The following is a 56,764-nucleotide window of genomic DNA, read 5'->3' on the forward strand; positions in this document are numbered from 1 at the left end:
CAGGTCCAGATCGACCCCGCGCAGAACCTGCACTTCACCCGGCGTACCTGGCAGGTAGGTTTTGGTCAGACCGCTCAGGCGCAGTGTCACATCACTCATAGCGCAATGCCTCAACCGGATTTAGCCGCGCCGCACGACGCGCTGGGAAATAGGTGACGAGGAAGGACAAGCCCAAAGACAATCCAATCGCTTTGAGCACATCTGACAGATGCAACTCGGCCGGAAGCGCATAGATGCCGCGAATGGACGGGTCCCAAACACCGCCGCCCATCACATAATTCACGAATGAGAAGATCGGGTCGATATAGAGTGCAAAGAGGCAGCCCAGGATGACACCCATCGTCGTCCCGATGATCCCCGTGAACGCGCCGCAGATGAAAAAAACCCGCAAAATCGAGCCCTCGCTCAGGCCGATTGTTCGCAGAATGCCAATATCGCGCCCTTTGTTTTTGACCAGCATGATCAACCCCGACACGATATTCATCGCCGCGATCAGGACAAGGATCGACAGGATGATGAACATCACGTTGTCCTCGACCTCCAACGCGCGCAGGAACCCACCCGAAGCGTCCTGCCATGTCCAGACCTGACTGCGTTCACCCGCCGCTTCGATGATAGGGATCAGCATCGGGCCAATCTCCTCGGGGCGGTCGACCATCACCTCGATCTCATCGGCCACGCCTTCGCGGTTGAAAAAGCTCTGCGCCTCGTCAAACGGCATGTAGACCCGAGTGCGGTCAATATCATAGCGGCCTGCCGAGAACACATAGACCACGTCATAGGCGTTCACGCGTGGCGAGGTTCCAAAGGCAGTCTTGACCCCATTGGGCGATGTCATCTTGACCCGATCGCCCACGGTTGCGCCAATCGTACGCGCCACGCCCGACCCGATGGCAATCCCGTTGGCAAATTGCGACAAATCTCCTGCTGATTGTTCAGCCTCGGCAATGCCCGGCAGGCTTTGCAGGTCATCTGGCCGAATGCCAAATACCTGAACGCCCGAGCTGCGATCCGCATTGGTGATCAGCACCTGCCCTTTGACCAAGGGCGCGGTTCTCTCCACCCCTGGCACCTGCGCGATGCGTTCGGCCATGGTGTCAAAATCAGCGATTGTCCGGTCCACGCGGCCGCGATCATCTATCTCGCCCGCCGAATAGACGGTGACATGCGCGTTGGCCCCCAGAATGGTGCCCACAAACTCGGACCGGAAACCGGACCGGACCGAGAGCGTCGCGATTAGGGCAAAGACGGCCAAGGTGATCCCGATCAGAGAAATCCAGGTCATGACGCTGACACCACCTTCGGCCCGGCGGGCCCTCAGGTAGCGCCAGGCAATTTTCCATTCGAACGGAGCAAAGGGCGGGGGGGATTTGGCCATTCCTGCCTCGGTTATCGGTTTTGCGCGACCCTTTCGGCATTTCGCGCGGGGGTCAAGCAGGTTGTGGCGGTATGCGCCTCAGTCGACATGCCTTAGGCGGGCGAATTTAGCTTGAATCGAATCACACGCGAAGGGCACTCAATAAATAAGCGATCACGCGCCCAATCGGTTACACCAATGGTTGTGACGCCGTTCACAGACAAGGGCTAATTGTTTCAGTTATGAAGTTAATGAGGGCATGGAGACATAAACTGAATTCCAAATGCAACAAAACCAGAGCAATTTTATTTCGTGTTTTGCTTATTTTCCGGAATTTTGTCACTCTATTCTTGGGGGAACGTATTTAGTAAGAGCGGGGGTCGCTCATGGGTATTGAAGGAAACATTGAAACCCCGGGTCCGATTTTGACCCGGAACGCAACATCAGACCTGGATTGCGAAACGGCGGCATTGCTACGGGCCGCGATTAGGCCTCTATTCGCCGGCGCTGCAAGTTGGGCCAGCTTGGCGGATATTCTCAGGGACAAAGGCTATCGTCTGGAATTTCGAAGCGGGCGTCTATGTGTGACGGATCGCATGACCGGAGAGCAGGTCTGTGGCCTACGATTCCTCGGTTTTGAATTGGTCGACCTTGTACGCAGAATGGGACGCCCCATCGTTGTCGCACGCGGCTGCGACGCGGACGGGGACGTGCTGCGGGCACGCCCGACATCGGGTGCAATCTAAAGCCAACCTGTTTCAGGCGACGCCGTCGTAGATTTCCGCGATTTTGGTCACTGCCGCCTCGGGGCTGAGTTCTTCGCTTTCACCCGTCTTCCGGCTTGTCAGTTCAACAACACCATTCTTCAGACCACGCGGACCGACGGTAATTCGCCAGGGCAGACCGATCAGGTCCATAGTCGCAAACTTGCCCCCTGCCCGTTCGTTACGATCATCATAAAGCGGCTCAAGACCCAGCGCGGTCAGCGCTTTGTAGATTTTTTCACAGGCCGCATCCGCCTCATCATCACCCTGTTTCAGATTAACGATCCCGCAATGGAATGGTGTGACGCCTTCGGGCCAGATAATACCCTTGTCGTCATGGCTGGCCTCGATGATCGCACCCAGCAGGCGGCTGACACCGATACCATGGCTGCCCATGTGAACCGGAACCGGCTTGCCATCAGGGCCTTGCACCGTCGCGCCCAGCGGTTCGGAGTACTGAGTACCGAAATAGAAGATTTGCCCAACTTCGATTCCACGCGCCACGCGACGGCGGTCTTCTGGAACCTCATTAAAGAGCGCCTCATCATGGGTTTCGTCCGTGCGGGCGTATTTTGAGGTAAACTCTTCCAAAATGGCCTGACATTGTTCGCGGCTGTCATAATCGATCTCGCGATCCCCAAATGTCAGATCGGTCACGGCGCTGTCATAGAAGACCTCGGACTCGCCAGTGTCTGCCAGAACAAGAAACTCATGCGTGTAGTCGCCGCCGATGGGGCCGGAGTCGGCACGCATCGGGATGGCTTGCAGGCCCATCCGTTCATAGGTGCGCAGATAGCTGACCAGATGGCGGTTATAGGCGTGCAGCGCGTCCTCTTTGGTCAGGTCGAAATTGTAGCCGTCCTTCATGTAGAACTCGCGTCCGCGCATGACGCCGAAACGCGGGCGGATTTCATCGCGGAACTTCCACTGAATTTGGTAGAGCGTTAGCGGCAGGTCTTTGTAGCTGTTGACGTGACCCCGGAAGATATCCGTTACCAACTCCTCGGCCGTGGGCGTAAAAAGTATATCCCGGTCATGCCGGTCCTTCATCCGAAGCATTTCCTGACCGTAATCGTCATACCGTCCGGATTCGCGCCATAGATCGGCCGATTGCAGGATCGGCATCTGGATTGCAATATGCCCAGCGCGCGCCTGTTCCTCGTGCACGATATTTTCCAGCTTGCGCAGGACTTTGAACCCCATTGGCAACCAGGAATAAATCCCGGCGGCAGCCTGTTTGATCATCCCTGCGCGCAGCATCAGCCGGTGGCTGACAATCTGAGCCTCGGATGGGTTTTCCTTGAGAACGGGCAGAAAGTAACGGCTCAGGCGCATTTCGTAACCTTTTAGGTGATACTTCAACAATTGGGTGATTATGCCAAAGGCTTGCCGGGGGCAATCGTGCATTGGCAGTTTTGCGACCTTGCAACCGTCGGATTCATAATTGACCCACCAGTCAGGAAACTCAAAGGTGATACGAAAGAAACAAAGCGAGACTGCCATGCAGACCATCACCGAACCCGCCCGCGAAATTCCCGTCGTGCATCAGACCGATGTTCTGGTGGTGGGTTCAGGTCCCGCGGGGCTGTCAGCGGCGCTGGCTGCGGCGCGCGCCGGGGCCGAGGTCACCTTGATGGATCGGTTCGGTTGCATGGGCGGCAATATCACTGCCGTCGGTGTCGAAGGATTCGCATGGTATCGGCACGAACAAACGGTTGAGGCAGGTGGCATCGGCATGGAGTTTGAAACCCGCGCCAAGGAAATGGGCGCGGCTGTGCCCGAAAGCCAATCCCTCAGCTATGAGTTGGACAGCGAGGGGTTCAAGCTGGTAGCGGACAAACTGGTCGAAGAGGCTGGTGTTCATCCCATGTTGCACCGTCAATTCGTCGCTCCGATCATGGAGGGCGACCGGATCACCGGCGTCATCACCGAATCCAAGGCCGGGCGCGAGGCGATTCTGGCCCGCATCGTGATCGACGCCACGGGGGACGCAGACGTCGCCCACCGCGCGGGCGCGCCAACGCACAAAACCGCACGCGAGGACATGATGGCGGCATCGGTGATGTTCCATCTTGCCGGTGTGGACAAACGCGCCTTTATGGAAGGCATCAAGGCTGACCCGCAGACCTATAAGGACTGGGGCGGCGGCGGTGAATGGAACATCGAGACAAGCGGGAAAGAGGACGACATGTTCTCGCCCTTCGTCAAGAAACCTTTCCAGCAGGCGATCGAACAGGGGTTGATCCCGGCACATCTGAACACGATCGCGGGCACATGGGGCGCGATGCACGACACGGGTGAGTTGACCTATATGAACCTGATCCACATGGACGGCATCGACGGCACCGATCCTGACAGCCTGACGCGGGGTGAAATCGAAGGGCGCCGCCAATCCATGCTGGCCATCGAAGCGCTGCGTCGGTTCATGCCCGGCTGCGAAAACGCCCGGTTACGCAACTTTGGTATGACCATCGGCATTCGGGACACACGCAAGATCGACGCGGTCTACAATATGACCGAAAACGACGCGCGAAATCAGGGACGGTTCGAGGACTCCATCGGCATTTATCCCGAATTTATTGATGGCTACGGCATCCTGATCCTACCGACGACTGGTCGCTATATGCAGATCCCCTATCGGTCGATGCTGCCCAAAGGGGTCAAAGGCCTGCTGGTCGCTGGCCGATCACATGGGGCGGACCGGGTAGCGCACGCCGCAACGCGCAACATGTCCTGCTGTGCTGTCATGGGTCAGGGCGCCGGTATTGCTGCCGCATTGGCGTTAAAAAGCAATCAGGAACTTCACAACATGGACCTGACACTGGTCCATGCGGAACTGGATCGTCAGGGCGTTCGGGTGCACTGATGGATTGCATCCCGACAATCGACATCTCGCCGCTTCGGGAACGCCCGGACGATGGCGCGACAGTGCAGAATATCCTTGAGGCTTGCACCGGGATTGGTTTCCTCTCCATTACCGGAACGGGTGTGCCTCCATCCATGGTGGATCAGGTTCGGACCGTGGTGCGCGCGATCTTCGACATTCCAGAGCAGCGCAAATGGGATCAGGCGATCACCCGCGAGGCCTATCGCGGCTATATCTCCATGGGTTTCTTTTCGCCCAATGATGGCTCGGGTCAGGCGGACAAGTACGAGGGGTATAAGCTGCACTATGAAGTCCTCGAAAACGCACCGATCCGTGAAGAATGCGCGCTGTATGGCCCAAACATCTGGCCACAAGAAGTTCCCGAAGCGCGGGATATCATTTTGAACTATTGGGCCTGCCTGGACGAGGTCACGGACCTGTTGCTGGGCGCGCTTGAGGCTGGACTTGAGGTCAAACCCGGTCAGTTGCGGGATGCGTTCCGCGATCCGATGACCAACATGACGCTGCTTCATTACCCGCCGCAAGCTCCGGAAGAGAGCGGGTACGGCATCCATCCGCACAAGGACACGGACGCGCTGACCATAATTGCTCCCGACCCGGTTGGCGGGCTTGAGGTCCAGACCCGGGACGGAGGATGGATCACACCGGACTGTCCACCGGGTGGATTCGTGGTCAATATCGGCGACATGCTGGAACTTTGGTCGGGTGGCCGTTTGAAGTCGACGCCGCACCGGGTCGTCAACAAGTCCGGAAAGGAACGATATTCCTTCCCGTATTTTGCCGTGCCAAGACATGATGTCGTGGTCGCGCCGCTGCTGCCTCCGGTTGCTGGTTTCGACCGGCCTGCGGTGCATTGTGGGCACTGGTCGGCTGAAATCTGGCGCACCAACTGGCCTGATGAAACAGCGGCACATGACACGCCCGAGTTGGGAACGTTGCGCGATTAGCACCCGGAAAACCTCTGGGTGATGAACCGCTTGCATCGCAGGCGTCGATAAGCGAAGAACACCTGCAAAGGCCGCAACAAGGGGATCACCATGGCTCTGCCGGTTAAGGATCAGCTTCGGTACTGGGGTATTGTGGCTGCACTCTTTGTTCTGGTGTTTTGGTTCCTGGGTGATGTGCTGCTGCCATTTGTCATCGGCGGCGCTATTGCGTATTTTCTGGACCCTGTCGCGGATCGGCTTGAAAGGCTGGGTTTGTCCCGGATGGCCGCGACCGGGATCATCACCGTCGTCGCGGTTCTTGGATTTGTTCTGCTCATCGTGATGGTGGTGCCTGCGCTGATCACGCAGCTTCTGGACCTTGTCGACACTCTTCCCAACCTGTTCCGTCAATTACGCGGCTTCATCGAAAGCCGGTTCCCGTCCCTGTTGGACCAACAATCTAATACGCACCAAATGTTAGTGTCCTTCGGCGAAACGCTCAAATCCAAAACCGGCGATGTCCTGCAGACGTTGCTGGCTTCGGTTGGTTCGGCAATCAATGTCGTTGTGCTGATCGTGATCGTACCCGTCGTCGCGGTGTACCTGCTGATGGACTGGGACCGGATGATCAAGCGGATCGGAGAGCTGCTGCCGCGTGACCACGCCCCGACCATCATTCGACTGGCTGGCGAGATTGATGCCGTACTGGCCTCATTCGTGCGCGGCATGGGGACGGTCTGTCTGATTCTGGGAACGTATTACGCCGTCGCGCTGATGTTGGTTGGTCTGCAATTCGGACTGATTGTTGGGTTCATCGCGGGGCTTGTCACGTTCATCCCTTATCTGGGCGCGCTGATCGGCGGGTCTTTGGCAATCGGCCTCGCCCTGTTCCAGTTCTGGGGCGACTGGGCCCATATCGGGCTGGTCGCCGGAATCTTTGCGCTGGGTCAGGTGACCGAGGGTAATTTCCTGACCCCCAAGCTGGTTGGCAGTTCCGTCGGCCTGCACCCGGTTTGGCTGCTGCTGGCGCTGTCGGTATTCGGCGCGCTCTTTGGATTTGTTGGCATGTTGATCGCTGTTCCGGTGGCCGCAGCGCTTGGCGTACTTGCACGGTTTGGGACCGAGCAATACTTGGGCAGCCGTCTTTACACCGGTTTGGAAGGACAGCAGCAGGACGGCGAATAAATGGCTACTCAGCTCAGCTTTGACCTGCCCTCGAAAACTGCACTGGGGCGAGAGGATTTCTTCGTTTCTCCAGCCAATGCGTTGGCTGTCGCGATGATGTCGGCCACGTCGTGGCCCGGAAACAAGCTGGTGCTGACCGGACCGGCCGGTGCGGGAAAAACCCACTTGGCCCATGTCTGGGCGGCCGAAACCGGCGGGCGTATCGTGCAAGCTGCGGCGTTGCGACATGAAGACGTCCCTGAACTGGCGCGATCGCCTGTCGCGGTCGAGGATGTTCCAACGATCGCTACGGACTTGGACCAGCAGAAGACTTTGTTTCATCTGCACAATCTGACACTCGCTGAAGGCCACGCCTTGCTCATGACTGGTCGCACTGCCCCCAAGCTGTGGAAACTGCCTTTGGCTGATCTGCAAAGCCGGGTCGAAGGGGCGCATCATGTGGCTTTGGACGGTCCGGACGATGCATTGCTGGGCGCTGTACTGGCCAAGCTGTTTCTGGACCGGCAGCTCAACCCAGGGCCGGAAGTGATCGCGTATCTCGTCAAACACATGGATCGCAGCTTTGAAACTGCCGCCGACGTTGTGGATCAGTTGGATGCATTGGCGCTTAGTGAGAAACGAGACATCACACGCGCGCTGGCTGTTCGCGTTCTGAATACATCATACCCGATACCCGGTCCCGGTGATTGACCGGGAACCCCTGATTTCGCATCCTGTGCCACAAACAACTGGAAGCCACATGGAACAGACCATCGAAACGGAACCCCAGGACTACGGGCCTTTCGGAAAACCGCTGGTCGATGATCCCGGCGCGCGGGCGCTGTCGCGGGTGGGCGTGGTGGATATCGGTTCAAACTCGGTCCGGATGGTGATCTTTGACGGGGCCGCGCGGTCTCCGGCGTATTTCTACAATGAAAAAGTCATGTGCGAATTGGGTGCCGGGCTGTCTGAGACAGGCCGCCTGAACCCCCGTGGACGTGAGCGCGCCTTGTCCGCGATCCAACGCTTCCAGTTCCTAGCCAAAGATATCGGCCTACCTGCCCTGCACGCCGTTGCCACAGCTGCTGTTCGTGAGGCGGCGGACGGGCCTGAATTCTGCGCGCAGGTCGAGGCAGAGACCGGCCTGATGATAAATGTTGTAGACGGAGAGGAGGAAGCACGCCTGTCCGCGCAAGGCGTACTGTTGGGCTGGCCTGGTGCCTATGGTCTGATCTGCGACATTGGCGGATCTTCGGTGGAATTGGCCGAGATCGGCGATGGCGACGTTGGTCGCCGAATGACTTCACCGCTTGGTCCTCTCAAGCTGCGCGACATCAAGGGCGGCCGGCGGGCGCGCAAAGCGCACATCAAAAAGACTCTGGAAGACATGAAGGACCGGATGGGCCCTCAGCGCGACCGGCTGTTTCTGGTGGGCGGAAGTTGGCGCGCTTTTGCGCGGATCGATATGCTACGGCGTGGCTATCCGTTGAACGTGCTGCACGAATACCGGATGACCCACCGACAGGTGCGGGAAACCATAAAATTCATCGAAAAGAGCGACCCCGACAAATTGCGCAGTCAGGCCGCGGTCTCGGGCTCTCGTATGGCGTTGATCCCTTACGCGATGGACGTTTTGTCCCGTCTGATCCGCACCTTCAAGCCCAAGGATATCGCGATTTCCAGCTATGGTATCCGCGAAGGATTGCTGTACCAGCAGATGCCGCAACATCTGCGCGACCGCGATCCCCTGATCGAGGCCAGTCGCTTTGCCGAGGCCAAGGACGCCCGACTGCCCGGTTTCGGCAAACACCTGTTTGACTTCGTGATGCCCTTGTTTAAGTCAGCGCCGCCGCAAAAGGTCAGGCTGATCAAGGCCGCCTGCCTGCTTCATGACGTCAGCTGGCGCGCGCATCCCGACTATCGCGCCGAAGTATGTTTTGAGAACGTAACTCGTGCCAACATGAGCGGCCTTAAGCATTCGGAACGTGTGTTCATCGGCCTCGCCCTGCAACATCGCTACCGAAACAAGCGCGAGGGTACGCGGTTTGCCGGTCTTTACGAGCTGCTGGACGAGCGTGACCAGAAACAAGCTGAGATTCTGGGTAAAGCCATGAGGTTCGGGGCAATGCTGTGGATGCAAAGCGACGCGCCCATGGGAACCCTACGGTTCTATCCCAAGAAGCATGAGCTTGAACTGCGACTGCCCAAGTCGGCCAAACCCCTGTTCAACGAAGTGGCCGAGGCGCGACTGAACTCCCTTGCCAGCGCCCTGAAATCCGAAACGCGAGTGATTATCCGAGGCTGATCAGAGATCCGTATACCCATCCGATGGCGTATCTTCAGGCTCGGGCTTGTCCTGCAGCGGTTTCTTTCGGATGATGATATCGCCGTTGGGCAACATCTCAGGCGCTTCGTAGCGGCTCCAATCCTGCACCTGATTGGCCAATTCCGCCAGCGCCGGCCCCATTTCCTGCATGAACGACTGAAGCGCCGGGCCGAACTGATCGGCCAGTGTCCTTAGATCATCCAGCGTCGGCTCCATCTCTTGCCTAAAGCCCTCCAGGAACAATTCGGCCCCTCTCTCCATCAGAGATTTACCCGAGTCCTCCTGCGCGTTGGCAGGGGCTGCAATCGCGACGCAGGCCGCGCAAATTATCAGGATGTGTCGCATGTTTCGAATATAAGACGCGCAAACGTTGGTTGAAAGATCACAGCTCGATATCCAGCGTCACCGGGAAATGATCCGAGGCGGTCAACAACGCGTCACGCAACTCGGGATTGCCCCAGCAAGCCGAGTCGCGAAACGGGTGCCATATGCGCCAGTTGGGCCGTCGATCACGCAGATCCTCGGTGATCATGACGTAATCCAGAAGCGCCTCAAGATAGCGGCCCTCCTTGGGCCTCGCAAATCGAGCCGTCGCAGGCACCGACGAAGGGCGAGGCCCAAGCGCCCGAGCCGCATGGGGATCGTAAAGCCCGGCCTGCAAGAGAATTTCAACCGATGACCGCCCGAACAAATGTTCAAATTCATCCAGTCCCGGACCATCATTCAGATCGCCCAGCAGAATGACAGGTTCTTGCGCGGCGACATGCGCCTCGACCCGTCTGGCCAGCCAAATCGCCTGGGCCAGTTGTTTACGTCGGTTCGCGATCGAAATTCGAACAGCCTCATCCCGTGTTTCGGCCCCATGTGGCGCCTTGGATTTCAGATGCGCGCCGATCAGGCGAAAAGCCGAGCCGGACGCGGTCTCAACAGCCAGCTCCATCGGCGGTTTGGAAAATCGAACACGGTCTTGCGTCGCATCCACGTCCAGATCAATCCGGAACTCCGCATCAAAACGCGGTGCGCGACTGTTGCCATCAGCCTCACCTACAGGGTCGTGACGCGCTTTCAATTGGTCAGGGTCGAAAAGCAGCGCCAGCTCCTGATGCGTGTCATTGGCAAATCCCATCACGGCATGAGATGTCCTGAGCTCAAATGCCTCAGCAAACGACTGCAAGGCCCGGACCGTGTTCTGGGTTTTGCCCGAGTTTGGTGCCTCGACGATCAACACCGCGTCTGCATCCATGGCGGTCAGGACCTTGGCAATCGCCTCAAGCTGTTGAATCTTGGTGACATCGTGCCGACCCGACCAACTGTCATCGGCGATCAAATTGTCCTGACGATCAAACAGGTTGGCGAACCATTCTACGTTATACGTCGCCAACCGCATCGGTCTTACGCCCGCGCGCCCTTGATTTCATCCCAGGCGCGATTGATGTCGATCATTTTCTTTTCAGCCAGGCGGATCGCCTCTTCCGGGACTCCACGCGCCATCATCGCATCGGGGTGTGTATCACGAACCAATTGTCGCCAGACCTTTCGAATGTCCGGCATCGGCATATCGCGGGGCACGCCGAGCACGGTATAAGGGTCCTTCGGCGCGTCGGGAACAAATCGCGCGCGCAAGGCCAGAAACTGCGCATCGGTCTGGCCGAATATTCGGCTGACATCTTCCAGAAACTGGTTTTCATTCGGGTGGTAAAACCCGTCGGCCATCGCGATATGAAACAAGCCTTCCATCAGATCGCAGAGCGTCGTGCTGTCGTCGGCAAACATATGCGCGATCTTACGGGCATAGTCCTGATACCCAGCCACGTCCGTGCGCGCCATGTCAAAGACGCGCGCCGCGCCAGCCTCGTCTTCGCGCGCTATTTGGAACACGTCGCGGAATGCGGTCACTTCGTCCCGGGTCACCTGGCCGTCAGCCTTGGCCATCTTGGCGCCCAAGGCAATAACGGCGATCGCAAACGCGACCGAGCGTTCCGGCGGCGAGCGCAATTTCTCAAAGACAGCCGCCAGGCTTTCGCCTTGGGCCAGCGCGCTCAGCGCATCAGAGATACGGGTCCAGATCGACATGTGCGCACCCTAACGCCCTAAATTGCGCCTGTCAGGTGCAACCGGTTGGTCGGCGGCAAGAATTTTCTGCATCAGCACAAGATCCAGCCATTTGCCCCATTTGCGGCCAACCTGGGGCATCCGACCGACCTGAGTAAAGCCAAGAGCCTTGTGAAAGGCGATTGCCCCTGGGTTGGCGGATGAAATCCCCGCCACAAGAACATGCACCCCATCCCGCCGCGCCGCTTTTTCCAACTCCGTCATCAATGCCCTGCCAGCACCCTGCCCGCGCGCGTCTGGCGTAAGGTTGATCGAGTGTTCTCGGGTCTGCGCATAGCCCGGTCCGGCGCGAAACGCTGTATAGGTGGCAAATCCAACAACACGCCCCGAACTCTCGGCCACCAGAAACCGGGGACCGCGCGCGTCGATATCCGCTGCAATTGCGGCCAGCGCGCGTTCCTCTGTGGTGAATGTCACCAGACTTTCCCGAATTATCGCGTTGACTATGTCCGCAACGAACACCGCATCGTCGGCCCGGGCCTGCCGGATGATCATTCCAACACACGTGGTCCATGGGGCGTTTCAAACTCAGCCCTCAAAGCCACAGGGCCGGTGTCGAATACCACATGCTCCAACGCACCCAACAAGGTGGCCAACTCTACGGCATCGGGGTGATACACAACCAAACGGCTCAGACGAAATCCGCTGTCCTGCAACATCTGCGCCGGGTGCAAATCACCCTGCCACTCAATCAACGCCGGGAACAGATTGTCGAAAGGCAAACGCCCATTTGGCGGCACCGCCATCCGCCAACGCAACGCGCCTCGGGTCAGATCTATGGGATGGCCGACACCATCTGGAAATACCGACAGCGACGCTTCGATATCCGGGACCCGGCAGATCCAGTTCGTCAGGCGCGGCGTCCCCTCGAAGCGATCCAGATCGAACCACCGCGTCCGCTCCGGGTTCGGCGCACCGGGATCAATTGCAATCGCTTCCAAATACAAGCCATCCCTCAGACCCAGCAACCGGTTGTGCGTACCAAACTTTTCGTGTTTGCCGCCGTTCTGAAGGCTAACACCTAGCGCCTCTTCCACATGCGCCGCCGCCTCTTCCAGAGTCGCCCCTGCCACCGCAATATGATCCAGTTCCATCGCGTCCTCCCTCCATCCCGCGCCAGCCTACATTCAACGCAGAAGGGCGCAAGCCAAAGCCGCGCCCCACTCTTCACCTGGCCCAAAATATCCTCGGGGGTGAATTTGCCGACGGCAAAGAGGGGGCAGACGGCCCCCTGCCCAGCTTTACGCCCGCGCTTCGCCGATCAGACCCAGAATATCTTGTGCCGCCTCGGGAATATTCGTTCCGGGCCCAAAGATCGCCTTCACCCCATGATCGTAAAGGAATTGATAATCCTGTTGCGGAATTACGCCGCCGCAGATGACGATGATGTCTTCTGCCCCGGCCTTCTTCAGTTCTTCAACCAACTGCGGGGCCAACGTCTTGTGTCCGGCCGCTTGCGAAGAAATCCCGACCACATGCACGTCATTATCCACCGCATCCTGAGCTGCCTCAGCAGGTGTCTGGAACAGCGGACCCACATCCACATCAAACCCGATATCGGCAAAGGCCGTCGCGATCACCTTGGCCCCCCGGTCATGCCCGTCCTGCCCCATCTTGACGACCAGCAAACGCGGACGGCGGCCTTCAGTTTCGGCGAAATCCTCGATGGATTTCTGGATCGCGGCAAAGCCTTCGTCCCCTTCGTAGGCCGCGCCATAGACACCAGCCAATGTCTTCACCTCGGCGCGGTGACGACCGAATTCTTTTTCCATTGCCATGCTGATCTCTCCTACGGATGCACGAGCGCGGGCGGCCTCGACGGCGGCGGCCAGCAGGTTTCCTCCCTCACGGGCTGTATTTGTCAGATTGTCCAAAGCCTGCTGGCAGGCGTCGTCGTTGCGGGTTGCGCGGATACGTTCCAGCCGCGCAACTTGCGCCTCGCGCACAGCCACGTTGTCGACGTCCAGAATATCGATCGGATCTTCCTGTTCCTTGCGGTACTTGTTGACGCCGACGATCACCTCATCGCCCTTGTCGATCATCGCCTGACGACGCGCGGCGCTTTCCTCGATCCGCAGCTTGGGCATCCCCGAGGCGACGGCCTTTGTCATACCACCCATGTCCTCGACCTCTTCCATCAGGGCCCAGGCTTTTTCGACCAGTTCATTGGTCAGGCTTTCGACATAGTAGGACCCCGCCAATGGATCGACCACATCGGTCACGCCGGTCTCTTCCTGCAGCACCAACTGCGTGTTGCGGGCTATGCGGGCAGAGAAATCGGTCGGCAGGGCAATCGCCTCATCCAAAGCGTTGGTGTGCAGCGACTGCGTGCCGCCCAGAACCGCGCTCATCGCCTCATAGGCGGTGCGGATGACGTTGTTATAGGGGTCCTGTTCCTGCAGTGACACGCCGGACGTCTGACAATGGGTGCGCAGCATTTTCGACCGCTCGGATTTCGCGCCGAAGTCCGTCATCACGCGGTGCCACAGGGTGCGGGCTGCGCGCAGTTTGGCGATCTCCATGAAGAAGTTCATGCCAATCGCAAAGAAGAAAGACAAACGCCCCGCAAATTTGTCCACGTCCATCCCGGCCTGTGTCGCAGCGCGCACGTATTCGCGACCGTCCGCCAGTGTATAGGCCAGCTCCTGCACCAGGTTCGCGCCAGCCTCTTGCATGTGATAGCCCGAGATCGAGATCGAGTTGAATTTGGGCATCTCGTTCGACGTATAGTCGATGATGTCCGAGATGATCTTCATCGACGGTTCAGGCGGATAGATATAGGTGTTGCGCACCATGAATTCTTTCAGAATGTCGTTCTGAATGGTGCCGGACAGGACCGATTTGTCGTGCCCCTGCTCTTCCCCTGCCACGATGAAACTCGCCAGAATCGGGATCACCGCGCCGTTCATCGTCATCGAGACCGAGACCTTGTCCAGCGGGATCCCGTCGAACAGGATCTTCATGTCCTCGACCGAGTCGATGGCCACACCGGCCTTACCAACATCACCCACGACGCGCGGATGGTCACTGTCATAGCCCCGGTGCGTGGCCAGATCGAAGGCCACAGAGACACCCTGCTGACCCGCAGCCAGATTGCGGCGGTAGAAAGCGTTGGATTCCTCAGCCGTCGAAAACCCTGCATATTGACGGATCGTCCACGGACGCCCCGCATACATCGTCGCCTTGACCCCGCGCGTAAACGGCCCGAAGCCGGGCAGAGAGCCCATATGCGGCAACTCAGCGGTGTCTTCTTGTGTATACAGCGGTTTGACGTCGATGCCTTCCAGCGTTTCCTTGGTCAGATCGTCCAACGGGCGTCCGCGCAGCTCTTTCTCGGCCAGCGCGCGCCAATCCTTTGTGTCGGTCATATCGGTTTCCTTTGTTCCATTCGCAGTTCGGCGGGTGCGAACCCGCGATCATCAGTATTCGGGTTGCAAATCAGTTGCGCCAAACCATCGGCCCCGGCAGCTAGCCAGGCCAGATCGTCGGCATAATCGCCCCAAAGCTTCATCGCCTGTGAGGCGTTCAGCCCGTGGGGCGCTGGGTCCGGCGCGCCGTTCATCGCTGTGCCATCCTTGTGTTCTGGCGCATGGCACCCGGTCAGCGCCTCCAGCTGCGCGCGCTGGTGTCCGGCAAATTCTTCAAACGGCAGGACGAGAAAGGGAACATCCGGAAAGGCGCCGCCCAGTTCGGTGATGACATCGCGCCAACTGCGGTTGCTGTTCGCGATACGAGCCAAACGCGCGGTCTGAACCGGATCGCTGCCCTTCCGGAACAGATAGGCCGCCACAGAGGTCCAGTAGGCGTCCTGCGCCCGGATGTTGAGCGCAAGTCTGGTGACCCTGCCACCGAACGCGCGCGCCAGAATGCCACCGCGTTCTGCGACACCGGGATAAAGGGTCGCGAAGGCCAGGTTACGCTGCATAGAGCCCACAAAATTCTCTTGGCTGATCACGAGGTGTCGCGCGCCGGTTCGTGCGCAATTATCCAATTCCCGCTGCAAAGCGGACTGCACCTGCGGCGTCATCTTGTCGAGACTGTTCAGCCTGAGTGTACGTGTCCTCTCGGGGCTCCAGTACACCATCCCCAGCTGTTCCAGTGCGTCCGCATTTGCGCCCAGGTAGGTCTGAAAACTGGTGGTCGCGCAGCGATGCGCGCCGCAATGCAAGATCACCTCCATGCGCACACCTCGCCGGCTTGGATTCCGCGTCGTTGAGACCGCCGCAAAGCGCATTCCCGACCTGCGCGCGACCCTGTGGCTCGGCAAACGCGCATAATTTTGATGCCAGCCTGCGATTCGCAGGTCGCATTCGCCGAGACAGGGGCTATATTCAACGGGACAGGAGACCCCATGACACGCTTAATTGGCCTTGTTTTCTCTGCACTTATGCCCATAGCCGCAATGGCCGCCGATGGTGCGGCTCCGGCGGAGGATGCGTTTGTCCGCCCGGCAGGTGACAGCGATCTGAGCGAGTTTCTCTGGGTCAGCCGCCCCATTGTGGTGTTTGCAGACACGCCCGCCGACCCGCGTTTCCAGCAGCAGATCGATATGCTGCTGGAGGGCGAAGATGCGATGCGGGACCGGGATGTGGTCGTGTTGACCGACACGGACCCGGCAGCACGATCCCCGATCCGGTCGCAATTACGCCCGCGCGGGTTCCAGATGGTGTTCGTCGATAAGGACGGTGTCGTGAAGCTGCGCAAACCCAGCCCGTGGAGCGTGCGCGAGATTGGCCGATCCATTGACAAAACCCCCCTGCGCGAACGTGAAATTCGCGAGCGGCGCGGCGGCGGCTGAGGCACAGACCTCTTGTGAAATGCTGTGCATTCACCTATATTTAAGGCAGACAAGGCATATGGCCTTGTAAGCAACCAAGGAAAGGAAAACCGAATGGAAAAAGATCCTAACATTCCGTTTACTCCGATCCCTGTGACAGGTCGGACCGGGCCGCGGCCTGGCTATTGATCCGCTCAGCCAGCGCCTGAGCGGCAGTTGGGCCGCTTTCCGCATATTCCTTAATTAATCCCAACGCGTGTTGCCCCATGGCAAACGCGTTTTTTCGCATCTCGAAATAGTCCTGATACATCAGAATTCGACGATCCTGTTTCATATCAGGGCTGCGAAAGGCCTCTCCGCGCATGTCTTCGGCCAATGCCGTCATCGATTTGATCTGGCTATAATAGGCAACGATCGCATCAATGGTAACGCGGGGCAGAACCTCGATCTCTCCGACCATGGAATCGTATAGAAAATCGTGATGCTCACGCGGGATAAAGGGAATGAACTTCCTGCTGGCCTGCATTTGGTCTACGATGCGCGCGGCCTCGGCTTCGGCTTCGCCGTCATCCCAAAGGGTCTGCAGCGTGTACCCGATTTCAGCGTAAAGCGCCTTGTGGTAGTCCCGCAGTTTCTCGGCTTTGGCCCGCTTGCGCTCCAGTTCAGCAAAAACCGCAGTGGTCAACCAACCGGTTGCGATCACCAGCCCGGCAATTATCGCCTGCCACAGCCTGATTTCGATGTCGTAGAACTGCGACAACACCAGAAGCGGCGCGCCAAGAACCACGAGAACCGGCAGCGCAATGGAAAAAAGAAACTTGAAGATGACCGTGTGCGTAACCTGCGTATCATCTCCGGCGTGATGCAAATAAAGCCATCCCCCGGCGCAGAGTACAACGATCAGCAATGCAACGGATGGCCCCTGGTCCATGGGCATGCCAAGCGCAAGAACGGACAGCGCTAAAAACGCTGCCGCCGCTCCGCCCACCCAGGCCAACAAAACCGCCACCCGTTGCTGCATGGGCTATTCAAACTCCATGATCACGTCATCGACGGCCAAGCTGTCACCGGGACCGGCGTTGATCTTGGACACAATGCCCTTTTTCTCAGCGCGCAAGATGTTCTCCATCTTCATCGCCTCGACAGTGCACAGCGCCTGACCTTCCTGTACCTCCTGCCCTACTTCGACATCGACCTTCACGATCAGGCCCGGCATGGGGCAGAGCAGCATTTTCGACGTATCGGGCGGCAGTTTTTCAGGCATCAGGCGCGCCAGTTCCGCCTGACGCGGGCGGCGCACATGCACCTTCATATCCGCGCCACGATTGCGAATGCGGAACCCGCCCGAGATTTTGTCGACCTTCAGAACCAGCGGGCCACCGTCAACGTCCAGAACCGCCAGTTGGTCGCCAGGGGTCCAGTCCGAGGCCACACGCACGGTTTCACCATCCTCGAACCTAACCGTCGCACCTTCTTTGTCGGCTTCAATCTTGACGTCGAACTCGTGGCCTTGCAGGGCGACATTCCAGTGCGCCCCAACCTTCCGTTCGTGGTTGTCCATGCGGCCCGACACGCGGGTCCGGCGGATTTCGGCAACCCGGTACATGGCAGCACATGAGGCCGCAATGCGACGCAGATCGGTTTCAGGCAGTTCCACGCCGTCGAACCCGTCCGGATATTCCTCGGCGATAAAGGCCGTGGTCATGTCACCGCTGACGAATTTCGGATGGTCCATCACCGCCGACAAGAACGGCAAGTTGTGGCCAATCCCCTCAACCTCGAAACTGTCCAGCGCCACGCGCATCGCCTCAATCGCGGCTTCGCGGGTCGGAGCCCACGTACACAGCTTGGCGATCATCGGGTCGTAATACATGCTGATCTCGCCGCCCTCATAGACGCCGGTGTCGTTGCGCACCGCGGCCTCGCCTTCGGGCGCATCACCCTGCCATTTGCCATTGACCAGCATCGGACCAGCCGCCGTTTCCATCGGAGGGCGATAACGGGTCAGACGACCAATCGAAGGCAGGAAGTTGCGATAAGGGTCCTCGGCATACAGACGGTTTTCGATCGCCCAGCCGGTCAGGGTCACATCGTCCTGCGTAATGGACAACTTCTCGCCTGCCGCCACGCGGATCATCTGTTCGACCAGATCGACACCGGTGATCAACTCAGTCACAGGATGTTCCACCTGCAGGCGGGTGTTCATTTCAAGGAAGTAGAAGTTCTTTTCCCCATCCACGATGAACTCGACGGTCCCGGCACTGGCATAATTCACGGCCTTCGCCAGCGCGACCGCCTGTTCACCCATGGCTTTGCGGGTCTCGGGGTCCAGGAACGGCGACGGTGCTTCTTCCACCACCTTCTGGTTCCGACGCTGGATCGAGCATTCGCGTTCGCCCAGATAGATGCCATTGCCGTGGCTGTCACACAGAACCTGAATTTCGATATGGCGCGGCTGGGTCACGAATTTCTCGATAAAAATCCGGTCATCCCCAAAGGAATTAGCGGCCTCATTCTTGGACGACTGAAAGCCCTCGCGCGCCTCGTCGTCGTTCCATGCGATCCGCATGCCCTTACCGCCACCCCCGGCGCTGGCCTTAATCATGACCGGGTAACCGATCTCGTTCGAGATCTTCACAGCCTCATCAGCGTCTTCGATCAGACCCATGTAGCCGGGCACGGTCGATACGCCCGCTTCCTGCGCGATTTTCTTCGAAGTGATCTTGTCGCCCATGCTTTCGATCGCACCGACAGGGGGTCCGACAAAGGCCACGCCTTCGGCCTCAAGCGCCTCGGCGAATTTGGCGTTTTCCGACAGGAACCCATATCCGGGATGCACCGCCTGCGCGCCACTTTGACGGATCGCGTCCATGACCTTGTCGATCACGATGTAAGACTGGTTCGCGGGTGGTGGGCCGATATGAACCGCCTCATCCGCCATCGATACATGCAGAGCGTTGCGGTCCGCGTCCGAATAAATGGCCACCGTGCCGATGCCCATCTTTCGAGCAGTTTTGATGACCCGGCAGGCGATCTCACCCCGGTTGGCAATCAGGATCTTATTGAACATGGGACGTCCTTTGTCTTGGTGTTCGGAAAACGCAAAACGCCGCCGCGGGGAAATGACCCCACGACGGCGTTGTACGCGATGACGATCGGGGCAGAGTTTGCCCCGGTTATTTCTGCGTTAGTTACAGTTGTTCTGTGTCTTGCAATACAGCACGTTGCCTGCCGCGCCGACAGCTGCACCGAACAGCGGGTCCGCGCTGAGGACTGCCGCCCCGATCGCACCTGCACCGCCGCCCAGAACCGCCTGTTCACCGGTCGAGTTGCCGCAGGCCGACAGGCCCGCGCAGGCGGCAATAACAAGGAATAGTCGTTGAATCTGCATGTCTTCTGCCCCTTCAGGTTTTTTGACGTCTTTGGGGCGAATTGCCGAGAATACGCGCTGTTATGCAATAACAACCGCGCCGCTTCGGCGTTTTGCGCAGGTTCTTGCCGCTTTTTGGTGACACTTGCGGAACAGAAAAACGCGGACAGGACTTTGTGGGGAACACAAGCCTGCCCGCGCAAGGAAGGGGTACGGAATAGTAGGTGCATGTGCGACGCAGGCAAAGTAGAGCCGCACGGCCCAATCAGTCTGACCCGCACAATCCCAGCGGCCAACTCTGCATTGTTTCCAATTACATTTCCGGCTGATTCCCGCTCATCCACAGAATTCGGGCGCAGATTTGCGCCTATGGGCTTGGCAGCGAAATCGGTAACGAAATCCGGTCGGGGCGTCACACTGCTGTTACATTTCGGTCTGGCCGCACGACCTTCGCGCACCGCAGCATCACGGCATGCCGCAACTGCGAAGGCCGAAATTTCACTCTGCGGCAGGGTGTTGGTACCTGATGTCAGCAAGCTGTGAACGCGCCGTGAAACTCCGGAACAATTCCTTGAGAAATTCGCATCTTTTTCTCCGGATTTAGTGATTTCCGTCGCACCTGTGGGCGTGGAACGGTGAATGCGCACACTCGCACACAAGGAAGCATCCATATGAAATTCAGTAGAAAAAACGCCGGTCTGCTGGCCGCCGGCGCCCTTTGTGGGTTGGGCGTCCCAGCCCAGGCGCAAGATGCCCAAACCCAATCCGGACTTGATGCCCTGCGCGCCCGCGTTGAAGCGCTGGAGGCTGCCACCCCCGGCTCTGGAACCGGTGATCTGAAAATCGGAAACACCACGCTGGATGTTTACGGCTACGTCAAAGCCGATTTCTTTTACGACTTCGATTTCGATCAAGGCGACACCGCCTTCGTCAACGTTGTCGGCGAACCGTCCGAGGCGACCTCGGGAACATTTGGCGCGACGGTCCGGCAATCCCGGCTGGGACTGAACACAACCACGCCCAGCGGAATCGGCGATATCCGTGGGCAGTTGGAAGTTGATTTGTTCGCCTCGGACGGAAATGCCGAGTTTCGTCTGCGCCACGCCAACATCCGGATTGGTGAACAATGGCTGATCGGTCAGTTCTGGACCAACTTCCAGCCTCTGGATACCTACCCGACCTCGGTGGAATTCAACGGCCCGGTCGGTGTCGCCTTTGCCCGTGTGCCACAAGTCCGGTACACGAACGCTTTCTCCAGCAATGCCGAGTTTGCGTTGTCGATCGAAGAAAATGTCAGCGGCTCCAACTCGGAAGACCCGGTCTTGACCGCATCGGCTGAATACAACGACGGAAAGTACATCGCCCGAGGTGCCCTGCTTTATGGCAAAGCCGAGGGTGGCGGTGACGAGGTTGACCAAACCGGTCTGACCCTGTCTGCCGGCGCGCGCCTGTGGGAGGGCGGCCTGTTTCAGGTCAACTACGTAACCGGTGAAGCGCTTGGCCCCTGGCTGATTGGTCTGGGCGATGCCGTTGTGAACGGCGAAGCCAACGACGTTGACGGATTCACTGTCGAACTCCGCCAGCAACTGAACCCCAAATGGAACGTGGGTATCGCTTATGGCTACGAAGACTATGACCTGCCGACCAACAGCTTTAGCGACGGAAGCGGCGCGCTGAATTTTACGGAACTGGAGACCATCCATGTCAACGCGTTCTATCAGGCGACAGACAGTCTGACGCTGAGCGCCGAGTACATCTATGGCGAGCGGAACGACGCGGGCACCGGTGACAGGTTTGACGCCAGCCGGGTTCAATTGGCCGCGCAGTTGAATTTCTGACGCACCACCCACACCCTGCCCGAGATCGGGCGGGGTTGCCCGATCAACGGCAACAAGTAGCGGATATGCGGCCGCCCATGCCACGGTCAGCGCACGCCGTCAAATAAGTCCGGGAAGGACAAACGCGCCGTATCAACGTCGATCACAAGCAGCGCGTCATAGCTGGCCGGATCAAATGGATCTTCGGCAGGGATGACCTCGCGCTCGAACAGCCAACTCAGACGACCAGCGTCCAGGTTGCCCCGCTCAAACGGCTGATCCGCAAAATGCTGCCACAGCGCCTCCATAAAGGCTGCATCGGCGCGACGGTCGGCGGGTTTGCGATCCCGAAACCGCTCGCGCCGCGTCAAAGGCGTAATTCCCTTGGGATTGGCCCGGCGGATCGTGAACTGAAAATCCGTACCCGGCAGACGTCCGGGAAAGCCGCGATGTTTCAACATGGCAAAACCTCGTCTACTGAGCAGAAACTGCGCAATCCCGCTGACGGTCTCGCGACGGATGTATCGAGCGCCACGATCAAAGACCCTCCCAGATGCAGCGGGACTGATCCAACCGATACGCCTCAAAAAACTGCGTCGCATCGGGCGAAGAATGCCCGAATTCGGTTGGTCGATCCGAAAATGAAATGACGACCCGCGCCGGGTCGAGTTCGTATTTCGCCACATAAGCCAGAGCAAGCGTCTGACATAGGTGCTCCATGTCAGCAGCGGCGATATCGTATGTTATACGCCCCAATGTTGATCCGATCCTTGGCGCGATGAACCGAAAGCGCAGCCATAATTCGCCAGGGTTGTTGTCCAGTAGAACGTCGCTCAGGTGAACCGGCTGGCCGGACGGGACCGGCAGCAGGGTTTCGGTTTCGGCCAAAGCGGGAACGGACCATCCGATCAGAACAAAGGCGCGACCCCAGACCCGCCAGAAGCAGGCTCCTCTCTCCGGGGTCGCGCGCGCATGGCTTTTGGCCCGCGCTATACTATGTCTGATGGGAAAAACCATCTATCAGTTCTGGCCTCAAAGTCAAACTTGCCCCTAGGTAAACTTGTGCCGCCCGACCGGCTTGTTTCTTACTGGAAATGTCAGGTCTTGCAGCCTACCCGGAGCGTGGTGTCTAGAGTGGAATATTGTCGTGCTTTTTCCACGGGTTCTTCAGTTTCTTGTTGCGCAGGCTTGCAAAGGCCCGCGACACCCGGCGGCGCGTCGACTGCGGCATGATTACCTCATCGATAAAGCCACGCTCGGCGGCGACGAAGGGGTTGGCAAACCGATCCTCATAATCCTGCGCATGCTGGGCGATTTTTTCAGAATCACCCAGATCGGCGCGGTGAATGATTTCGGTTGCACCCTTGGCCCCCATCACTGCAATTTCGGCCGTCGGCCAAGCATAATTGAAGTCACCGCGTAGATGTTTCGAGGCCATAACGTCATAGGCCCCGCCATAGGCCTTGCGGGTGATCACAGTGACCTTCGGAACGGTCGCTTCACCATAGGCAAACAGCAACTTGGCCCCATGCTTGATCACACCGCCATATTCCTGGCTGGTTCCTGGCAAAAAGCCGGGCACATCGACCAGAGTCAGGATCGGAATTTCGAAACAATCACAAAACCGCACGAACCGCGCCGCCTTGCGGCTGCTGTCAATGTCGAGGCATCCAGCCAGAACCATCGGTTGATTGGCAACAACACCAACCGTCTGCCCTTCAAGCCGGATAAATCCGGTGATGATGTTTTTGGCATAGTCTTCCTGGATCTCGTAGAAATCGCCCTCATCTGCAACTTTTGTAATGAGTTCCTTCATATCGTAGGGCGTGTTCGGATTGTCGGGGATCAACGTATCCAGCGATGCCTCAACCCGGTGCGGGTCGTCAAAGAACGGACGGACGGGCGGCTTTTCCCGGTTGTTGAGCGGCAGGAAGTCGACCAGGCGGCGTACTTCGGCCAATGCGTCCACGTCGTTTTCAAAAGCGCCATCTGCCACCGAGGATTTCTTGGTATGCGTCGATGCCCCGCCCAGTTCCTCGGCGGTCACGACCTCGTTGGTGACCGTCTTGACCACGTCGGGGCCGGTCACGAACATGTATGAGGTGTCTTTGACCATGAAGATAAAGTCCGTCATCGCTGGGCTGTAAACCGCGCCACCCGCACACGGCCCCATGATGACACTGATCTGTGGCACTACGCCCGAGGCCATGACATTGCGCTGAAACACTTCGGCATATCCAGCCAGTGAGGCAACGCCTTCCTGGATTCGCGCCCCACCCGAGTCGTTGATGCCAATCACTGGCGCGCCATTCTGGATCGCCATATCCATGATCTTGCAAATCTTCTGGGCATGGGTTTCCGACAATGATCCGCCAAATACCGTAAAGTCCTGGCTGAACACATAGACCATGCGACCGTTGACTGTTCCCCAGCCGGTGACGACACCGTCACCCGCAGGCTTTTGATTTTCCATTCCGAAATCTGTGCAGCGGTGGCTGACGAACATGTCGAACTCTTCAAAGCTGCCTTCATCCAGCAGCAGGTCAATACGTTCGCGCGCCGTCAGCTTGCCCCGCGCGTGCTGCGCGTCGATGCGTTTTTGGCCTCCACCCAGACGCGCTTCGGTGCGACGGGATTCAAGTTCGGAAAGGATGTCTTTCATGACGGTATTCCCCTATGAAATTTTGCGGACCATATCGCCAGCGCGAAAGGAGCCAAAGCACAAATCAGCAAATTTGCAAAGGATGGAAAATCTTGACCCCACAAATTGCAAACTTGCTAATTAACACATCAATTCAATTCAACCGTTGGCATTTCCCATTTGCAGGCACTAAGAGTGAACCATGCAGTTCAGATCGCGCTCAACACCTCGAACACCGCCGACCCTGACAACGCTCGTTTTGTTGTCTGGGCTTTCGGCGCTGAGCATGAATCTGTACCTGCCCAGCTTACCCTTTATGGCGACGTATTTCGAGACTGACTACAAGATCATGCAGCTTTCGATTGCGCTCTACCTGCTGGTGAATGCGGTCCTGCAAATCCTGATCGGGCCTTTGGCGGACAAAGCTGGGCGCAGACCTGTGCTGCTGTGGGGGCTGGTGCTGTTCCTGCTGGCCACGCTGGGATGCATCTACGCGCCCAATGTCGAGGTCTTTCTGGCCTTCAGAATGTTTCAAGCGGTCATTGTTGTTGGCATTGTTCTCAGCCGCGCTGCAGTTCGTGACTTATTCGAACAGGATCAGGCGGCCTCGATGATCGGATATGTGACCATGGGCATGGCGGTTGTTCCGATGATCGGCCCCGCCATTGGCGGTCTGCTGCAAGAGGGGTTTGGATGGAAAGCCAATTTCTGGCTGCCCTTCGCGCTTGCTGCCTTGGCACTTTTCCTGACCTACAAGGATTTTGGCGAAACCGCAGCGGCCAGCGGCAAAACCTTATTGCAGCAGTTCCGCGAATACCCAGAGCTTTTGGCATCGCCCCGCTTTTGGGGGTACTCGCTGTCCTCGGGCTTGTCTTCCGGCGCCTTTTTCGCCTATCTCGGCGGCGCGCCTTTTATTGGAACCGAAGTTTTCGGGATGAGCGCATCCGAGGTCGGAATGTATTTCGGAGCACCAGCAATCGGCTATTTCTTTGGCAACTTCATAAGCGGGCGCTTTTCCGTTCGCTTCGGCGTCAACAGGATGGTGCTGTGGGGGTGCTGGCTGAACGCAATCGGCGTTGCCTTGTCCGCAGTTCTGTTTTTGGCTGGCTTCGGCTCGGCACTCAGCTTCTTCGGCTTTATGACATTTGTTGGTCTTGGCAACGGCATGTCCATCCCCAACGCAACCGCGGGATCCCTGTCGGTTCGCCCGCACCTTGCAGCCACGGCTTCGGGGTTGAGCGGGGCGATCATGCTGGGTGGCGGCGCAGCACTAAGCGCCTGGGCTGGCGCGCTTTTGACACACGAAACCGGGGCAATGCCGTTGCTTTGGCTCATGCTTGCGACATCGGTTTTGGCCATCGTCGCAATCACCAGCGTAATCCGGCGGGAACGGCACCTGGGACTTTAGGCAACTTGCACTCTCGGCTTTGCAAAGTTATTCCATCATTATTGAAAATCTGCAAAGAACGCCAATGGCCACTCAAAAAATCTATGCAGGCGCAAAACTCCGCGAAATGCGCACGCGCCTGACCCTGACCCAAAAGGACTTCGCGTCTAAGCTGGGCGTGTCCCTTCCTTACCTTAATCAAATGGAGAATAATAACCGTCCGATCTCGACGACAGTTGTTCTGGCATTGGCACAGGAATTCGGCATGGACGTGACCGAGCTCAGCACCGGCGACAGCGAGCGGTTGGTCTCGGACATGCGCGAAGCACTGGCAGACCCGGTATTTGTCGACACCATGCCGCCGCTGGCAGATTTGCGGCTGACGGCCTCCAACGCGCCTGCCCTTGCGCGCGCCTTTATTGAACTGCACCGGGCCTATCGACAAACCCACGAAAGGCTCGCCTCCTTGGACGAGGCCCTTGGACGCGAAGACGCCCGAATTCAGGCCAGCCCCTGGGAGGAAGTCCGCGACTTCTTCCACTACTGCGACAACTACATTGACGCAGTTGACCGGGCAGCCGAGCGGTTCGCATCAAATGCCCAGGATGCGGGCGGCATCAGGCAAGCCGCATTGAACAGCTTGTCCGAGCGGGGAATTCGCGTCGCCTTCGCAGATACAGAAACCGTTCGCCAATACGACGCAGAAGGCAAAAACCTGCGATTGTCATCGCGAACAACGCCGCAAACTCAGGTATTCCAATTGTTGCTGCAGGTCGCGCTGATCGGACAGGACAAACTGCTTGAAGCAACGCTGGACTTCGCCAGATTCCAAAGTGACGAAGCCCGCGCCATCGCAAAGATCGGCCTCGCCAATTACTTCGCCGGCGCGTCGCTGATGCCCTATGCGGCATTTCTGGCGGCTGCAAAGGAATATCGGCACGACCTGGAGTTGCTCAGCAATCGGTTCGGCGCGTCCATCGAGCAGGTCGCACACCGTTTGTCGACGTTGCAACGACCCGGCGCCAAAGGTGTTCCGTTCTTCTTCGTCCGCGTGGATCAAGCGGGCACAATTACGAAACGCCACTCGGCCACGCGCCTGCAATTCGCAAGGTTTGGCGGTGCCTGCCCTTTGTGGAACGTCCACCGCGCCTTTGAAACACCCGGGCATTTCCTGCAACAGCTTGCCGAAACGCCTGACGGGGTGCGCTACATTTCACTGGCCCGCGATGTTTCAAAATCAGGTGGGTCGTTTGGCGCGCCAACCCGCAGATATGCCATTGCGCTGGGATGCGAAGTCCGCCACGCCGAGGCGCTTGTTTATGCCGACAACCTGGACATCTCAAACGCCGGCGCTTTTGAACCGATTGGCATCTCTTGTCGCATCTGCGAAAGACAGACCTGCCACCAACGCTCGGTTCCGCCCCTTGAACGACGCCTAAAAGTCGATGCCCATAACCGCGGCACCCTTCCGTACGAAGTCACCTGAATTCACCTGGCTTAAAATATCCCGGGGGAGGCGCGGCACGCCGCGACGGGGGCAGAGCCCCCGCACCAGCCTTACGCCTTGGAAAGGATCGCCCAGATTTCGTCCTTTAGTACCGCACGCTTTTTGCGCAGTTCAACTTCGGCCAATTCTTCCATCGGCGCGACATTGGTTTCGGCCCGGTGAACGGTTCGATTGACCTCATGATATTCATCTGCCAACCGCAAAAAATGGGCGTCACTTTGCTTGAGCTGGCTCATCAATTCGACCTTGTCTGGAAACTCTTCGGCCAGTTCATGCGGGGTATTTGACATCCGGTTAACTCCTAGATTTTACGTTGCAAACCAGAATTAGGACCGCGCCAATATTTCCGCATTGACGCGGATCAAATTTCGCACTGAATTCGCTGTTTTCGGTTAAATTTCCAGGCGCGCTGTTACCGCTGCTCTGTTGCCCAAGCCGGATGTACCCATGGCCTGTCATTGGCCTTGGGTAAAGCGTCCTTGCCCAACAGATGATCCGAGATTTTCTCGCCCACCATGATCGATGGAGCATTCAGATTTCCATTGGTAATCTGCGGAAAGATCGAACTGTCCGCCACGCGCAAGCCATCCACTCCGATCACGCGCCCCTGAGGATCAACCACGGCATTCTTGTCGTCCGGCCGACCCATCCGACACGTCCCGCATGGGTGATAAGCGCTTTCGGCATGCTCGGCGATGAAACCATTCAGTTCCTCATCAGTTTGCACCGCAGCTCCAGGCTGGATTTCCTTCCCGGCATAGGGTTTGAACGCGGCTTGACCGAAAATCTCTCGGGTCAACCGGATGCAAGTGCGGAAATCTTCCCAATCCTGTTCGTGGCTCATGTAGTTGAATCGGATCACCGGTGCGTCCTCGGCGCGGCCGGATCGCAACGTCACAGCTCCGCGCGAGGGCGAACGCATCGGACCAACATGTGCCTGAAACCCATGCCCCTCGGCAGCCGCTTGCCCATCATAGCGCACAGCCATCGGCAAGAAGTGGTACTGAATATCGGGGTATTCCACACCAGGCTTCGAGCGAATGAAAGCCGCGCTTTCGAACTGGTTGGAGGCCCCGAGGCCGGTCTTTGTAAATAGCCACTGCGCCCCGATTAGCCCCTTGCTGAACAGGTTCCAATGCTTATAGAGCGTGATTGGCTGCAGCGACGCCTGTTGGATGTAGAGTTCCAGATGATCTTGCAGGTTTGCGCCCACACCTGGACGGTCCGCGACGACGCCAATCCCATGCTCCGCCAGATGCGACGCTGGGCCAATGCCCGACAGCATCAACAGCTTAGGCGAATTGATGGACGAGGCCGCCAGAACAACGTCACGCCGGGCACGGATGGTTTCGGTCTTGCCACCGCGGATCAGTTCAACGCCGGTCGCTCGCCCGTCTTCGATCACGACCCGGGACGCCAGGCCGCGCACAATATCGCAGTTTTCGCGCTTAAGCGCGGGCTTCAGGTAGGCATTGGCCGCAGACCAGCGTCGCCCTTTCCAGACGGTCTGCTCCATCGGGCCAAAGCCTTCCTGCTTTTCACCATTGTAGTCGCCGGTGACCTCGTACCCGGCCTGCTTGCCCGCATCGACAAAGGCTTGAAACAACGGATTCAGGCGCGGTCCGCGCGACACGTGCAGTGGCCCATCAGTGCCGCGCCACGTCGGATCGCCGCCGTGACCACCGTCGTGCCAGTTCTCCATGCGTTTGAAATAGGGCAGAACGTCCGAATAGGACCACCCATCGGCCCCCATCTCGGACCAGGTGTCAAAGTCACGCGCGTGGCCGCGCACGTAGACCATTCCGTTGATCGAGGATGACCCTCCGATCACTTTGCCGCGCGGGCATGCCAGACGCCGGTTGTTGAGATATGGTTCCGGCTCGGACTGATAACCCCAGTCATAGCGCGACATGTTCATCGGATAGCTGAGCGCTGCTGGCATCTGGATGAACGGCCCGGCATCCGTGCCGCCATGCTCGATCACCAGAACCGAGGCTCCGGACTCGCTGAGACGATAAGCCATCGCGCAGCCTGCGGATCCTGCACCGACGATGACGAAATCTGCTTCCATATTTGGTCTCCGTTCCCCACCGGGCCAAGATTTTTCGTCGAAAAATCTCTACGCCTCCGGCGGGAGTATTTTCAATAAGATGAAGAGGTTATTCTCCGCGTGGGAAACGCTGGCTTTCCTCGACGATGTTCAGGTCCATGTGGTTGCGCATGTAGCGTTCGGACGCTTTTTGCAGCGGCTGATAGTCCCAGGGGTAGTAGCCGCCCTGTCGCAATGCATCATACACGACCCAACGCCGTGCTTGACTGGCGCGGACATCCGCATCGAACTGGTCCAGATTCCATCGCGCCTGGGATTTGGCGCGTAGAGATTGCAAGGTGCCCACGTGCTCTGGAGCGTCGGCGAGGTTGTTCAACTCATGGGGATCGGCGTCCAGATCAAACAACTGGTCTGGGTCCAGCGCGCAACGGTTGTATTTCCATTTGCCATAGCGCAGCGAAACCAGCGGCGCATAAGACGCCTCTGCGGCGTATTCAATCGCAACCGGAGCGGTACGCTCGACACCTTGTGCGAGAGGGACAAGGTCTTGTCCATCGGTCCACGGCGCAATTTCGGCCATATCGACACCTGCCAACGCTCCCAACGTGGGCGTCACATCGATTGTTGAGACGGGTGTTTCAATACACCCGATCGGCAGGTCAGGGGCCGAAATCATTAGAGGCACGCGGGATGAACCTTCAAAGAAGGTCATTTTGAACCACAGCCCCCGCTCACCCAGCATGTCGCCATGGTCAGAGACAAAGAAGATTATGGCCTCTTGTCGGGTGTCTTCCAGTACGCCAAGGATTTCACCAATCTTGTCATCCAGATACGAGATGTTGGCAAAATACGCGCGCCGCGACTTGCGGATGTCATCCTCAGAAATGTCAAAACTGCGCCAATCATTGGCGTCGAAAATCCGTTTTGAATGCGGGTCTTGATTGTCATAACCCAGATCCGCGACCTCGGGCATCAGGTGCTCGCAATCCTCGTAGAGGTCCCAGTATTTCCGCCGCGCCACATAGGGATCGTGCGGATGGGTGAAGCTGACAGTCATGCTCCACGGGCGGTCATCCTTGCCGCGCGCCAGATCATAAAGCTTGGCCTGGGCGTGATAGGCTACCTCGTCATCATATTCCATCTGGTTGGAGATTTCAGCCACGCCCGCGCCAGTAACCGAGCCCATGTTGTGATACCACCAGTCGATCCGTTCTCCCGGTTTGCGATAGTCGGGCGTCCAGCCAAAATCTGCTGGATAGATGTCAGTGGTCAGGCGGTCTTCGAACCCGTGCAACTGGTCAGGACCGACAAAGTGCATCTTGCCGGACAGGCAGGTGTAGTACCCCGCGCGACGCAGATGATGCGCGTAGGTGGGAATGTCGCTGCGGAACTCAGCGGCGTTATCATAGACCCCCGTTCGCGAGGGCAATTGACCGGACATGAAGCTTGCCCGCCCCGGAGCGCACAGCGGCGAGGCAGTATAGGCATTGGCAAACCGCGTCGAACGCGCCGCAAGCTTTTTCAGGTTCGGCGCATGCAGCCAGTCTGCGGGACCATCGGGAAAGAGGGTTCCGTTCAGCTGATCCACCATCAGGATCAGAATGTTCGGTTTTGTCATTTTTTGGCCTCAAGGAAGGTATCGAGCACACGCATGGCGTGATTGACGGCAAGTTGCGGTTCTTCCGGCGCGCTGAGCGCCGCGCGGATATAAAGACCGTCGATCAGGGCGGTCATATCCGCGGCTGCCTCGTCCGGATCGCTGATCAAGGGGCGCAGTGCGTCAACCAGATTTGACCTGATCCGCGCCTGATAGATTTGCCACAGACGCAGCGCGTCGTCATTTGTCTGGGCCAGCACATAAAAGGTCATCCAGGCGGCAATCACGTCCGGCGTGAAACAGGACGGTGCAAAACAGGCGCGAATAATTGCCTGGGCGCGCTCATTGGGTGGTGCCGAGCGGAGCTGCGCGCGCGCCTCGGCACCGAAATCCGACAGGATTTGGCGCATCGCCGCCAGAAAAATCTGATCCTTGCCGCCAAAGTAGTGATGCGCCAACGCGCTGGACATGCCTGCGCGTTTGGCAATCTGGCTGACTGTGACATCAAGGGACTTTTTCACGCCTAACTCGGCAATTGTCGCTTTGACAATCGCATCCCGTCGGATCGGTTCCATTCCGAGTTTCGGCATACCTGCCCCTTCGCAACGCTGTGACGTGTGCAAAAAGGCTACGGCGTTTTTATTGACTCGTCAATCAATAACCTGCCGCTTGCGCCGTGGCGGGCTTTCTGACCCCAGAGACGGCGTCGGCGGTGGTCTTCCGCCACGGTTCTGAACCGCCTCGCGCCAGGTGATGAAAGTGACAGCGGACAGGATCAGAGTACCGCCCGCGACGACCCAGATATCCACGCCTTCGTGAAAAATAGCCGCGCCCAATATCGTGGACCAAATCAACTGCAGGAAAGTTACCGGCTGCGTCACGGCGACTGGGGCAGCCTGCAGCGCCAGCGTCATAAAATAGTGCCCCGCTGTTGCGAAACACGCGATTAGGAACAGAACGCCGATGTCGCGCAGGCTAGGCGGCTGCCAGACGGCGACGGCAAATGGGATCAAAGCAATCGTGACCCAGATCGACAGATGCGCGACCACGACCGAAGGCCGTATATCGCGGACCATTATCTTGGCCAACAAGTAGGACGCCCCCAACATAAGCGATGTGCCCAGCATGGCCAGATGACCGGGCAGAACTTCACGAAACCCGGGGCGCAGAATGATAAGAACGCCGACAATCGCCACGATGATCGCCGCTATACGGCGGAATGCCAGCTTCTCGTCCAGAAACAGGGCCGCACCCAGCGTGACATAGACCGGCGTCATGTAGTTCATCGCGGTCACCTCGGCCAAAGGGATGCGGGTCATGGCAAAGAACCAAAGCATCACCGCGACCGCGTGAACAACTCCGCGCACCCCGAACAATGTCAGGTTTCGACGCGTCATCGGCGTTTCACGAATTGCGCGCAACGCCGGTAGCAGGAAAACCAGGCCCAGCGCATAGCGAATGAACGCCGCTTGAATTGAGTTCATGCTGTTGCCCAGCGCTTTGACCAAAGCCGTCATCGCGACAAAGGACAGCCCGGCGGCAAACATCCAGAACATGCCGACAAGGGGATGAGACTGATCTGTGGCTGAGGTCATGATGCCGTTGAACACCTATTTCCCGGCAGTCACAACCCTTCACATGCTAACAAGCTTTGCGGCTATGCCCAGCATCACAACGCCGATCAGAAGGTCCAGAACCTGCCAGGCCCGTGGGCGGGCAAAGAGAGGTGACAGTGCGCCAGCGCCGTAGCCCAGCGTAAAGAAGAACACAAAACTGGACGTCATCGCGCCCAGCGCGAAAGCCAACCGGTCATCATACTGAGCCGAGATTGACCCGATCAGCACCACTGTATCCAAATAGACATGTGGATTCAGCCAGGTGAAGGCCAGAACGGTCAAAAGGGCCGCCCGCAAACTGGACCGTTGCGCCTTTGTGACCTCCATCGCCGCACCGCCTTTCCAGGCGGACCAGAAACTGCGAAGCCCGTACCATGTCAGAAACACCGCTCCGCCGTATCGCATCACGGTTTCAAACCACGGCGCGGATTGCGCGAGCGTTCCGAAGCCTGCAACGCCCGCTCCGATCAGGATGGCGTCCGAGACGGCACAGGTCAGGCACAAGACAAACACATGCTCGCGCCGCAGACCCTGACGCAGGATGAAAGCATTTTGCGCTCCGATCGCCAGGATGAGGCTAAAGCTGAGGACGAACCCGGCTATCATCGTTGTAAACATGCGAACTCCATTTGTTAGCCCGTTGACTAACGTGGCGAAACGCTTCTATCAAATTAAAGAATCTGACTTCAATTAAGCCAAACTAATGCTGCTGGACCCCAATCACCTGTCCGCATTATCCGCGATTTTGCGCCACGGAAGCTTTGAAGCCGCCGCTGCTGAGCTTGCGGTCACCCCCTCGGCTGTTTCGCAGCGGATCAAAGCGTTGGAAGACCGCGTTGGGGCCGCCTTGATCCATCGCGGAACGCCCTGCACAGGCACCCCGGCAGGGTTGCGCATCGCCCGGCATGCCGACGATATCGGGGTGCTAGAGGCTCAACTGGCCCGCGAACTGACCCTGGATCAGCAGGCCGAGCAGGCCCGGGTTCGTATCGCCATCCCCGCAGATACGCTTGCGACTTGGTTTCTGGACGCGATGGCCGAGGTGGACGGTCTGCTGTTCGATTTGGTGATCGACGATCAGGACCATTCTGCGCAATGGTTGCGGCGCGGCGAGGTCAGCGCTGCGATTACGGTCGGCGGGCAACCGGTTCCGGGATGCGACGCGATCGCTCTGGGCACATTGCGATATCTTGCGACCGCAAGCCCGGCTTTCATGAAGAAGTGGTTTGCAGATGGGGTCACGTCACGTTCGCTGGCACGTGCGCCTTGCCTGACGTTTAATCGAAAAGACAACTTGCAGAGGGTGTGGATGGCTGAGGTTGCCGGCGCGCGGATCAACCCGCCAACGCATTTCCTGCCCTCTTCTCAAGGCTTTGTGGAGGCCGCAATCGCGGGATTGGGGTGGGGCATGAACCCGGAACCGCTTGTGCGTAAGCCGATGGTCGAGGGCAAATTGCGCGAGGTCATTCCTGGTAGACCGCTGGACATTGCTCTGACGTGGCAAGTCGGACGAATTCTTGCTCCTGCATTGGCACCCCTGACACAGGCAGTCAAACGAGCGGCTTCCAAGCAGCTGCTGTCAGTACAGGCCACGGACAACTGACTATTTTCTTTGCACCTAATCAAAAGCCCGACCAGATGGCCGGGCTTGGAACAGTCTGCGGTGCAGGTGTCAAAGCTGCGCCATGACCTCATCAGTGGCTTCGAAATTGGTGGTCACACGCTGCACGTCGTCGTCATCCTCAAGCGCGTCCACCAGCTTCATCAGCTTCTGCATGTCCTCCAGACCCAATTCGGTCGTGGTGGTGGGTTTCCAGACCAGCTTGGTCGCTTCCGACTCGCCCAAAGCGCCTTCCAATGCGTTGGAGACTTCGTTCAGATCGGTGTCTGCGCACCAGATGATGTGACCATCTTCTGAACTTTCGACATCCTCTGCGCCCGCCTCGATGGCGGCTTCGAAAATCGTGTCTGCGTCACCCGCGTCCACTGGGTAAACAACTTCACCCTTGCGTTCAAACATGAAGCCGACCGAACCGGTTTCGCCAAGGTTCCCACCATTCTTCGAAAAGGTCGAGCGCACCGTGGATGCCGTCCGATTGCGGTTGTCGGTCATCGTTTCGACGATCACGGCGACGCCATTGGGGCCATAGCCCTCATACCGGATTTCTTCGTATTCGTCGCCCTCACCGGCCACGGACTTCTTGATCGCGCGGTCGATCACGTCCTTGGGGACCGAATTCGACTTGGCCTCTTTCACCGCCAGACGAAGGCGCGGGTTCTTGTCGGGGTCGGGGTCGCCCATCTTGGCGGCAACGGTGATTTCTTTCGACAGCTTGGAAAACAGCTTGGACCGCGCGGCGTCCTGACGTCCCTTGCGGTGCTGGATATTGGCCCATTTGGAGTGGCCTGCCATGGTGCGTCCTCGTTATTCGTGATTGCGTGTTCGGCGCTCATATAGACGTTTGCGGCGCTTAAGTTCAAGAGAGCGGCTTGTCCGACGGGTCGTCGTGAGTATGGTGACCGCATGACAACAGATCAGATTATTCTTTTTGCCCTTTTCGCGACTGTTTTCGGAATGCTGCTGTGGGGGCGGTTTCGATATGATCTGGTGGCGTTTACTGCGCTGATGGTTGGCGTTGTTCTGGGCGTTGTCCCCGTAGATAACGCGTTCGCCGGGTTCGGGCATCCGGCTACTATCATTGTCGCATTGGTGTTGGTCGTTTCCGCCGGATTGGTCCGCTCGGGAGCCGTCTTTCTAATCACACGATCGCTGGTTGATGCGTCGCGCGGGCTTGGCGCCCATATCGCGCTGATGGGCGGGATCGGGGCTGTTCTGTCCGCATTTATGAACAACGTGGCTGCGCTGGCCCTGCTGATGCCCGTGGACATCCAGACCGCGCGCAAGGCCGGGCGGTCCGTTGGCCTGACCCTGATGCCGCTAAGCTTTGCCACCATTCTGGGCGGCATGGCGACGCTGATCGGCACACCTCCCAACATCATTATCGCCTCAATCCGGGCCGAGACGCTGGGCGAGCCATTTCGCATGTTTGATTTTGCGCCCGTGGGCGGGATTGCGGCCGTCGCCGGGTTGGCCTTTGTCGCTCTGGTCGGGTGGCGGCTGATCCCGAACCGCGGGCCCCAGACCGAGACTTCGGAAGCTTTGGCCGAATACATCGCTGAGTTGACCATCCCGCCTGAATCCCCGCAGATCGGCAAGCGGGTCAGCGAGTTGTATGAGGATGCCGAGAAATCCGACGTCGCCATCATCGGTCTGATCCGTGACGGCAAGCGGCGGTACGGGCGGTCGGCCCACGCCACCTTGCACGAAGGCGACGCGCTGGTGCTGGAAGCCCGGCCCGAAGCGCTGGACGAATTCCGCGCCGCATTGAAACTGGATTTTTCCGACACCAGACGGCAGGAGGTTCTGACCGCCGAGGGCGACGGACTGGAAGTCATCGAAGTTGTCGCCACCGAAAACGCACGCATCACCGGGCGCACGGCGCAGGGGCTTGGTTTGGCCTGGCGGCAGAGCACCGTTCTGATGGGCATCTCGCGCCAGGGTCGCCGGATCACCGAACAGGTCCGCAAGACCGAGGTTGAGGTTGGTGACATCCTGCTTTTGCTTTGTCCGCGTGACCGTAGCGCTGATGTGACCGAGTGGCTGGGGTGCCTGCCGCTTGCCCAGCGTGGCCTGAACGTCACAGCGAACGAAAAGGCCTGGCTGGCGATTGGCTTGTTCGCCGCCGCCGTGTTGGCGGCCAGTATTGGGCTGATTTATCTGCCAATTGCTCTGGGTCTGGTCGTGGTCGCCTATGTACTGACCAAGATCATGCCCATCGCCGATATCTACAACCACATCGAATGGCCCGTGGTCGTGCTGTTGGGATCAATGATCCCCTTGGGTAGCGCGCTGGAGACCTCGGGCGGGACCGAGTTGATCGCAAATGCGTTGATCCAGCTAACCAACGGCCTGCCCGCCTGGGCTATTCTGACTGTGCTGATGGTCGTCACGATGACCCTGTCTGATGTGCTGAACAACACCGCCACCGCCATTGTTGCCGCTCCGGTCGGCATCCAGATGGCCCGCACGCTTGAGGTCTCACCCGATCCGTTCCTGATGACGGTCGCCGTCGCGGCCTCGGCTGCGTTTCTTACGCCGATTGGACATAAGAACAACACGCTGGTGCTCGGCCCCGGAGGCTACAAATTCGGCGACTACTGGCGCATGGGACTGCCGCTGGAAGTCCTGATCATCGCCGTCTCGATCCCCTCGATCCTTGTGTTCTGGCCGCTGTGATAGGTAAGAGGCCCGCATGAAACGATTTCTGATCCTGCAGCTGCGCCCGGAAACTGATGCGTCCGACGCAGAATACGCCGCGATATTGGACAAGACCGGCCTGTCTCCGGACCGAACGCACCGCATCCGTCTTGATCGCGAAGACTTGCCGGATGGGCTGGACGTAACCGATTACGCAGGCGTCATCGTGGGCGGAGGGCCCGGCTGCGTCAGTGACGATCCGGCCACCAAATCAGCGGTGGACGCGCGGGTCGAAGCCACGATCATGGACCTCATGCCGCAGATCACCGCGCAGGATCATCCGTTCATGGGCTGCTGTTATGGGCTGGGGATACTGGCCGCTCATCTGGGCGGTGAGGTCAGCAAGGCTCAATTCGGCGAACCTGTCGGGCCGTCGACCTGCCACCTGACCGAAGACGGTGCACTGGACCCATTGACCGCAGGGTTGGAGCCAACATTCGACGCCTTTGTCGGGCACAAGGAAGCTGTGCAAGCCCTGCCTGATGGGTGCGTGCATCTATTGGCCTCAGACCCCTGCCCGTTTCAGATGATCCGCTGGGGTCAGAACGTCTATGCCACGCAGTTCCACCCCGAGGCCGACGCGAAGGATTTTGAGCAGCGCATTCATATCTACAAGGATCACGGCTATTTCCCGCCCGAGGATGCCCAACGCTTGATCGACGTCTGCAATGCAGCGGAGGTCACGCAACCCCGCGAAATCCTGCGCCGTTTCGCGCAACGCTATGGCTGACCCAACGGCGCTGTTGCCTGATCCACGACCCCTCGCATAGGCTGCCCGGAACGGCTTTGGGAGGAGTTGTTCTTGGATATTCTCATCAGTGTCGGCCTGCCTTTGTCGCTGGCCATCATCATGCTGTCTTTGGGCATTGGGCTTGAGGTTGCGGACTTTCGCCGCGTTCTAAGCCGCGGCTACCCCTTTGCCATCGGGGCCGTGTGTCAAGTCGTCCTGTTGCCGGTCGCGGCGTTTATCACGGTCAAACTCTTTGCGCTGCCACCCGAGATTGCAGTTGGGTTCATGTTGCTGAGTTTTTGTCCCGGAGGTGTGACCAGCAATATCCTGTCCAAACTCGCAAAGGGTGATGTGGCCCTGTCGGTTAGCCTCACTGCAGTTATCAGCCTGTTGTCCCTGATCACGGTGCCAATTCTGGCAGCCTGGTCGATCAATCACTTCATGGGCGAAGACGCGCCTGAGGTCTCGATCACCGGGTTGGCCATCGCAATGTTCCTGATCACCACCCTGCCTGTAGTCGTCGGTGTCAGCATCCGACATTTCGCAACTGGATTTGCGAACCGGATTGAGGGCGGTTTATCGAAGCTTGCCACAGTCCTGTTCATACTGATCGTCCTAGCTGCGCTTGCAGGAAACTGGCAGCTTTTCATCGACAACCTCGGGATCATGGGCGGTGGGCTGATTACTCTGAACCTCGCCTTGTTGCTGATCGGATTAGGGCTGGCGCGCGCCGCAAATCTGTCGTGGAATGAGGCCAAGACAGTATCGATTGAAACCGGTATTCAGAACTCGACGCTTGGGATCACACTTGCAGCACTGATTACGGGCACTCAAAGCGGGTTCAGCCCACTTGCGCTGCCTGCGGCTGTATATGGAATTACAATGTACGCCGTCGCGCTGCCGTTTATCCCTTGGTTCCGCAGCCGCTGAAAGGACACCGCATGACCAACAACACCGCAGACGCGATTGTCGTGGGCGCCGGGCTTGCCGGGTTGGCCGCCGCGGCAGAGCTGGGGGACCGGGGCAAAAAAGTCATCATTCTGGATCAGGAACCCGCGCATTTTCTGGGCGGTCAGGCGTTTTGGAGCCTCGGCGGGCTGTTCATGGTCAACACTCCGGAACAGCGCCGGATGGGTATTCGCGACAGCCATGATCTGGCGCTGCGTGACTGGATGGGCAGCGCGCAGTTCCACCGCGAAGAAGACGCATGGCCGCGCAAATGGGCCGAGGCTTATGTTGAATTTGCCGCCGGAGAAATGCGCCCCTGGCTGCACGAGATGGGCCTGCGCTGGTTTCCCATCGTCGGCTGGGCCGAACGCGGCGGGTCATACGCGGACGGGCATGGAAACTCGGTTCCCCGGTTTCACATCACGTGGGGCACCGGGCCAGGCGTGCTGAAACATTTCACGCGCCGTGTCCGCGAACATGTTGATGCTGGGCTGATCGAGTTGAAGTTCCGGCATCAGGTCAGTCACATCATCATGCAAAACGGGTGTGCCAAAGGCGTTTCGGGCGAAGTTCTGGCCGATGACACCGCCAAACACGGGGCAAAAACCAACCGCGATGAGGTGGGCGAGTTCGAGGTATATGCGCCCTCGATTATCGTCAGCTCCGGTGGCATCGGCGGCAATTTCGAGATGGTGCGCAAGAACTGGCCCCGCGACTGGTTGGGCGATCCACCCAAAGACATGGTTGCCGGTGTGCCTTTCCATGTTGATGGCCGCATGATCCCGATCAGCGAGAAGGCGGGCGGTCACGTGATCAATGGCGACCGGATGTGGCACTATACCGAGGGCGTGCGGAATTGGGATCCGATCTGGCCCGCGCATGGCATCCGAATCCTGCCCGGCCCCAGTTCGATGTGGTTCGATGCGCAGGGCAACCGGATGAAACCGCCTTGTATGCCGGGGTTCGATACGCTGGGGACGCTTAGGGAAATCTTGAAAACCGGCTATGAATACAGTTGGTTCGTGCTGACCCAGAAGGTGATCAAGAAGGAATTCGCGCTGTCGGGCTCGGAACAGAACCCGGACATGACTGAGGGCGGCTGGCGCGAGGTGCTGTTCCAGCGGGTGCTGACCGGATCAAAGGCCACTGCTCCGGTCGAGGCGTTCAAACAGCATGGAGAGGACTTTATCGTCGCCAATACGCTCAGCGAGTTGGTACGCGGCATGAACCAGATGGGCGAAGCAACCATTGACGAGGCGCATCTGCGCGCCCAGATCGAGGCGCGGGACAGTCAGGTCGACAACCCCTTTACCAAGGACGCCCAGATGGCGGCCATTTTGGCCGCGCGCAACTATCGCGGAGACAGGCTGATCCGCACCGCCAAACCCCACAAATTCCTCGATCCGAATAACGGCCCGCTGATTGCCGTCAAGCTGCATGTGCTGACGCGCAAGACGCTGGGCGGATTGCAGACGAACCTCGACAGCCAGATGATCGGCTCGGATGGTCAGGTTGTTCCAGGCCTGTTCGCTGCCGGTGAGGTCGCGGGGTTCGGTGGCGGCGGCTATCACGGTTACAACGCGCTGGAAGGTACCTTCCTGGGCGGCTGCATCTTCTCGGGCCGCAACGCAGGCCGGTCGCGTGCCGTCGCCTGACCTAAGGCGTGCGAATGAACTTCAGAACCGGCTCACCGGCCGCATCGAGCAGCACGAGGCTGTCCCCGGCGACCGCATAGCTGGTCACCTGTTGCAGCGCGGCAAAGAAATCATCCTCAACCTGTTCCAATTCAGGTGGGCAAGCCATCAGCGTGGCCGCCATGTTGTCGGGAAACTCCAGCATTGGGCCCGACAGGTCAGCCTGACCCGAAAAACGGTTACACCCTCCGGTCCCGCTGAACGATCCATCTTGGGCAAAGGACAGCTGCGGCGGGCGTTGAGTATTCAGAACATCGGCATTGATGCCAATGGCTGTCCAATTGGTGCTTTCCAGCGTCGCACCCCCCTGACCCGTGGTCTGCACCAGAACAAGGTCAGTTGTGTCCCCTGCCCCATTGGTCAGCACAGGATGGACCGTATCGGTGGTAAACAGCAGATCGGCGCCGCGATAGATCGCGCCCCGAATGGCATAGGTCATGCCGTCCCGGATCAGGGCGTCATCGTATGACAATTCGAATTTCGCAGGCACACCCGTCAGCGCATATCGTTGCGCGGCCAGCGTCACCGCGGGCGCATCCGCGCGCGACACATCCTGCAGCTCGACATAGAGCGTTGCGTCCTCGGGAACGGCGATCCGTTCTCGGTATGTTGCGGTTCCGCTTACGGTTCCGGCGTGGCTCTGACTACCCAGAATGGTCAGCACGATTGCCGCAGCCACGATGGCTTTGCCGAGATTTGGAAAAGGCATGGTCGCATCCTTTCACATTCGTCCTTGGTGAAAAGATTGTGGCCGGATCAGTATTTACAAGAGGAGGATGCTCAAATCGGCGAAACGACGCCTGCGCTACAGCGGCCAGATGAACGGAATCAGAAGTGAGGCAAGCAGGCCCACGGTCAGATTCAGCGGCACGCCCACCTTAAGGAAATCCGTGAACCGATAGCCGCCCGGGCCATAGACCATCATGTTGGTCTGATAGCCGATCGGTGTCGCGAATGAGGCCGAAGCCGCCACCATCACCGCCACCACCAGCGGGCGTGGATCAATGCCCACCGCCTGCGCCAAACCGATGGCAATCGGCGTCACCACAACGGCAACCGCATTGTTGGAAACCAGTTCGGTCAAGACCGAGGTCAGCAGGTAAACGGCCCAAATGATCAGGAAGGGCGGTAGCGCGCTGAGGCCCGGAGCAATAGCCTCGACAATCAGCGACACGGCGCCTGATTTGTCCAGCGCGGCCCCAATGGCCAGCATGGAAAAGATCAGCGCCAGCAGGCGGCCTTCGACAAAGGAAAACGCCTCATCCGCGTCGATACAGCGCGTTATGAGAACAACTGCAACAGCCAGAATGGACAAGAGCAAGATCGGAGCCACGCCCAGCGCGGCCAATGCAACGATCCCGATCAGGGCACCGATCGCAATCGGCGCATGGCTGCGCCGGAAAGCGCGAGCCGAGGGTTGCGTGACATCAACCATATCCATGTCAGCGGCCAGTTTCTGAATATCCGCCGGTGAGCCTTCCAGCAGCAGAGTGTCGCCGACCCGCACCACCAGATCATCCAGTTGCCGCCCGATATTCTGGTTCCGTCGATGGACAGCCAGCACATAAACACCATAACGGCGACGCAGGCGCATTGCGCCCAGAGTACGCCCGACCATCCGGCAGCCTGGGGTAATCAGCACCTCAACCGTCTTGGTCTCAACCGCCGAGACCTGATCCACGCGCTTCAGTTCCTTGTTGCTTTGCAAGCTGAGCAACTCAGTCATCTCGGTGCGCAGAACGACGCGATCGCCCAAGCGCAGCTCAACCCCTTTGAGGTTACGACGCAGCGATTCATCGCCGCGGATCAGATCGATCAACCTCACCCCGGGGCGTTTAAAAAGCTGAACGCCGGTTACTTCACGACCGATCAGGTTGCTTTCGGGGGGAATGACCGCCTCGGTAAAGAATTTCATCTTGGACCGATCCGTCAGCATCGAGGCCATACTATCGCGATCCGGCAGCAGGCGCGGCGCGATGAACCGCAGATAAACCATGCCGTAGATCACCAAGGCGATGCCCAGGGGCGTGACCTCAAAAATCGTGAACGGTGCCATACCCTGCGACCGGGCGACACCGTCAACAAGTAGGTTCGTCGAGGTGCCGATCAGCGTGAGCGTACCGCCGAGAATGGCGGCATAACTCAGCGGGATCAGCAGTTTCGAGGCCGGTACGCCCAGCGTGCGGGCAATCTGGATGAATACCGGGATCATGACGACAACAACCGGCGTGTTTGACACCACAGCCGAGGCGATAATCACAAAGGCCATCAAAAGTGCAATGGCAATGCGCGGGTTCACCTGCGCTTGCTTTTGCGCGGTTGAAGTAAAGGCATCCAGCGCCCCGGTTCGAACCAGCGCCCCCATGATGATGAACATCGCGGCGATGGTCCAAGGCGCGGGGTTGGACAAAACGGCCAACGCGCTTTGGTAAGGCAGGATACCCGTGACCAGCATCAATGCGACGCCACCGATGGCCACGACCTCGGTCGGATAAACCTCGCGCAGGAACATGATGAACATGCCCGCAACGATCATCAGCGCCAGTATCGCGCTGCCCATCTCTGTCAGTTGAAGGAATTGCATTCGTGGTATTCTGTCCGAACCCTGGCTTGGCTTGCGCGCCCGACAGGCAGTTTCCCGCATTGCAGGCAGCAGGGCAAGCCTGTCATTGCTTTATTGCGGCCCTGCCTGCTGCAAACGCCCGCCGATGCGTACCATTTGAACAGATTTGGCCTGCCCGTCGCGGTCGTCAGTTTCAACAAAAACACCGCTCAGCGTAGCCTCACCGTTGGCCGGGGTGAACCGCGCTTTGGGCATGCCGGTGATAAAGCGCCGCATCGGTTCGACCTTGTCCATGCCGATGACCGAGTCATAATCTCCGCACATCCCGGCATCCGTCAGATAGGCCGTGCCGCCCGGCAGGATCTGCGCGTCCGCCGTCGGCACATGCGTATGCGTGCCCACCACCAGGCTGGCGCGTTTGTCGCAATAATGCCCCATCGCCATCTTCTCGGATGTCGCTTCGCAATGCATATCGACAATGATCGCCTGCGCCTGCCCGCCGCGCGGATGAGACTTCAGGACCGGCTCAATGGCCGAGAACGGGTCATCAAACGGCCGCTTCATGAAAACCTGCCCCAGAACCTGAACCACCAGCACTTTGCGTCCACCCGGTGCGGTATACAGGCGATGCCCACGCCCCGGCGCGCCCTTGGCAAAATTCACCGGGCGCACGATGCGCGGCTCATTCTCGATGAATTGCAGCATGTCCTTCTGGTCGAACGCATGATCGCCCAAGGTCAGGCAATCTGCCCCTGCATCCAGCAGCAGCTTGGCGTGATCCCCGGTCAGCCCCATCCCGTTCGATGCATTCTCGCCATTGACCACAACGAAATCCAACCGCCAATCGTCTCGCAGACGTGGCAGATGCTGCTGAACGGCCGCACGCCCGGCGCGGCCCATCACGTCACCCAGAAACAGTATTCTCATTCAATCCGTCCTAAGTGTGGTATCCGCCAAGCACAAGTGGTTAAACTCATGTCATAATCTGCGAATCTGATTGGACAGGAGATTGCAATGACCCGTTTCCTTGCTGTTGCCGCAGCGCTGACCACCGTTGCAGCGTGCGATCAGGCATCGGACCAATCGACCGAATTGGCGAACCCTGCAGCCACGAATTGCATCGAAAAGGGCGGCAAATACGAAATTCAAGACGGTGAGAATGGTCAGACCGGGATCTGCACCCTGCCCGATGGATCCAAACATGACGCGTGGGAATTGTTCCGCGCAGAAAACATGGGCTAGGGATCGAAAGTCAGAACGCGGCTTTCCGTGATCACCATATTCAAAGGCTGGTCGGTCGGCTCTAGCGGCAATTCACCCGCTTCTTGCGCGTCGAAGGCAAAACCGATTGCCAGTGTCGGTCTTGTGGCGCGCAGCATCTCCAGCGTCCGGTCGTAAAACCCGCCGCCATAGCCCAGCCGTCCGCCCCGCGCATCAAAAGCCACCAGCGGCACAATCAGGATTTCGGGGTCGAAATAGTCGTCAACCTCGGGCACTTTCGCGCCGAACGGGCCATCCTTAAGCGCGCCTTCGGGCGTCCATCGGGAAAACTTCAATGGTTGCCCTGCGGCCTGAATGACCGGCACGCCGACCGGACCATAGGCCGAGGCTTCGGCCATCGCGGGCAATGGGTCAATCTCGGTCCGGATCGGCATGTATCCCGACATCGGCACGCCGCGGTGGCCTGCCAGCACCTCGGACAAGCGCCCGGCCACTCCGGGCGGACGCGCATCAAACGCCTGCTTGCGACGCGCAAATGCCGCTTTGCGCGCGGCGGCTTTTATCTCGGTCAGATCGGTCACAGAAGTACCACGCTGGCAAGGCCAAGAAACAGGAAGAACCCCATGACGTCCGTCGTGGTCGTCACGAAAGTACCGGATGCCAGCGCCGGGTCTGCGCCCAGCCGGTCCAGCACCACCGGTACTACCGTACCAACAAAGCCTGCGATGATCATATTCACGACCAAGGCGCAGCCGATCACGACACCCAGCAACGGAGAGTCGAACCACATCATCCCGACTGTCCCCAACACGATGGCAAAACACAGCCCGTTCAGCATCCCAACCAACAATTCCCGTCGGATCACTCGCATGACGTTCGACCCGGTGAGGTCCCGCGTCGCCAATGCCCGAACCGCCACGGTCAGAGATTGAGTCCCGGCATTGCCACCCATCGAAGCCACAATCGGCATCAGGATCGCCAGGGCCACCAGCTGATCAATCGCGGCCTCAAATTGCGAGATCACAAGCGAAGCACAGATCGCCGTGCAGAGGTTCACCGCCAGCCACGGAAGGCGCCGCTTGCTGGTCGCCGCCACACTGTCCGAGATCGAGCTTTCATCGCTGACGCCCGCAAGACGCAACATGTCTTCCTCGTATTCTTCGTCCAGAACAACCATTGCATCGTCGATGGTGATCACACCGACGAGGCGTCCATCGGCATCCACAACCGGGGCCGAGATCAGGTGGTATTGGTTGAACGCGTAGGCGACGTCTTCCTCGTCCTGATCGACGGGGATGGTGTGAAACTCTTCTTCCGCTATATCCTGCAACTGTGCTTCGCGTCGTGTCGCCATGAGCTTGCCCAGCGTGACCTGAGCGACCGGTTTCAGGCGAGGGTCGACCAGAACCACATGATAGAACTGCTCGGGCAGGTCGTCATTGGCGCGCATGAAGTCAATGGCCTGCCCGACGGTCCAATGGTCAGGCGCCATGACCACCTCGCGCTGCATAAGACGACCGGCTGAGTTTTCGGGATAGGACAGCGCCTGTTCTGCCGCGACGCGCTCGGAATCCTCCAAAACGTCCAGAATCGCCTCTTGCTGAGGCTCTTCGAGGTCTTCGAGCAGGTCGACGACATCGTCGCTTTCCATGTCGCGAACGGCCTCGGCCAAAACGTCGGGGCGCAGGACGTTGATGACTTCTTCGCGGACGGCTTCATCCAGTTCGGACAGGATATCGCCGTCGAACTCTTTGTCATAAAGCCGGATCAGGCGCGCCCGGTCGTAGGGATTGATCTGTTCCAGAAGGTCGGCGATGTCGGCCGCATGCAGCGGCTCCATCAGCTCAATCAGTTTGTCGCGATCATCTACATCAACCGCGTACAGGATCGCGGCCACGGTCCGGCGGTCCAGCGCGTAAACGTCCTCGTCCCGGGGCTGATCGGGTTCGGCCTCATCGATGCCTGTCGTCATGCGCTGCCCCCTTGTCTCGGCGATTGCCCCCTAAATAGAAGAAGCAGCTAGCGGAAAACAATGACAATGCTCGGATTTACCCGCAACTTTCCCCCGCTTATGCTGATCTGCGGCATCAATCAGGCGGAGAATAAGGCAAATGGCGCAAAAGACGCTTCTCAAAGGACGCGTGCTGAGTTTTTCAGGCTCCCCGTTCGAAGGGGACCCCACCGAGGCCGCCGAAACCAACGAGGCCGTGGTGATCGAAGACGGGCACATCGCCGCCGTGGGCTCTGCGTCCGATCTGTTGGCCACCCATTCTGATGCGGTGGTCAAGGACCATGGCGACCACTTGATTATGGCGGGGTTTGTCGATCCCCATGTGCATTACCCGCAGACAGCGATGATCGCGAGTTGGGGCAAGCGGCTGATCGACTGGTTGAACACCTATACGTTTCCGGAAGAGATGAAGTTTGACTCTCCGGAATACGCCGCCGAAATCGCCAACCGTTACCTCGACCTGACTGCGGCACATGGCACAACGACCATGAGCAGCTTTTGCACAATCCACCCAGAAAGCGTCGACGCCTTTTTCTCGGCCGCGCAAGCGCGTGGACAACGCGTAGTCGCAGGCAAGACCTGCATGGACCGCAACGCCCCGGACGGGCTGCGGGACACGGCGCAGACTGCTTATGATCAGTCACAAGCATTGCTGGAAAAATGGCACGGGATAGATCGCCTGTCCTATGCCATCACGCCACGGTTTTCGCCCACATCAACCCCCGAACAGTTAGAAGCGATGGGCGCGTTGTGGGCGGAGTATCCGCACTGCCTGATGCAAACGCATCTTTGCGAGCAGACGGACGAAATCGAATGGGTGCGATCCCTGTTCCCGCGTGCGCGCGATTATCTGGATACATATGAGAAATACGGCCTGCTTGGGCGCAATGGCCTTTACGGTCACGTTATCCATCTGGAACCGCGCGAACGCGACCGCTTGCGCGAGGTTGATGCCGCGCTCATCCACTGTCCGACCTCGAATACATTCATCGGATCGGGTCTTTTCGACATGGAGGGCCTGATGCGCGAAGGACACCGCGTGGGCCTGGCAACAGACACAGGCGGCGGATCGAGCTTTTCAATGCTGCACACGATGGCGGCGGCCTATGAGATCGGTCAGTTGCGAGGCACTCCGCTGCACCCCGCGCAACTGTTGTGGCTTGGCACGGTTGGGTCTGCCCGAACGCTGCGCATGGATGGCTCAATTGGCAATATCGCGCCGGGCATGGAGGCGGATTTGGTCGTAATCGACCTGGCATCGACCCCCTCCATTTCCCAGCGCGAGGCCCATGCGGACACCCTGTGGGAGGCGGTGTTTCCAACGATCATGATGGGCGACGACCGGGCGATTTCCGAGGTTTGGATCGGTGGCACCCGAGTTGCCACATGACTTCAGCGTGTTCGAGCAAAGGCCTCGATCAATTCCGAAGCGTCCGCGCAAGCGCGTTCTGGCGTTCGATCACTTTGGGCAGGTCCAGCGTCGTGATCTGACCGTCACTTACGATCTGACGGCCTTCGACGAACAGATGCTTCACGCGCATAGGCCCCGCCAACAGCAGCGCAGCGGGGTCCCAACTGCCGGCGCTTTCGATGGATCGCGCGTCCCAAATGGCAATGTCCGCGCGCTTGCCGGGCATCAACCTGCCGCAATCGGGCCGGTTCAGCACATCCGCTCCGCCGCGCGTTGCAATCTCTAGCGCCTCGCGCGACGACATGGCATCGGCCCCGAAGGCCACGCGTTGCAGCAGCATGGCTTGTCGCGCTTCAATGAACAGGCTGCCGTTGTCGTTGCTCGCCGACCCGTCAGCACCGAGCCCCACTGGAACGCCGTGATCCCGCATAGCCCGCACTGGCGCGATACCCGACCCAAGCCGACAATTCGAACACGGACAGTGGGCAACGCCCGTCTGGGTCCGGGCGAACAAGTCGATTTCGCTGGCATCGAGCTTCACACAATGGGCGTGCCAGACATCGGCGCCGGTCCACCCCAGCTCCTCAGCATATTGGCCAGGCCGGCAACCGAATTGCGCCTGTGAATAGGCGACGTCTTCGTCGTTTTCGGCCAGGTGGGTGTGCAACATGACACCCTTGTCGCGGGCAAGCAGCGCCGTATCACGCATCAATTCGCGGCTGACCGAGAACGGAGAGCACGGGGCCAGCCCAACCCGGCACATCGCCCCTTCGCTGGGATCGTGAAAGGCATCTACTACGAGGATCATGTCATCCAGGATGTCTGCTTCGGCCTCCACCAACGCGTCCGGCGGCAACCCGCCTTTGCTTTCACCGATACTCATCGCCCCACGCGTGGGGTGAAACCGCAATCCGATCTCGGCGGCGGCCGCAATCGTGTCGTCCAGGCGCGAACCGTTGGGATAAAGGTACAAGTGATCCGAACTGAGTGTGCAGCCCGACAACGCCAGTTCGGCCAGCCCAATTTGAGCTGACGTGAACATCTCATCCGGCCCAAACCTTGCCCAAATCGGATAGAGTGTTTTGAGCCATCCAAACAACAACGCATCCTGCCCGCCGGGTACGGCGCGGGTCAGCGTCTGGTACAGGTGATGATGGGTGTTCACCAAGCCGGGTGTCACGACGCAGCCTGAGGCGTCATGTACTTCGCCGGTTGTGGTCAAACCCTGGCCAATCTGGGTGATTGCGCCGTCCCGTATCAGCAAGTCGGCATTCGCCAATTCTTGCCGTGTGTCATCCATGGTCAGGATAACATCCGCATTTTTGATCAGTGTTTCAGGCATTTGGTCACTCCTGCATTTGCCCGTCTCATGCATGGAGTGTTCGGCTGGTGGAAAACGGGCATAAGAACCAGCCTCCGCAACCCTAGATCGGTTCAACCAACCTTTCAATACGGTTCAGAAGGTCCGCAGGATTTCCAAAGCAGCGGCATGGATATCCGCATTGGCCGCCGCAAGTGCGCGTCCGCCGTCATGCGCCGGGTTGCCTTGCCAATCCGTTACGATCCCCCCTGCGGCCTGAATCACCGCAATCGGGGCCTGAATATCGTAGGCGTTCAAACCAGCCTCAATCACCAGATCCACCTGCCCTGCCGCCAGCAGAGCATAAGCATAGCAATCCATGCCGTACCTGGTCAGTTTTGCGTGCTTGGCCACAGCGCGAAATGCTTCGGCTTCGGTTTCGGTTCCGACCTCGGGGAATGTTGTGAAAACAATGGCCTGGCCCAACGTGGTTGTGTCCCGAGTGCCAAGGGAATTTTTGCCGGTCGGGCCGTCGACAAAAGCCTGCCCCTCTCCTCCGACAAATCGTTCGCCGATATAGGGCTGATCGATCACGCCAAGAACCGGGCCAGTTGCTGAACTCAGCGCGATCAGCACCCCCCAGGTCGGAGTCCCGCTGATAAATCCGCGCGTCCCGTCGATCGGGTCCAGAACCCAAACACGGCCCGAAGTTCCCTCGGAACGCCCGAACTCTTCTCCCAAAATCCCATCTTCCGGCCGGTGTTCGGCGAGAACCGCGCGCATGGCTTGTTCCGCCTCGCGATCGGCTGCAGTCACAGGATCAAAGCCGGAATCCAGTTTGTTGTCAGTTGCGAGATTGGATTGTCGAAAAAACGGAAGAATGGCCGCGCGCGCTGCATCGGCCATTTCTTCGGCTATATCCAGATCGGTGCGAGACGTCTTTTGCATGGGTAACCCGTGCGGAAACTACCCTGCGAAGTCAAGCCGATTTAGGTCAGGCCACGTCACTCAGTACGCGTGCCAATTCAAACAAGCGGCGGCGCTGATTTTCGGGGATCGCATAGTAAGACCGAACAAGGTCCAGCGCCTCTTTGTCGCCCATCAGATCGGCAGGTACAGACTTTTTGTCCGAATCGCTCTTTTGTACTTCTTCGAGGCCTTCGAAAAAGAAACTTACAGGAACGTCCAAAGCCTCGGCGATATCCCAAAGGCGAGACGCGCTGATCCGGTTGGCACCCGTTTCATATTTTTGGATCTGCTGAAACTTGATACCAACTTGCTGAGCCAGCTGCTGTTGGGTCATGCCAATCAGCCAGCGGCGGTGCCGGACGCGTTTGCCCACATGGACATCGACGTGATGGGTCATTGGTAGTCTCCTTTACACAAACAACTGTCCGGGACCGTAACAACAGCCATTGCCGCCACGCTAGCGGGTTGCTGATTAAGAACTCCATAACTTGGAACGTGCCTTCCCCGAACAGCACCACGGGCTAATATTGCCGCAAATAATAATTTTTTCAAGCGGGTTGAATCGCCCGCCGCATGTGTTGGTTTGTGGTTGTACAACCCGAGCGGCCTTTTCTTCGTTTTCGAATTGGAAACACTTGCCCGCCAATGCATCACCCGACCCAGCGAAATTCGCGTTGGGAATTGACAATCTTTCCGCCCCGGTCGCCTATGTCCAAAACGGACGGAGAGCTGACATGCAGGCATACCGCGTCTTGACCAGCGGGACCGCCGCACAATTGTGCGAAGCAGAGGATCGGTCACCAGGCGACGGCCAGGTGCGCGTCCAAATTCGGGCCTGCGGTCTGAATTTCGCCGACCTGTTGATGCAGAAAGGCACCTATCAAGACACACCCGACGCACCCTTTACGCTGGGCATGGAGATTGCCGGAATCGTTAGTGAGATTGGAAACAATGTCACTGACCTAAAGCCGGGCGACAGGGTTGCAATTTATTCGGGGCAAGGCGGTCTGGCGGAATACGGCGTTTTTGATGCAGACCGGGTGATTCCCCTGCAGGACTCGATGAGCTTTGAGCATGCCGCTGCGATTCAGATCGCCTACGGCACAAGCCATATTGCGCTGGATCATCGAGCGCAGCTGCAATCGGGTGAAACATTACTGGTCACCGGAGCGGCAGGTGGTGTCGGATTAACTGCCGTCGAGATCGGCAAATTGATGGGAGCAACTGTTATTGCGCAGGCCCGCGGACAGGAAAAGCTTGCCGTGGCGAAACAGGCTGGTGCGGATCACCTGATCGATGCGGATGAGGACCTTAGGGACTGCGTGCGCGCCCTCGGCGGTGCGGATGTTGTCTATGACGCGATTGGGGGTGATACCTTCAAGGCCGCCTTCCGCGCGACCAACCCCGAAGGTCGCCTATTGCCAATTGGATTCGCAGGGGGCGAGGTTCCGCAGATCCCTGCCAATCACCTACTGGTCAAAAACCTGACGGTGATTGGCTTCTACATCGGTGGTTATCTAAAGTTTCGGCCCGAGGTGGTTCGCGACAGCTTTAACACCCTGTTTCAGTGGCACCAAGAAGGGCGCATCAAACCGCACATCAGCCACGTGCTGCCTTTGCAGGACGTGGAAAAGGGAATGGAGCTGCTGCGCGCGCGCAAATCGACCGGCAAAGTTGTCATAACAATGCCCTGAGGGTCAGCTCGCAATCGCCTTGAGCGGCGCAGCACCCAACATGCGGAAATTTTGCCGTACCAAGTCGGCCAGGGCATCCACAATGTCACCGCGACCCTCTCCGGCTCCGTAGAGATTGATCTTATGGGCTGGCAGGTCCGGCAATACGCCCCCCGAATCGATCTGCTCCAGATGGGCGGCTTCGGTCCCGTTGAGCATCGCGTGCACGGCAAGATCGGCGCTTACGGTGGCTTCGATGGTGCGGTCGTTTTCTGTTTCGACCGACAATTCCCAAGGGATGCCCGCCTCGTCCAGCGCGGCAATCACCTGAGGGCGGAACAGGCAGCGCCGCCCCAGTGCCAAAGGGATGGGGCGCTTGCGCCAAGCCGATCCACCCGGCGCTCCGATCCAGCGCAATGGCAATTCGGCGACGGTCTGCGATCCTTCGACACTGGATGGCTCGGTTGTCAGAATCAGGTCGCACTCTCCGCGCTGGTACATATCCTTCAGTTGCAGTGAATAAGACGACACCAATTGAACGCGGACACGCGGGAAATCTGCATTGAACCGCTGTAAGACGCGCGGAATAGCCGGGTAAACGATGTCGTGGGGCACGCCCAGAACCACTTCGCCCTCAAACGCCTGATCCGTCAGTTTCGAAATCACTTCGTCATTCAGAGCGATCATACGCCGGGCATAGGCCAAAAGTTGGTCGCCTGACGCCGTCAGTGCAATCGTGCGCCCGCTGCGGTCCAGCAATTCCAGCCCCAAAAGTTCTTCCAGACGTTTGAGCTGCATCGAAACCGCCGATTGCGTCAGATGCAGGAAACCGGCTGCCCGCGTGACCCCGCCGTGGTCTGCGACCGCCACAAATGAGCGCAGGGTGGTGATGTCCAGATTTCGCATCTTCACGATTCCTTATGGATCACGTCATAAACATTCATTTCCAAAATATGTCACGATGACTCATATTAATCAAGGAAATTGATTGAAGCGTGATGTTTCATCAGATTCTCAGGAAAGGACAAGAGTTATGACACATATCACGATCTCAAAGCCACATCGTTGTGCGCAACCCGCGCGCAGACCCGGCCTGCTGAGCCTGATCGGTCTGGCCCGGCAACGGCGTGCTCTGTCCAAGCTGGATGACGCAGCGCTTGAGGACATTGGCGTCACGCGCGAAGAAGCTGCGGCCGAGGCCGCCCGGCCAATCTGGGATGCGCCCCACAATTGGTACAAACAACTGTATTAATTGGCAAATGGCACCAATTCGGCGGCAAGAATGCCATAGCCGCCGGATTTGCTGACAGTTTTGCTGAGTTTTAGGCGCAAAACTCTTGAAACAGGGGCCACACTTTCCGATATTTGCTGGGAAACCTGCCTGCAATCGCCGGCTGAGAACAGATATTCGAAGGGAGACCCTTATATGGCACAATTTGACACAATCCGGACGGCGGCCGGCGCGCGCGCTGCCGAGATTGATGAGGGCCTGCGCGCCCATATGAATAAGGTTTACGGCACCATGTCCGTAGGCATGCTGATCACCTTTGCGGCAGCTTGGGCGATCGCAGGTCTGGCAACGACAAGTGATCCGTCTGCCGCAGCTGCGCAGATCAGTGCCAATACCTATCTGACATCCTTTGGCGCGACGCTGTTCGCATCGCCGCTGAAATGGGTGATCATGTTTGCACCGCTGGCCTTTGTCTTCGGGTTCAGCGCAGCAATTAACCGCATGTCTGCTGCGGCAGCCCAAACTGTGTTTTACACCTTTGCGGCAGTCATGGGTGTTTCGATCAGCTGGATTTTCCTTGTCTTCACCGGTCAATCGATCATCCAGGTCTTCCTGATCACCGCAATCGCCTTTGCCGGCTTGTCGCTGTATGGCTACACGACCAAGAAAGATCTATCCGCGATGGGTACGTTCCTGATCATGGGCGTCATAGGTCTGATCGTGGCGTCGATCGTAAACATCTTCATCGCATCATCCGCCGTGGCTTTCGCCATTTCGGTGATCGGTGTTCTGATCTTTGCCGGTCTGACCGCATATGACACGCAGAAAATCAAAACCACCTACCTGCAGATGGCTCACTCGGGCGATCAGGAATGGCTGGGCAAAGCAGCGATCATGGGCGCGCTGAGCCTGTATCTGGACTTCATCAACATGTTCATGTTCCTGCTGCAACTGTTCGGCAGCCGAGAGTAACGTAGCTTAAATGCCAAATTAGGCAGGGCGGGTCAGAAATGACCCGCCCTGTTTTCTTTGCGACCAGGACACCTGTCGCGTGCCAAACGCCTGAAGGCCTCGCAGCGATCCAGCCAGAACACCGCCTGCCACCCGACAAAGACCAAAAGCCTTCTTGATAAAGGCAGGACGCCGAACCGGCATGTCGTTCAACCCGTGCCATAACATCCGTGGCGAGGCCGACCTAAACAAATGTAAGATCGCTGGGAAGCAATCAAGCCATTTGTCGAACTGAATGTTTCGTTTGACGATTAGCTGAAAACCTGTACTCACACACAAAACTTTAAGTTCGCACATAATTACTATTAAACATGCCTATCGCAGCGTTTACGTATCTTAATATTAGGATGCTCAATTTTGTGGTAATCTCTCTGGTGTTTTCGCGCTCAATTTTTGCGTCAACAAAGCTTTACTGATCGATTTTTTACGGGGGATTTTTCAATGGCTTTCATAGTCAAACGTGGTGGCGATGACAAAATTTTTGGAACTCGCTGGTCTGATTTCATTTTCTCGGGTCGTGGTGACGACGAGGTTTATGCAGGTGGCGGGTCCGACTTTGTATGGACCGGTCGCGGCAACGACATCGTCAACGGCGGTGCCGGGGCAGATTTTGTAAGAACCGGATCAGGCGACGATATTGCCATTTTCAACTTGGCCGAGAATTCCGGCAGAAGGTGGCATTGGGACAATTACAACGGGGGAAGAGGACAAGATACGCTAAAGCTTGAACTGACAGCCGAGGAATGGTCTGATCCTGAAATCCAAGCCGAGATCGTAGCCTATTTTGAGTATCTCAAATCGGCAACAGGTCGAAAAGCTTTTCAATTTGAAACCATGAAACTGTCGGTGGCCAAGTTCGAAATGGCCGAACTCTATATCGACGGACAGTTGTTTAACCCTCTGAAGGAAGTGATTGATCTTTCCGGGTCGACCGGAGATGAGACGGTCGTAATCACAAGCCCAGTTGGGGGAATTGTCACGACCGGCTCCGGGAACGACGACATCTCCGGGGGTGTCGGCGATGACATAATCCGCAGCGGCGCCGGAAATGATATGATCTATCCCGGCGACGGTGATGACTATGTTGATGCAGGCGCGGGAAACGACACGATTGTCGCAGGACAAGGCGCCGGAGATGATATCTACATTGGCGGGTCGGGCAATGATCTGATCACGTTCTCTTCTTCCAATTCCGACATTGTGATTGACCTACGCGAGACAGATCGAAGTCAATATACGTCCGCGAATTTTGCAACGTTCGCCACAATGGGCGCACTATTATCCAATCCGAATGGTCCTTCGCTTCCCGCAACAACACCAACAGGCTTTGCGGACGGGGCTGACACAAATGTAGATGCGCTTATCGGCATTGAAAGGGTCGTGGGCGGGCAAGCGAATGACACGATTGACGGCTCGGATGTCGACAACGAGCTCGACGGAGCAAACGGCAACGACACGATCCGGGGACATGCCGGAGACGATACGATTTACGGTGGCTCGGGTCTTGATACCCTGTCCGGAGGGAGCGGCGACGATCTTCTGTTGGGCGGCGCCGGTGACGACACGATTGATGGCGGAACCGGATTTGACACCATCGTCTTGTCCGGAAACAGCTCGGACTACACAATAAGCCGGGCACCTACGCCCGGGTTCTATACGGTTGTGGATAATGGCGGAAACGGCGAAGGTACGGACACAATCACTCAGGTCGAAGAAATCACGTTTGATGACGGCACCTTCGGTCTGTGGAATTTCGTTGGATCCATCAGAATCTTCCTGACGAACAACGATGACACTGAATTTGGCACGGATGCCCAGGAACGCTTTTACGGACTGGATGGCAACGACAACATTCAGGGTGGACGGGCATCGGACGAATTCGTCGGTGGCCGGGGGAATGACATCCTAAACGGTGGTGGCATCAATGACCCCAACAACGATGATGATGCCAACTTTGAATGGGATGCCGTCATCTACAGCCTTGAATACGACATTGCGTTTGGCCAAGGCGTCCAGGGCCTTTCCGGAGTGAGCGTCAACCTGACGACCGGCGTTGCAACGGATGTTTTTGGAGACACCGATACCCTGATCGAAATGGAGCGCATCTACGGGACGGTTCTCGATGACACCTTCATCGGCTCAAGTGGAACGGACGCCTTCGACCCGCGCGGCGGGAATGATTTCATCAATGGCGGCGCAGGAAGGGACTACCTGCATTATCACCTGGATTCCGGCTATTACGGTGGTGCCATAAGCGCCATTGTCGTGAATTTCACCGGAGATGGCCAAGGGACCGTTATCGACACTCAGGGCGACACTGATACGTTCTTTGGTATCGAGATCGTGCGGGGAACGAACCTCGATGACACGTTCATTGGGAACGCTGGCTACCAGCAATTTCGCGGCTATGACGGTGCTGACTATTTCGATGGCGGTGCCGATTATGACGTTTTGTCCTACCACGACAGCGCCAATTACGGCGGAACACTGGGCATAGATGTCGACCTTACGGCCGGCACAATTATAGATCCTTGGGGAAACACAGATCAGGTCTTCAACATCGAGGAGGTTCGTGGAACCGGCGTTGCGGACACCATGCGAGCCGCCAACAATATCGACGTCACCTTTAGGGGCGAAGCGGGGAATGACAATCTGGTCGGATTTGGCGGAAATGACAGGCTTTTGGGAGATGAAGGCCAGGATACGCTCTCCGGAGGGGCTGGTCAGGACTATCTCGAAGGAGGCATTGGCGATGACACGCTTTATGGCGGTAGCGGTGACGACTTTATGCAAGGTGGGTCTGGCGCGGACGAGTTCCAATTCATCCCCGGGGACGGGAACGACACAATCGAAGATTTCGAGGTCGGAACAGACAGTCTGGCACTGGTCGGCGGTCTCTCCATATCCAGCTTGTCCGAGGCAGATGTCGATGGGGATGGCGCGCTTGATACGATTGTCGACTTTTCATCGGGCGACAGTGTCACCCTGCTTTTCATAAGCGGGATTGCCGACCCAAACGATCTGCTCTGAGAGGCGGCACAAGAATGTCCAAATGGGTCGGGGGCGTGTGCTACTTCGCCCCCGATCTACGGGTGGGCGTTTTGTGAAATTGTCGTGAAGGAATCGAACAGATCGCATCGAAACCCTTCCGACAAGACCGGCCCCAGAGCATCCTGCTTCGGGGCCTCATTATTTCGCCGCGCGGAATGGGTCACCAAAACGGCGGGTGTTGTTCGTGCAGGCGGATGTCGCGCTATCAGCTACAATTCAAAGGCACCGCAAACCCAGAGCTGCGTTTGGACGACCCTTTGCGATAAACATCGCCCGCGGGCAGGCATCCTGTGAACTGTTCAGCCCTGCGCCCGAAAGCCGCGCCAACCGAATTG

The 56,764-nt window shown here is 58.3% G+C and carries 54 protein-coding genes (2 of these 54 cut by a window edge); 21 read left to right on the forward strand and 33 right to left on the reverse strand.

The window, feature by feature from the left end:
* Window positions 1-99, reverse strand: the 5' portion of a protein-coding gene (locus ACR0CR_RS04805) for an ABC transporter ATP-binding protein (protein ID WP_480597233.1). 588 nt of this gene lie to the left of the window's left edge; only the first 99 of its 687 coding nucleotides appear in the window; it begins with the start codon at window positions 97-99; the stop codon falls past the left edge of the window.
* Window positions 92-1,378, reverse strand: coding sequence for a lipoprotein-releasing ABC transporter permease subunit (locus ACR0CR_RS04810; RefSeq protein ID WP_480597235.1), 1,287 nt, complete (start codon window positions 1,376-1,378; stop codon window positions 92-94). The genes ACR0CR_RS04805 and ACR0CR_RS04810 overlap by 8 nt, the downstream gene beginning before the upstream one ends.
* A 365-nt stretch (window positions 1,379-1,743) precedes the next feature.
* On the opposite strand from ACR0CR_RS04810, the gene ACR0CR_RS04815 reads away from it, so the two are divergent.
* Window positions 1,744-2,103 carry a hypothetical protein gene (locus tag ACR0CR_RS04815; RefSeq protein ID WP_480597237.1) on the forward strand — a complete coding sequence of 120 codons (360 nt, stop codon included), beginning with the start codon at window positions 1,744-1,746 and terminating at the stop codon, window positions 2,101-2,103.
* Window positions 2,104-2,115: 12 nt separating this feature from the next.
* Here ACR0CR_RS04815 and proS read toward each other — a convergent pair whose 3' ends face one another.
* On the reverse strand, window positions 2,116-3,456 hold the full coding sequence (gene proS, locus ACR0CR_RS04820) for a proline--tRNA ligase (protein ID WP_480597527.1): 1,341 nt from the start codon (window positions 3,454-3,456) through the stop codon (window positions 2,116-2,118).
* A gap of 166 nt (window positions 3,457-3,622) precedes the next feature.
* On the opposite strand from proS, the gene ACR0CR_RS04825 reads away from it, so the two are divergent.
* The 5 genes from ACR0CR_RS04825 to ACR0CR_RS04845 all read left to right on the forward strand — a co-directional run bounded on the left by ACR0CR_RS04825 (window position 3,623) and on the right by ACR0CR_RS04845 (window position 9,403).
* On the forward strand, window positions 3,623-4,987 hold the full coding sequence (locus tag ACR0CR_RS04825; protein ID WP_480597239.1) for an FAD-dependent oxidoreductase: 1,365 nt from the start codon (window positions 3,623-3,625) through the stop codon (window positions 4,985-4,987).
* Window positions 4,987-5,955 (forward strand): isopenicillin N synthase family dioxygenase, encoded by a 969-nt coding sequence (locus ACR0CR_RS04830; RefSeq protein WP_480597241.1) that lies wholly within the window; start codon window positions 4,987-4,989, stop codon window positions 5,953-5,955. The genes ACR0CR_RS04825 and ACR0CR_RS04830 overlap by 1 nt, the downstream gene beginning before the upstream one ends.
* Window positions 5,956-6,045: 90 nt before the next feature.
* On the forward strand, window positions 6,046-7,119 hold the full coding sequence (locus ACR0CR_RS04835; RefSeq protein WP_480597243.1) for an AI-2E family transporter: 1,074 nt from the start codon (window positions 6,046-6,048) through the stop codon (window positions 7,117-7,119).
* Window positions 7,120-7,809, forward strand: coding sequence for an HdaA/DnaA family protein (locus ACR0CR_RS04840; protein WP_480597244.1), 690 nt, complete (start codon window positions 7,120-7,122; stop codon window positions 7,807-7,809).
* 49 nt (window positions 7,810-7,858) lie between these two features.
* Window positions 7,859-9,403 (forward strand): Ppx/GppA family phosphatase, encoded by a 1,545-nt coding sequence (locus tag ACR0CR_RS04845; RefSeq protein WP_480597246.1) that lies wholly within the window; start codon window positions 7,859-7,861, stop codon window positions 9,401-9,403.
* Here ACR0CR_RS04845 and ACR0CR_RS04850 read toward each other — a convergent pair whose 3' ends face one another.
* The 7 genes from ACR0CR_RS04850 to ACR0CR_RS04880 form a co-directional block, all read right to left on the reverse strand.
* Entirely contained in the window at window positions 9,404-9,769 is a 366-nt protein-coding gene (locus ACR0CR_RS04850; protein WP_480597247.1) for a hypothetical protein, read from the reverse strand.
* A gap of 37 nt (window positions 9,770-9,806) precedes the next feature.
* Window positions 9,807-10,811 carry an endonuclease/exonuclease/phosphatase family protein gene (locus ACR0CR_RS04855; protein WP_480597249.1) on the reverse strand — a complete coding sequence of 335 codons (1,005 nt, stop codon included), beginning with the start codon at window positions 10,809-10,811 and terminating at the stop codon, window positions 9,807-9,809.
* Between the two features lie 5 nt (window positions 10,812-10,816).
* A complete protein-coding gene (locus ACR0CR_RS04860) occupies window positions 10,817-11,497 on the reverse strand; it encodes a TerB family tellurite resistance protein (RefSeq protein WP_480597251.1) in 681 nt (226 codons plus the stop codon).
* Between the two features lie 9 nt (window positions 11,498-11,506).
* Window positions 11,507-12,031 carry an N-acetyltransferase family protein gene (locus ACR0CR_RS04865; protein WP_480597253.1) on the reverse strand — a complete coding sequence of 175 codons (525 nt, stop codon included), beginning with the start codon at window positions 12,029-12,031 and terminating at the stop codon, window positions 11,507-11,509.
* A complete protein-coding gene (locus tag ACR0CR_RS04870) occupies window positions 12,028-12,630 on the reverse strand; it encodes a VOC family protein (protein ID WP_480597255.1) in 603 nt (200 codons plus the stop codon). The genes ACR0CR_RS04865 and ACR0CR_RS04870 overlap by 4 nt, the downstream gene beginning before the upstream one ends.
* A gap of 147 nt (window positions 12,631-12,777) precedes the next feature.
* The gene (gene scpA, locus ACR0CR_RS04875) at window positions 12,778-14,904 is read right to left on the reverse strand and encodes a methylmalonyl-CoA mutase (RefSeq protein WP_480597258.1); all 2,127 of its coding nucleotides are present in this window, start codon (window positions 14,902-14,904) and stop codon (window positions 12,778-12,780) included.
* Window positions 14,901-15,716, reverse strand: coding sequence for a hypothetical protein (locus ACR0CR_RS04880; protein WP_480597260.1), 816 nt, complete (start codon window positions 15,714-15,716; stop codon window positions 14,901-14,903). Before ACR0CR_RS04880 ends, scpA begins: the two co-directional genes overlap by 4 nt.
* Before the next feature lie 171 nt (window positions 15,717-15,887).
* On the opposite strand from ACR0CR_RS04880, the gene ACR0CR_RS04885 reads away from it, so the two are divergent.
* Complete coding sequence (locus tag ACR0CR_RS04885) at window positions 15,888-16,334, forward strand: DUF4174 domain-containing protein (protein ID WP_480597262.1); 447 nt, start codon at window positions 15,888-15,890, stop codon at window positions 16,332-16,334.
* A gap of 118 nt (window positions 16,335-16,452) precedes the next feature.
* Here ACR0CR_RS04885 and ACR0CR_RS04890 read toward each other — a convergent pair whose 3' ends face one another.
* From ACR0CR_RS04890 to ACR0CR_RS04900, 3 genes are all read right to left on the reverse strand, one after another.
* On the reverse strand, window positions 16,453-17,334 hold the full coding sequence (locus ACR0CR_RS04890; RefSeq protein ID WP_480597264.1) for a hypothetical protein: 882 nt from the start codon (window positions 17,332-17,334) through the stop codon (window positions 16,453-16,455).
* A gap of 3 nt (window positions 17,335-17,337) precedes the next feature.
* A complete protein-coding gene (locus ACR0CR_RS04895) occupies window positions 17,338-19,383 on the reverse strand; it encodes an acetyl-CoA carboxylase biotin carboxylase subunit (protein ID WP_480597266.1) in 2,046 nt (681 codons plus the stop codon).
* A 117-nt stretch (window positions 19,384-19,500) separates the two neighbouring features.
* Window positions 19,501-19,704: a hypothetical protein gene (locus ACR0CR_RS04900; RefSeq protein WP_480597267.1), complete on the reverse strand. Its 204-nt coding sequence runs from the start codon at window positions 19,702-19,704 to the stop codon at window positions 19,501-19,503.
* 650 nt (window positions 19,705-20,354) lie between these two features.
* Here ACR0CR_RS04900 and ACR0CR_RS04905 point away from each other — a divergent pair.
* Window positions 20,355-21,521 (forward strand): DcaP family trimeric outer membrane transporter, encoded by a 1,167-nt coding sequence (locus ACR0CR_RS04905; protein ID WP_480597269.1) that lies wholly within the window; start codon window positions 20,355-20,357, stop codon window positions 21,519-21,521.
* An 86-nt stretch (window positions 21,522-21,607) separates the two neighbouring features.
* Here the strand turns inward: ACR0CR_RS04905 and ACR0CR_RS04910 are convergent, their stop codons facing one another.
* From ACR0CR_RS04910 to ACR0CR_RS04920, 3 genes are all read right to left on the reverse strand, one after another.
* Entirely contained in the window at window positions 21,608-21,961 is a 354-nt protein-coding gene (locus tag ACR0CR_RS04910) for a hypothetical protein (protein WP_480597270.1), read from the reverse strand.
* Between the two features lie 76 nt (window positions 21,962-22,037).
* Window positions 22,038-22,517 (reverse strand): DUF6497 family protein, encoded by a 480-nt coding sequence (locus ACR0CR_RS04915; protein ID WP_480597272.1) that lies wholly within the window; start codon window positions 22,515-22,517, stop codon window positions 22,038-22,040.
* Window positions 22,518-22,629: 112 nt separating this feature from the next.
* Window positions 22,630-24,162: an acyl-CoA carboxylase subunit beta gene (locus ACR0CR_RS04920; protein WP_480597273.1), complete on the reverse strand. Its 1,533-nt coding sequence runs from the start codon at window positions 24,160-24,162 to the stop codon at window positions 22,630-22,632.
* Window positions 24,163-24,343: 181 nt separating this feature from the next.
* Between ACR0CR_RS04920 and ACR0CR_RS04925 the strand changes: the two genes are divergently transcribed.
* Window positions 24,344-25,549 (forward strand): multidrug effflux MFS transporter, encoded by a 1,206-nt coding sequence (locus ACR0CR_RS04925; protein WP_480597274.1) that lies wholly within the window; start codon window positions 24,344-24,346, stop codon window positions 25,547-25,549.
* Between the two features lie 64 nt (window positions 25,550-25,613).
* A complete protein-coding gene (locus ACR0CR_RS04930) occupies window positions 25,614-27,014 on the forward strand; it encodes a helix-turn-helix domain-containing protein (RefSeq protein WP_480597275.1) in 1,401 nt (466 codons plus the stop codon).
* Between the two features lie 71 nt (window positions 27,015-27,085).
* On the opposite strand, the gene ACR0CR_RS04935 is transcribed toward ACR0CR_RS04930, so the two are convergent.
* The 6 genes from ACR0CR_RS04935 to ACR0CR_RS04960 form a co-directional block, all read right to left on the reverse strand.
* The gene (locus ACR0CR_RS04935) at window positions 27,086-27,325 is read right to left on the reverse strand and encodes an HP1242/YdcH family protein (protein ID WP_480597277.1); all 240 of its coding nucleotides are present in this window, start codon (window positions 27,323-27,325) and stop codon (window positions 27,086-27,088) included.
* A gap of 122 nt (window positions 27,326-27,447) precedes the next feature.
* Complete coding sequence (gene betA / locus ACR0CR_RS04940) at window positions 27,448-29,106, reverse strand: choline dehydrogenase (protein ID WP_480597278.1); 1,659 nt, start codon at window positions 29,104-29,106, stop codon at window positions 27,448-27,450.
* Between the two features lie 88 nt (window positions 29,107-29,194).
* On the reverse strand, window positions 29,195-30,703 hold the full coding sequence (gene betC, locus ACR0CR_RS04945; RefSeq protein WP_480597280.1) for a choline-sulfatase: 1,509 nt from the start codon (window positions 30,701-30,703) through the stop codon (window positions 29,195-29,197).
* A complete protein-coding gene (gene betI, locus ACR0CR_RS04950) occupies window positions 30,700-31,272 on the reverse strand; it encodes a choline-binding transcriptional repressor BetI (RefSeq protein WP_480597281.1) in 573 nt (190 codons plus the stop codon). The genes betC and betI overlap by 4 nt, the downstream gene beginning before the upstream one ends.
* A gap of 60 nt (window positions 31,273-31,332) precedes the next feature.
* A complete protein-coding gene (locus ACR0CR_RS04955; protein WP_480597282.1) occupies window positions 31,333-32,277 on the reverse strand; it encodes a DMT family transporter in 945 nt (314 codons plus the stop codon).
* Window positions 32,278-32,316: 39 nt separating this feature from the next.
* The gene (locus ACR0CR_RS04960; RefSeq protein ID WP_480597284.1) at window positions 32,317-32,916 is read right to left on the reverse strand and encodes a LysE/ArgO family amino acid transporter; all 600 of its coding nucleotides are present in this window, start codon (window positions 32,914-32,916) and stop codon (window positions 32,317-32,319) included.
* An 85-nt stretch (window positions 32,917-33,001) separates the two neighbouring features.
* On the opposite strand from ACR0CR_RS04960, the gene ACR0CR_RS04965 reads away from it, so the two are divergent.
* Window positions 33,002-33,901, forward strand: a complete 900-nt coding sequence (locus tag ACR0CR_RS04965) for a LysR family transcriptional regulator ArgP (protein ID WP_480597285.1) — start codon at window positions 33,002-33,004, stop codon at window positions 33,899-33,901.
* Between the two features lie 69 nt (window positions 33,902-33,970).
* On the opposite strand, the gene ACR0CR_RS04970 is transcribed toward ACR0CR_RS04965, so the two are convergent.
* Window positions 33,971-34,711: a YebC/PmpR family DNA-binding transcriptional regulator gene (locus ACR0CR_RS04970; RefSeq protein WP_170655711.1), complete on the reverse strand. Its 741-nt coding sequence runs from the start codon at window positions 34,709-34,711 to the stop codon at window positions 33,971-33,973.
* 111 nt (window positions 34,712-34,822) lie between these two features.
* On the opposite strand from ACR0CR_RS04970, the gene ACR0CR_RS04975 reads away from it, so the two are divergent.
* The 4 genes from ACR0CR_RS04975 to ACR0CR_RS04990 all read left to right on the forward strand — a co-directional run bounded on the left by ACR0CR_RS04975 (window position 34,823) and on the right by ACR0CR_RS04990 (window position 39,949).
* Window positions 34,823-36,595, forward strand: coding sequence for an SLC13 family permease (locus ACR0CR_RS04975; protein WP_480597286.1), 1,773 nt, complete (start codon window positions 34,823-34,825; stop codon window positions 36,593-36,595).
* Between the two features lie 16 nt (window positions 36,596-36,611).
* Window positions 36,612-37,346, forward strand: coding sequence for a glutamine amidotransferase (locus ACR0CR_RS04980; RefSeq protein ID WP_480597288.1), 735 nt, complete (start codon window positions 36,612-36,614; stop codon window positions 37,344-37,346).
* Between the two features lie 72 nt (window positions 37,347-37,418).
* A complete protein-coding gene (locus ACR0CR_RS04985) occupies window positions 37,419-38,276 on the forward strand; it encodes a bile acid:sodium symporter family protein (protein ID WP_480597290.1) in 858 nt (285 codons plus the stop codon).
* Window positions 38,277-38,287: 11 nt separating this feature from the next.
* The gene (locus tag ACR0CR_RS04990) at window positions 38,288-39,949 is read left to right on the forward strand and encodes an FAD-binding dehydrogenase (protein WP_480597292.1); all 1,662 of its coding nucleotides are present in this window, start codon (window positions 38,288-38,290) and stop codon (window positions 39,947-39,949) included.
* Between the two features lies 1 nt (window position 39,950).
* Here the strand turns inward: ACR0CR_RS04990 and ACR0CR_RS04995 are convergent, their stop codons facing one another.
* The 3 genes from ACR0CR_RS04995 to ACR0CR_RS05005 all read right to left on the reverse strand — a co-directional run bounded on the left by ACR0CR_RS04995 (window position 39,951) and on the right by ACR0CR_RS05005 (window position 43,478).
* Window positions 39,951-40,697 (reverse strand): YbaY family lipoprotein, encoded by a 747-nt coding sequence (locus tag ACR0CR_RS04995; protein WP_480597294.1) that lies wholly within the window; start codon window positions 40,695-40,697, stop codon window positions 39,951-39,953.
* Window positions 40,698-40,793: 96 nt separating this feature from the next.
* A complete protein-coding gene (locus tag ACR0CR_RS05000) occupies window positions 40,794-42,572 on the reverse strand; it encodes an SLC13 family permease (RefSeq protein WP_480597296.1) in 1,779 nt (592 codons plus the stop codon).
* Window positions 42,573-42,662: 90 nt separating this feature from the next.
* The gene (locus ACR0CR_RS05005; RefSeq protein ID WP_480597299.1) at window positions 42,663-43,478 is read right to left on the reverse strand and encodes a TIGR00282 family metallophosphoesterase; all 816 of its coding nucleotides are present in this window, start codon (window positions 43,476-43,478) and stop codon (window positions 42,663-42,665) included.
* A gap of 87 nt (window positions 43,479-43,565) precedes the next feature.
* On the opposite strand from ACR0CR_RS05005, the gene ACR0CR_RS05010 reads away from it, so the two are divergent.
* Entirely contained in the window at window positions 43,566-43,793 is a 228-nt protein-coding gene (locus tag ACR0CR_RS05010) for a putative hemolysin (RefSeq protein ID WP_480597301.1), read from the forward strand.
* Here ACR0CR_RS05010 and ACR0CR_RS05015 read toward each other — a convergent pair.
* On the reverse strand, window positions 43,790-44,353 hold the full coding sequence (locus ACR0CR_RS05015; protein ID WP_480597303.1) for a 5-formyltetrahydrofolate cyclo-ligase: 564 nt from the start codon (window positions 44,351-44,353) through the stop codon (window positions 43,790-43,792). The genes ACR0CR_RS05010 and ACR0CR_RS05015 overlap by 4 nt on opposite strands.
* On the reverse strand, window positions 44,350-45,744 hold the full coding sequence (gene mgtE, locus ACR0CR_RS05020; RefSeq protein ID WP_480597305.1) for a magnesium transporter: 1,395 nt from the start codon (window positions 45,742-45,744) through the stop codon (window positions 44,350-44,352). The genes ACR0CR_RS05015 and mgtE overlap by 4 nt, the downstream gene beginning before the upstream one ends.
* Window positions 45,745-45,883: 139 nt before the next feature.
* Between mgtE and guaD the strand changes: the two genes are divergently transcribed.
* Window positions 45,884-47,173 carry a guanine deaminase gene (gene guaD, locus ACR0CR_RS05025; RefSeq protein ID WP_480597306.1) on the forward strand — a complete coding sequence of 430 codons (1,290 nt, stop codon included), beginning with the start codon at window positions 45,884-45,886 and terminating at the stop codon, window positions 47,171-47,173.
* A gap of 28 nt (window positions 47,174-47,201) precedes the next feature.
* Here guaD and ACR0CR_RS05030 read toward each other — a convergent pair whose 3' ends face one another.
* The 3 genes from ACR0CR_RS05030 to ACR0CR_RS05040 form a co-directional block, all read right to left on the reverse strand.
* Window positions 47,202-48,536: an 8-oxoguanine deaminase gene (locus ACR0CR_RS05030; RefSeq protein ID WP_480597308.1), complete on the reverse strand. Its 1,335-nt coding sequence runs from the start codon at window positions 48,534-48,536 to the stop codon at window positions 47,202-47,204.
* Window positions 48,537-48,650: 114 nt separating this feature from the next.
* Window positions 48,651-49,442, reverse strand: coding sequence for a histidinol-phosphatase (hisN, locus tag ACR0CR_RS05035; protein WP_480597310.1), 792 nt, complete (start codon window positions 49,440-49,442; stop codon window positions 48,651-48,653).
* Between the two features lie 46 nt (window positions 49,443-49,488).
* Window positions 49,489-49,860 (reverse strand): helix-turn-helix domain-containing protein, encoded by a 372-nt coding sequence (locus ACR0CR_RS05040; RefSeq protein ID WP_480597313.1) that lies wholly within the window; start codon window positions 49,858-49,860, stop codon window positions 49,489-49,491.
* A 337-nt stretch (window positions 49,861-50,197) separates the two neighbouring features.
* On the opposite strand from ACR0CR_RS05040, the gene ACR0CR_RS05045 reads away from it, so the two are divergent.
* The gene (locus ACR0CR_RS05045; protein ID WP_480597315.1) at window positions 50,198-51,157 is read left to right on the forward strand and encodes an NADPH:quinone oxidoreductase family protein; all 960 of its coding nucleotides are present in this window, start codon (window positions 50,198-50,200) and stop codon (window positions 51,155-51,157) included.
* A 3-nt stretch (window positions 51,158-51,160) separates the two neighbouring features.
* Here ACR0CR_RS05045 and ACR0CR_RS05050 read toward each other — a convergent pair whose 3' ends face one another.
* On the reverse strand, window positions 51,161-52,042 hold the full coding sequence (locus ACR0CR_RS05050) for a LysR family transcriptional regulator (protein ID WP_480597318.1): 882 nt from the start codon (window positions 52,040-52,042) through the stop codon (window positions 51,161-51,163).
* 127 nt (window positions 52,043-52,169) lie between these two features.
* Between ACR0CR_RS05050 and ACR0CR_RS05055 the strand changes: the two genes are divergently transcribed.
* The 3 genes from ACR0CR_RS05055 to ACR0CR_RS05065 all read left to right on the forward strand — a co-directional run bounded on the left by ACR0CR_RS05055 (window position 52,170) and on the right by ACR0CR_RS05065 (window position 56,408).
* Window positions 52,170-52,388: a DUF1127 domain-containing protein gene (locus tag ACR0CR_RS05055; protein ID WP_480597320.1), complete on the forward strand. Its 219-nt coding sequence runs from the start codon at window positions 52,170-52,172 to the stop codon at window positions 52,386-52,388.
* A gap of 174 nt (window positions 52,389-52,562) precedes the next feature.
* The gene (locus ACR0CR_RS05060; protein ID WP_480597322.1) at window positions 52,563-53,339 is read left to right on the forward strand and encodes a Bax inhibitor-1/YccA family protein; all 777 of its coding nucleotides are present in this window, start codon (window positions 52,563-52,565) and stop codon (window positions 53,337-53,339) included.
* 480 nt (window positions 53,340-53,819) lie between these two features.
* Window positions 53,820-56,408, forward strand: coding sequence for a calcium-binding protein (locus ACR0CR_RS05065; RefSeq protein WP_480597324.1), 2,589 nt, complete (start codon window positions 53,820-53,822; stop codon window positions 56,406-56,408).
* A 226-nt stretch (window positions 56,409-56,634) separates the two neighbouring features.
* Here the strand turns inward: ACR0CR_RS05065 and ACR0CR_RS05070 are convergent, their stop codons facing one another.
* Window positions 56,635-56,764 carry the 3' portion of a hypothetical protein gene (locus ACR0CR_RS05070; protein ID WP_480597326.1) on the reverse strand. Its footprint extends 377 nt past the window's final position, so only the last 130 of its 507 coding nucleotides appear in the window; the start codon falls outside the window, past its right edge; it ends in the stop codon at window positions 56,635-56,637.

The sequence above is a fragment of the Ruegeria sp. AM2 genome, from assembly GCF_056540685.1.

Excerpts from the sequence above, each read along its gene's own strand:
- ACR0CR_RS04895 (WP_480597266.1), bottom strand. The coding sequence starts at position 19,383 with ATGTTCAATAAGATCCTGATTGCCAACCGGGGTGAGATCGCCTGCCGG.
- ACR0CR_RS05010 (WP_480597301.1), top strand. The coding sequence starts at position 43,566 with ATGACCCGTTTCCTTGCTGTTGCCGCAGCGCTGACCACCGTTGCAGCG.
- ACR0CR_RS04850 (WP_480597247.1), bottom strand. The coding sequence starts at position 9,769 with ATGCGACACATCCTGATAATTTGCGCGGCCTGCGTCGCGATTGCAGCC.
- ACR0CR_RS04840 (WP_480597244.1), top strand. The coding sequence starts at position 7,120 with ATGGCTACTCAGCTCAGCTTTGACCTGCCCTCGAAAACTGCACTGGGG.
- ACR0CR_RS04890 (WP_480597264.1), bottom strand. The coding sequence starts at position 17,334 with ATGCAGCAACGGGTGGCGGTTTTGTTGGCCTGGGTGGGCGGAGCGGCG.
- ACR0CR_RS05050 (WP_480597318.1), bottom strand. The coding sequence starts at position 52,042 with ATGCGAAATCTGGACATCACCACCCTGCGCTCATTTGTGGCGGTCGCA.
- ACR0CR_RS04960 (WP_480597284.1), bottom strand. The coding sequence starts at position 32,916 with ATGTTTACAACGATGATAGCCGGGTTCGTCCTCAGCTTTAGCCTCATC.
- ACR0CR_RS04915 (WP_480597272.1), bottom strand. The coding sequence starts at position 22,517 with ATGGTTTTTCCCATCAGACATAGTATAGCGCGGGCCAAAAGCCATGCG.
- betA (WP_480597278.1), bottom strand. The coding sequence starts at position 29,106 with ATGGAAGCAGATTTCGTCATCGTCGGTGCAGGATCCGCAGGCTGCGCG.
- ACR0CR_RS04855 (WP_480597249.1), bottom strand. The coding sequence starts at position 10,811 with ATGCGGTTGGCGACGTATAACGTAGAATGGTTCGCCAACCTGTTTGAT.
- proS (WP_480597527.1), bottom strand. The coding sequence starts at position 3,456 with ATGCGCCTGAGCCGTTACTTTCTGCCCGTTCTCAAGGAAAACCCATCC.
- ACR0CR_RS04965 (WP_480597285.1), top strand. The coding sequence starts at position 33,002 with ATGCTGCTGGACCCCAATCACCTGTCCGCATTATCCGCGATTTTGCGC.
- ACR0CR_RS04810 (WP_480597235.1), bottom strand. The coding sequence starts at position 1,378 with ATGGCCAAATCCCCCCCGCCCTTTGCTCCGTTCGAATGGAAAATTGCC.
- ACR0CR_RS04880 (WP_480597260.1), bottom strand. The coding sequence starts at position 15,716 with ATGGAGGTGATCTTGCATTGCGGCGCGCATCGCTGCGCGACCACCAGT.
- ACR0CR_RS04835 (WP_480597243.1), top strand. The coding sequence starts at position 6,046 with ATGGCTCTGCCGGTTAAGGATCAGCTTCGGTACTGGGGTATTGTGGCT.
- ACR0CR_RS04870 (WP_480597255.1), bottom strand. The coding sequence starts at position 12,630 with ATGGAACTGGATCATATTGCGGTGGCAGGGGCGACTCTGGAAGAGGCG.
- ACR0CR_RS04845 (WP_480597246.1), top strand. The coding sequence starts at position 7,859 with ATGGAACAGACCATCGAAACGGAACCCCAGGACTACGGGCCTTTCGGA.
- ACR0CR_RS04830 (WP_480597241.1), top strand. The coding sequence starts at position 4,987 with ATGGATTGCATCCCGACAATCGACATCTCGCCGCTTCGGGAACGCCCG.
- ACR0CR_RS04935 (WP_480597277.1), bottom strand. The coding sequence starts at position 27,325 with ATGTCAAATACCCCGCATGAACTGGCCGAAGAGTTTCCAGACAAGGTC.
- ACR0CR_RS04970 (WP_170655711.1), bottom strand. The coding sequence starts at position 34,711 with ATGGCAGGCCACTCCAAATGGGCCAATATCCAGCACCGCAAGGGACGT.
- ACR0CR_RS05060 (WP_480597322.1), top strand. The coding sequence starts at position 52,563 with ATGGCACAATTTGACACAATCCGGACGGCGGCCGGCGCGCGCGCTGCC.
- ACR0CR_RS04885 (WP_480597262.1), top strand. The coding sequence starts at position 15,888 with ATGACACGCTTAATTGGCCTTGTTTTCTCTGCACTTATGCCCATAGCC.
- betI (WP_480597281.1), bottom strand. The coding sequence starts at position 31,272 with ATGCCGAAACTCGGAATGGAACCGATCCGACGGGATGCGATTGTCAAA.
- ACR0CR_RS04990 (WP_480597292.1), top strand. The coding sequence starts at position 38,288 with ATGACCAACAACACCGCAGACGCGATTGTCGTGGGCGCCGGGCTTGCC.
- mgtE (WP_480597305.1), bottom strand. The coding sequence starts at position 45,744 with ATGACGACAGGCATCGATGAGGCCGAACCCGATCAGCCCCGGGACGAG.
- ACR0CR_RS04825 (WP_480597239.1), top strand. The coding sequence starts at position 3,623 with ATGCAGACCATCACCGAACCCGCCCGCGAAATTCCCGTCGTGCATCAG.
- ACR0CR_RS04925 (WP_480597274.1), top strand. The coding sequence starts at position 24,344 with ATGCAGTTCAGATCGCGCTCAACACCTCGAACACCGCCGACCCTGACA.
- ACR0CR_RS05030 (WP_480597308.1), bottom strand. The coding sequence starts at position 48,536 with ATGCCTGAAACACTGATCAAAAATGCGGATGTTATCCTGACCATGGAT.
- ACR0CR_RS04930 (WP_480597275.1), top strand. The coding sequence starts at position 25,614 with ATGGCCACTCAAAAAATCTATGCAGGCGCAAAACTCCGCGAAATGCGC.
- ACR0CR_RS04900 (WP_480597267.1), bottom strand. The coding sequence starts at position 19,704 with ATGCAGATTCAACGACTATTCCTTGTTATTGCCGCCTGCGCGGGCCTG.
- scpA (WP_480597258.1), bottom strand. The coding sequence starts at position 14,904 with ATGACCGACACAAAGGATTGGCGCGCGCTGGCCGAGAAAGAGCTGCGC.
- ACR0CR_RS05065 (WP_480597324.1), top strand. The coding sequence starts at position 53,820 with ATGGCTTTCATAGTCAAACGTGGTGGCGATGACAAAATTTTTGGAACT.
- ACR0CR_RS04905 (WP_480597269.1), top strand. The coding sequence starts at position 20,355 with ATGAAATTCAGTAGAAAAAACGCCGGTCTGCTGGCCGCCGGCGCCCTT.
- ACR0CR_RS04920 (WP_480597273.1), bottom strand. The coding sequence starts at position 24,162 with ATGAAAGACATCCTTTCCGAACTTGAATCCCGTCGCACCGAAGCGCGT.
- ACR0CR_RS04975 (WP_480597286.1), top strand. The coding sequence starts at position 34,823 with ATGACAACAGATCAGATTATTCTTTTTGCCCTTTTCGCGACTGTTTTC.
- ACR0CR_RS04995 (WP_480597294.1), bottom strand. The coding sequence starts at position 40,697 with ATGCCTTTTCCAAATCTCGGCAAAGCCATCGTGGCTGCGGCAATCGTG.
- ACR0CR_RS05055 (WP_480597320.1), top strand. The coding sequence starts at position 52,170 with ATGACACATATCACGATCTCAAAGCCACATCGTTGTGCGCAACCCGCG.
- ACR0CR_RS04910 (WP_480597270.1), bottom strand. The coding sequence starts at position 21,961 with ATGTTGAAACATCGCGGCTTTCCCGGACGTCTGCCGGGTACGGATTTT.
- ACR0CR_RS04955 (WP_480597282.1), bottom strand. The coding sequence starts at position 32,277 with ATGACCTCAGCCACAGATCAGTCTCATCCCCTTGTCGGCATGTTCTGG.
- betC (WP_480597280.1), bottom strand. The coding sequence starts at position 30,703 with ATGACAAAACCGAACATTCTGATCCTGATGGTGGATCAGCTGAACGGA.
- ACR0CR_RS05045 (WP_480597315.1), top strand. The coding sequence starts at position 50,198 with ATGCAGGCATACCGCGTCTTGACCAGCGGGACCGCCGCACAATTGTGC.
- ACR0CR_RS04980 (WP_480597288.1), top strand. The coding sequence starts at position 36,612 with ATGAAACGATTTCTGATCCTGCAGCTGCGCCCGGAAACTGATGCGTCC.
- ACR0CR_RS04815 (WP_480597237.1), top strand. The coding sequence starts at position 1,744 with ATGGGTATTGAAGGAAACATTGAAACCCCGGGTCCGATTTTGACCCGG.
- ACR0CR_RS04865 (WP_480597253.1), bottom strand. The coding sequence starts at position 12,031 with ATGATCATCCGGCAGGCCCGGGCCGACGATGCGGTGTTCGTTGCGGAC.
- hisN (WP_480597310.1), bottom strand. The coding sequence starts at position 49,442 with ATGCAAAAGACGTCTCGCACCGATCTGGATATAGCCGAAGAAATGGCC.
- ACR0CR_RS05005 (WP_480597299.1), bottom strand. The coding sequence starts at position 43,478 with ATGAGAATACTGTTTCTGGGTGACGTGATGGGCCGCGCCGGGCGTGCG.
- ACR0CR_RS05000 (WP_480597296.1), bottom strand. The coding sequence starts at position 42,572 with ATGCAATTCCTTCAACTGACAGAGATGGGCAGCGCGATACTGGCGCTG.
- ACR0CR_RS05040 (WP_480597313.1), bottom strand. The coding sequence starts at position 49,860 with ATGACCCATCACGTCGATGTCCATGTGGGCAAACGCGTCCGGCACCGC.
- guaD (WP_480597306.1), top strand. The coding sequence starts at position 45,884 with ATGGCGCAAAAGACGCTTCTCAAAGGACGCGTGCTGAGTTTTTCAGGC.
- ACR0CR_RS04860 (WP_480597251.1), bottom strand. The coding sequence starts at position 11,497 with ATGTCGATCTGGACCCGTATCTCTGATGCGCTGAGCGCGCTGGCCCAA.